This window comes from Saccharopolyspora sp. 7B (genome assembly GCF_020177435.1).
GTDB lineage: Bacteria > Actinomycetota > Actinomycetes > Mycobacteriales > Pseudonocardiaceae > Saccharopolyspora_C > Saccharopolyspora_C gregorii.
Window position 1 is genome coordinate 1 of the sequence record NZ_JAIUKC010000046.1, and the last position, 48,630, is coordinate 48,630.

General features: G+C 73.2%; 42 protein-coding genes. 12 read left to right on the top strand and 30 right to left on the bottom strand.

Features of this window, described 5'->3' with window-relative positions; translation table 11 throughout:
• Positions 1 to 137: 137 nt before the first annotated feature.
• The 4 genes from LCD33_RS08720 to LCD33_RS08740 form a co-directional block, all read right to left on the bottom strand.
• Positions 138 to 1,586 (bottom strand): cell wall metabolism sensor histidine kinase WalK, encoded by a 1,449-nt coding sequence (locus LCD33_RS08720; protein WP_224977708.1) that lies wholly within the window; start codon positions 1,584 to 1,586, stop codon positions 138 to 140.
• Positions 1,580 to 2,305 (bottom strand): response regulator transcription factor, encoded by a 726-nt coding sequence (locus tag LCD33_RS08725; protein ID WP_224958743.1) that lies wholly within the window; start codon positions 2,303 to 2,305, stop codon positions 1,580 to 1,582. The genes LCD33_RS08720 and LCD33_RS08725 overlap by 7 nt, the downstream gene beginning before the upstream one ends.
• A gap of 158 nt (positions 2,306 to 2,463) precedes the next feature.
• Entirely contained in the window at positions 2,464 to 4,677 is a 2,214-nt protein-coding gene (locus LCD33_RS29190; protein WP_304612889.1) for a glycosyltransferase family 39 protein, read from the bottom strand.
• Positions 4,674 to 5,945: a glycosyltransferase gene (locus tag LCD33_RS08740; RefSeq protein WP_374108021.1), complete on the bottom strand. Its 1,272-nt coding sequence runs from the start codon at positions 5,943 to 5,945 to the stop codon at positions 4,674 to 4,676. Before LCD33_RS08740 ends, LCD33_RS29190 begins: the two co-directional genes overlap by 4 nt.
• Positions 5,946 to 6,224: 279 nt before the next feature.
• Here LCD33_RS08740 and LCD33_RS08745 point away from each other — a divergent pair, with 279 nt between their 5' ends.
• From LCD33_RS08745 to LCD33_RS08755, 3 genes are all read left to right on the top strand, one after another.
• On the top strand, positions 6,225 to 8,456 hold the full coding sequence (locus tag LCD33_RS08745) for a glycosyltransferase family 39 protein (protein ID WP_224977709.1): 2,232 nt from the start codon (positions 6,225 to 6,227) through the stop codon (positions 8,454 to 8,456).
• Positions 8,457 to 8,779: 323 nt separating this feature from the next.
• Positions 8,780 to 10,069 carry a glycoside hydrolase family 27 protein gene (locus tag LCD33_RS08750; protein ID WP_224977710.1) on the top strand — a complete coding sequence of 430 codons (1,290 nt, stop codon included), beginning with the start codon at positions 8,780 to 8,782 and terminating at the stop codon, positions 10,067 to 10,069.
• A gap of 193 nt (positions 10,070 to 10,262) precedes the next feature.
• On the top strand, positions 10,263 to 10,970 hold the full coding sequence (locus LCD33_RS08755) for a GAF and ANTAR domain-containing protein (RefSeq protein ID WP_224977711.1): 708 nt from the start codon (positions 10,263 to 10,265) through the stop codon (positions 10,968 to 10,970).
• Positions 10,971 to 11,096: 126 nt separating this feature from the next.
• Here LCD33_RS08755 and mutM read toward each other — a convergent pair whose 3' ends face one another.
• From mutM to LCD33_RS08785, 6 genes are all read right to left on the bottom strand, one after another.
• Complete coding sequence (mutM, locus tag LCD33_RS08760) at positions 11,097 to 12,011, bottom strand: bifunctional DNA-formamidopyrimidine glycosylase/DNA-(apurinic or apyrimidinic site) lyase (protein WP_224967105.1); 915 nt, start codon at positions 12,009 to 12,011, stop codon at positions 11,097 to 11,099.
• Between the two features lie 171 nt (positions 12,012 to 12,182).
• On the bottom strand, positions 12,183 to 13,007 hold the full coding sequence (rnc, locus tag LCD33_RS08765; RefSeq protein WP_374108020.1) for a ribonuclease III: 825 nt from the start codon (positions 13,005 to 13,007) through the stop codon (positions 12,183 to 12,185).
• Positions 13,008 to 13,024: 17 nt separating this feature from the next.
• On the bottom strand, positions 13,025 to 13,207 hold the full coding sequence (gene rpmF, locus LCD33_RS08770; RefSeq protein WP_184481814.1) for a 50S ribosomal protein L32: 183 nt from the start codon (positions 13,205 to 13,207) through the stop codon (positions 13,025 to 13,027).
• 2 nt (positions 13,208 to 13,209) lie between these two features.
• Positions 13,210 to 13,788, bottom strand: coding sequence for a DUF177 domain-containing protein (locus LCD33_RS08775; RefSeq protein WP_224959210.1), 579 nt, complete (start codon positions 13,786 to 13,788; stop codon positions 13,210 to 13,212).
• A gap of 349 nt (positions 13,789 to 14,137) precedes the next feature.
• Entirely contained in the window at positions 14,138 to 14,875 is a 738-nt protein-coding gene (locus LCD33_RS08780; RefSeq protein ID WP_224959223.1) for a DivIVA domain-containing protein, read from the bottom strand.
• Between the two features lie 208 nt (positions 14,876 to 15,083).
• Positions 15,084 to 15,518 (bottom strand): ribonuclease domain-containing protein, encoded by a 435-nt coding sequence (locus LCD33_RS08785; RefSeq protein WP_224959212.1) that lies wholly within the window; start codon positions 15,516 to 15,518, stop codon positions 15,084 to 15,086.
• Between the two features lie 101 nt (positions 15,519 to 15,619).
• Here LCD33_RS08785 and LCD33_RS08790 point away from each other — a divergent pair, with 101 nt between their 5' ends.
• Positions 15,620 to 16,075, top strand: coding sequence for a GNAT family N-acetyltransferase (locus LCD33_RS08790; RefSeq protein ID WP_224959214.1), 456 nt, complete (start codon positions 15,620 to 15,622; stop codon positions 16,073 to 16,075).
• A gap of 3 nt (positions 16,076 to 16,078) precedes the next feature.
• On the opposite strand, the gene coaD is transcribed toward LCD33_RS08790, so the two are convergent.
• The 7 genes from coaD to LCD33_RS08825 form a co-directional block, all read right to left on the bottom strand.
• Complete coding sequence (coaD, locus tag LCD33_RS08795; protein ID WP_224959216.1) at positions 16,079 to 16,573, bottom strand: pantetheine-phosphate adenylyltransferase; 495 nt, start codon at positions 16,571 to 16,573, stop codon at positions 16,079 to 16,081.
• Positions 16,574 to 16,691: 118 nt separating this feature from the next.
• Positions 16,692 to 17,324: a 16S rRNA (guanine(966)-N(2))-methyltransferase RsmD gene (gene rsmD, locus LCD33_RS08800; RefSeq protein WP_224959217.1), complete on the bottom strand. Its 633-nt coding sequence runs from the start codon at positions 17,322 to 17,324 to the stop codon at positions 16,692 to 16,694.
• 100 nt (positions 17,325 to 17,424) lie between these two features.
• Positions 17,425 to 17,880 (bottom strand): L,D-transpeptidase, encoded by a 456-nt coding sequence (locus LCD33_RS08805; protein WP_224959224.1) that lies wholly within the window; start codon positions 17,878 to 17,880, stop codon positions 17,425 to 17,427.
• A 209-nt stretch (positions 17,881 to 18,089) separates the two neighbouring features.
• A complete protein-coding gene (locus LCD33_RS08810) occupies positions 18,090 to 18,890 on the bottom strand; it encodes an SAM-dependent methyltransferase (protein WP_224959219.1) in 801 nt (266 codons plus the stop codon).
• A gap of 225 nt (positions 18,891 to 19,115) precedes the next feature.
• Positions 19,116 to 22,493, bottom strand: coding sequence for a pyruvate carboxylase (locus LCD33_RS08815; protein WP_224959226.1), 3,378 nt, complete (start codon positions 22,491 to 22,493; stop codon positions 19,116 to 19,118).
• 261 nt (positions 22,494 to 22,754) lie between these two features.
• Positions 22,755 to 24,986, bottom strand: a complete 2,232-nt coding sequence (gene recG / locus LCD33_RS08820; protein ID WP_224959227.1) for an ATP-dependent DNA helicase RecG — start codon at positions 24,984 to 24,986, stop codon at positions 22,755 to 22,757.
• A gap of 153 nt (positions 24,987 to 25,139) precedes the next feature.
• On the bottom strand, positions 25,140 to 26,714 hold the full coding sequence (locus LCD33_RS08825) for a DAK2 domain-containing protein (protein WP_308011252.1): 1,575 nt from the start codon (positions 26,712 to 26,714) through the stop codon (positions 25,140 to 25,142).
• Between the two features lie 405 nt (positions 26,715 to 27,119).
• Between LCD33_RS08825 and rpmB the strand changes: the two genes are divergently transcribed.
• Positions 27,120 to 27,311 carry a 50S ribosomal protein L28 gene (gene rpmB / locus LCD33_RS08830; protein ID WP_224959228.1) on the top strand — a complete coding sequence of 64 codons (192 nt, stop codon included), beginning with the start codon at positions 27,120 to 27,122 and terminating at the stop codon, positions 27,309 to 27,311.
• A gap of 68 nt (positions 27,312 to 27,379) precedes the next feature.
• Here the strand turns inward: rpmB and LCD33_RS08835 are convergent, their stop codons facing one another.
• Both LCD33_RS08835 and LCD33_RS08840 read right to left on the bottom strand, forming a co-directional pair.
• Positions 27,380 to 27,967, bottom strand: a complete 588-nt coding sequence (locus tag LCD33_RS08835) for a hypothetical protein (RefSeq protein WP_224959229.1) — start codon at positions 27,965 to 27,967, stop codon at positions 27,380 to 27,382.
• Positions 27,968 to 28,314: 347 nt separating this feature from the next.
• Positions 28,315 to 28,986: a uracil-DNA glycosylase gene (locus tag LCD33_RS08840; RefSeq protein ID WP_224959230.1), complete on the bottom strand. Its 672-nt coding sequence runs from the start codon at positions 28,984 to 28,986 to the stop codon at positions 28,315 to 28,317.
• A 371-nt stretch (positions 28,987 to 29,357) separates the two neighbouring features.
• Here LCD33_RS08840 and LCD33_RS08845 point away from each other — a divergent pair, with 371 nt between their 5' ends.
• Positions 29,358 to 30,701: an MFS transporter gene (locus LCD33_RS08845; protein WP_224959232.1), complete on the top strand. Its 1,344-nt coding sequence runs from the start codon at positions 29,358 to 29,360 to the stop codon at positions 30,699 to 30,701.
• Positions 30,702 to 30,770: 69 nt separating this feature from the next.
• Here the strand turns inward: LCD33_RS08845 and LCD33_RS08850 are convergent, their stop codons facing one another.
• Positions 30,771 to 31,736, bottom strand: coding sequence for a thiamine-phosphate kinase (locus LCD33_RS08850; protein WP_224959234.1), 966 nt, complete (start codon positions 31,734 to 31,736; stop codon positions 30,771 to 30,773).
• A gap of 97 nt (positions 31,737 to 31,833) precedes the next feature.
• On the opposite strand from LCD33_RS08850, the gene LCD33_RS08855 reads away from it, so the two are divergent.
• Positions 31,834 to 32,067 (top strand): Lrp/AsnC ligand binding domain-containing protein, encoded by a 234-nt coding sequence (locus tag LCD33_RS08855; RefSeq protein WP_184481871.1) that lies wholly within the window; start codon positions 31,834 to 31,836, stop codon positions 32,065 to 32,067.
• A gap of 78 nt (positions 32,068 to 32,145) precedes the next feature.
• Positions 32,146 to 32,685: a DUF3515 domain-containing protein gene (locus LCD33_RS08860; RefSeq protein ID WP_224977712.1), complete on the top strand. Its 540-nt coding sequence runs from the start codon at positions 32,146 to 32,148 to the stop codon at positions 32,683 to 32,685.
• 239 nt (positions 32,686 to 32,924) lie between these two features.
• Here LCD33_RS08860 and LCD33_RS08865 read toward each other — a convergent pair whose 3' ends face one another.
• The 6 genes from LCD33_RS08865 to LCD33_RS08890 all read right to left on the bottom strand — a co-directional run bounded on the left by LCD33_RS08865 (position 32,925) and on the right by LCD33_RS08890 (position 39,427).
• Positions 32,925 to 34,016, bottom strand: coding sequence for a D-alanine--D-alanine ligase family protein (locus LCD33_RS08865; protein WP_224959236.1), 1,092 nt, complete (start codon positions 34,014 to 34,016; stop codon positions 32,925 to 32,927).
• A gap of 10 nt (positions 34,017 to 34,026) precedes the next feature.
• Complete coding sequence (locus LCD33_RS08870; protein ID WP_224977713.1) at positions 34,027 to 35,466, bottom strand: PLP-dependent aminotransferase family protein; 1,440 nt, start codon at positions 35,464 to 35,466, stop codon at positions 34,027 to 34,029.
• Positions 35,467 to 35,536: 70 nt separating this feature from the next.
• On the bottom strand, positions 35,537 to 36,013 hold the full coding sequence (locus LCD33_RS08875; RefSeq protein ID WP_224959237.1) for a cysteine dioxygenase family protein: 477 nt from the start codon (positions 36,011 to 36,013) through the stop codon (positions 35,537 to 35,539).
• Positions 36,014 to 36,440: 427 nt separating this feature from the next.
• Complete coding sequence (locus LCD33_RS08880) at positions 36,441 to 37,544, bottom strand: cystathionine gamma-lyase (protein ID WP_224959238.1); 1,104 nt, start codon at positions 37,542 to 37,544, stop codon at positions 36,441 to 36,443.
• Between the two features lie 91 nt (positions 37,545 to 37,635).
• A complete protein-coding gene (locus LCD33_RS08885) occupies positions 37,636 to 38,655 on the bottom strand; it encodes an NAD(P)H-dependent glycerol-3-phosphate dehydrogenase (RefSeq protein ID WP_224959239.1) in 1,020 nt (339 codons plus the stop codon).
• Positions 38,642 to 39,427, bottom strand: a complete 786-nt coding sequence (locus LCD33_RS08890; protein WP_224967109.1) for a 1-acyl-sn-glycerol-3-phosphate acyltransferase — start codon at positions 39,425 to 39,427, stop codon at positions 38,642 to 38,644. The genes LCD33_RS08885 and LCD33_RS08890 overlap by 14 nt, the downstream gene beginning before the upstream one ends.
• 122 nt (positions 39,428 to 39,549) lie before the next feature.
• Here LCD33_RS08890 and cofC point away from each other — a divergent pair, with 122 nt between their 5' ends.
• Positions 39,550 to 40,182 (top strand): 2-phospho-L-lactate guanylyltransferase, encoded by a 633-nt coding sequence (gene cofC / locus LCD33_RS08895; protein ID WP_224959241.1) that lies wholly within the window; start codon positions 39,550 to 39,552, stop codon positions 40,180 to 40,182.
• An 84-nt stretch (positions 40,183 to 40,266) separates the two neighbouring features.
• Here the strand turns inward: cofC and LCD33_RS08900 are convergent, their stop codons facing one another.
• Entirely contained in the window at positions 40,267 to 40,800 is a 534-nt protein-coding gene (locus tag LCD33_RS08900; RefSeq protein WP_224977715.1) for a hypothetical protein, read from the bottom strand.
• 73 nt (positions 40,801 to 40,873) lie between these two features.
• Here LCD33_RS08900 and LCD33_RS08905 point away from each other — a divergent pair, with 73 nt between their 5' ends.
• Both LCD33_RS08905 and LCD33_RS08910 read left to right on the top strand, forming a co-directional pair.
• Positions 40,874 to 42,997, top strand: a complete 2,124-nt coding sequence (locus LCD33_RS08905; RefSeq protein WP_224967112.1) for an RNA degradosome polyphosphate kinase — start codon at positions 40,874 to 40,876, stop codon at positions 42,995 to 42,997.
• Complete coding sequence (locus LCD33_RS08910) at positions 42,994 to 44,136, top strand: NUDIX hydrolase (protein ID WP_224959242.1); 1,143 nt, start codon at positions 42,994 to 42,996, stop codon at positions 44,134 to 44,136. The genes LCD33_RS08905 and LCD33_RS08910 overlap by 4 nt, the downstream gene beginning before the upstream one ends.
• A 417-nt stretch (positions 44,137 to 44,553) precedes the next feature.
• On the opposite strand, the gene LCD33_RS08915 is transcribed toward LCD33_RS08910, so the two are convergent.
• From LCD33_RS08915 to leuC, 3 genes are all read right to left on the bottom strand, one after another.
• Positions 44,554 to 45,405 carry an HU family DNA-binding protein gene (locus LCD33_RS08915; protein ID WP_224959244.1) on the bottom strand — a complete coding sequence of 284 codons (852 nt, stop codon included), beginning with the start codon at positions 45,403 to 45,405 and terminating at the stop codon, positions 44,554 to 44,556.
• A gap of 228 nt (positions 45,406 to 45,633) precedes the next feature.
• Positions 45,634 to 46,236, bottom strand: coding sequence for a 3-isopropylmalate dehydratase small subunit (leuD, locus tag LCD33_RS08920; protein ID WP_224959245.1), 603 nt, complete (start codon positions 46,234 to 46,236; stop codon positions 45,634 to 45,636).
• 30 nt (positions 46,237 to 46,266) lie between these two features.
• Positions 46,267 to 47,670 (bottom strand): 3-isopropylmalate dehydratase large subunit, encoded by a 1,404-nt coding sequence (leuC, locus tag LCD33_RS08925; RefSeq protein WP_224959246.1) that lies wholly within the window; start codon positions 47,668 to 47,670, stop codon positions 46,267 to 46,269.
• Between the two features lie 96 nt (positions 47,671 to 47,766).
• Between leuC and LCD33_RS08930 the strand changes: the two genes are divergently transcribed.
• Entirely contained in the window at positions 47,767 to 48,468 is a 702-nt protein-coding gene (locus LCD33_RS08930) for an IclR family transcriptional regulator (RefSeq protein ID WP_224959247.1), read from the top strand.
• Positions 48,469 to 48,630: the final 162 nt, after the last annotated feature.

The following is a 48,630-nucleotide window of genomic DNA, read 5'->3' on the forward strand; positions in this document are numbered from 1 at the left end:
ACCCCCCACCCACCCGGCGGCCGGCGGCGGGGGGGGGGCGGGGGCCCCCGCCCCCCCCCCCCCGGGCGGGGGGCCCCCCCCCCCCACCCCTGGTGAACGCCCCCACCGGTTCGGGTGCCGGTGGGGGCGTTCGCGCGTCAGCTCAACGGGATCAGCAGGCGGAAGGTCGAACCGGACGGGCTCGTGGCCAGCTCCACCCGGCCGTTGTGCGCCTCCGCGATCGCCGCGGTGATCGCCAGGCCCAGGCCGGTGCCGCCCTCCGAGCGCTCGCGCCCGTCGTCCACCCGGTAGAACCGGTCGAAGATCCGCTGCGCGTGCTCCGGCGGGATCCCCGGCCCGGCATCGCTGATCGACACCACGCCCATCGCGGTGCCCGGCCGCACCTCGGCTCCCGCCGCGAACACCCCGTCGCGCGCCGAACCGTGCGCCACCTCCACCCGCACCGGCGTGCCCGGCGTCGTGTGCACCAGCGCGTTCGTCATCAGGTTCGTCAGCACCTGCCGCAACCGCGGGCCGTCCCCCAGCACCCGCACCGCGCGCTCCGGTACCACCAGCTCGATCTCGCGACTCGGGTCCCGCACCCGCGCGTCGCCCGCGATGTCGGTGGCCAGCGGCACCAGGTCCAGGTCCACCAGGTCGATCGTGCGTTCCCGGTCCAGGCGGGCCAGCAGCAGCAGGTCCTCCACCAGCGCGCCCATCCGCACCGCTTCGCTCTCGATGCGGGACATCATCATCCGCACGTCCTGCTCCCCCGGCGACTCGCTGCGCCGGTACAGCTCGGCGAAACCGCGGATGGAGGTCAGCGGGGTGCGCAGCTCGTGCGAGGCGTCCGCGACGAACCGGCGCAACCGGTGCTCGGACTGCTCCCGCTGCTGCAGCGCGGCCACCAGCCTGCCCAGCATCGTGTTCAGCGCCGCGCCCAGCCTGCCCGTCTCCGTGCTCGGGTCCTGGTCGGCGACGCGGCGTTCCAGGTCGCCGGTGGCGATGGCGTGCGCGGTGTGCTCGATGCGGGTCAGCGGCCGCAACCCCAGCCGCACCGTCACCATCGACGCCGCCGCCAGCAGCACCACCACGATCCCGCCCACCACCAGCTCGATGATGGTCAGCCACTGCAAGGTCTGGTTGACGTCGCCGGTGGACAGCGCCAGCGCCACCTTCTCCCCGTTCGGCCGGCTCTCGGTGAGCACCCGCCAATCCGAGCCGCCGGAGCGGTCCGGCACCGTGATGATCTCGCCGACCGGACCCGGCCGGCGGATCATCGGCTGCCGCGGATCGGTCTCCGTCGGACCGGCCACCGACCACAACCGGCCTTCCTCGTCGAACAGCAGCGCCCGGAACTCGGTGGGCAGCCGCGGCCCCGAGCCGTGGTCCTCCGGTCCCTCGCCGGGCATCGGGCGCGGCCGGTCGTCCAGCCACGGGCGCGCCATCTCGTGCAGCCGCCCGTCCAGCTTGTCCAGCAGCGAATCCCGCAGCAGCAGCTGGCTGGCGAAGCCCATCGCCACCAGGCCGGTCACCGTCGCGCCGATCAGCAGCAGCAGCAACCTGCCGCGCAAGGTGCGGGTGAACCGCCGCATCCGGGTCAGCATCGGGGACGCTCCTCCGGCGGGATGCGCAGCACGTAGCCGACGCCGCGGATCGTGTGGATCAGCGCAGGCCGGGTGAAGTCGACCTTGCGGCGCAGGTAGCTGATGTAGGACTCGACGATGCGGCTGTCCCCGCCGAACTCGTAGTTCCACACCCGGTCCAGGATCTGGCCCTTGCTGACCACCTTCTCCGCGTTGATCAGCAGGTAGCGCAGCAGCTTGAACTCCGTCGGAGACAGGTTCACCAGCTGCCCGGCTCGCCGCACCTCGTAGGTCTCCTCGTCCAGCTCCAGGTCCTGGTAGCGCAGCCGCGAATCCGGTTCGGCGACCTGCTCCGGCTGGGCGCGGCGCAGGATCGCGCGCAACCGCAGCACCACCTCGTCCAGGCTGAACGGCTTCGTCACGTAGTCGTCGCCGCCCGCGGTGAGCCCCGCGATCCGGTCCTCCACCGCGTCCCGCGCCGTCAGGAACAGCACCGGCACCGCGTCCCCGCCCTCGCGCAGCCGCCGCGCCACCGTGAAGCCGTCCTGGTCCGGCAGCATCACGTCCAGCACCACGATGTGCGGGCGGAAATCGCTCGCGGCGCGCAACGCCTCGGCTCCGCTGGCGGCGCCGCGCACCTCGAAACCGCTCAGCCGCAGGGCGGCGGTGAGCAGTTCCAGGATGTTCGGCTCGTCATCGACGACCAGTACGCGCGCCGACGGCGCCTTCGCATCAACCACGGGGCAAGGATCTCTCACTCGGCTGGGGACTCGCTGAACGGATGCTGGGAACGGCCTGCGTGCCAGGACGCCCCGGGGCGCGCTCGTCGTCGAACGCGACCCGGGGCGCCCCGGCCGGCTCCGCCACCGGGCCTGCGCGCGGGCCCGGCGGCAGGGGCTCAGCCCCGGCAGTCGTAGAGACCGCCGGAGGACTGGCCGTCCTGCTCGGAGCCGGTGCCCCCGTAGGTGGCGGCGTCCACCAGGGTGCAGTGCTGCTCCACCCACTCCTGGCGCTCGGTGGCGGCACCGCCCTGGCCGCCGGGCATCCCGCCGCCCTGCGAGCGGCCGTCCTGGCCGTCCTGGGCCTGATCGTCCTGGTTCTGGCCGTCCTGGGACCGCTGCCCGGACGTGCCGCCCGGACCACCGCCACCGGGGCCGCCCATGCCGCCGAGCTGCACGAAACCGAGCTGCCCGGCCTCCTGCCAGGAGGCCAGCTGCACCACCGACGGGGCGTCGTCGCTGCCGGTGAACCCGCCCATGCCGATCACCCGGACATCGCTGTTGATGATGTAGGAGCCCGCGCCGTGCGCCCCGCCCTCGACGGCGAGCGGGATCTCCCGGTCACCGGCCTGCGCGGTCACGTACGCCAGCAGCGACTCCTGCTCGTCGGTGAGGGACTCGTCGCTCATGCCGCCGGGGCCGCCGCGGGACTGCCCGCCGCCGGGCCGCGAGTTCCGGTCCTGCGAGCCCTGGGCGTTCTGGTCCGGCCCGTCCTGCCCCCGGGAGTCCTGCCCGTCGCGCCCCGGCATGCCACCAGGACCACCACCACCGGGACCGCCGCCGCCCGGACCGCCCATGCCGGTGGACGGACCGGCCGTCGGGTTCGCCCCGCCCATGCCGCCTCCGCCGTCCGACGCGAACGCCGTCGCCGCCGACCACACGCTCGGCACCGCCAGCACCGCGGCCAGCGACAACGTCAGCGCCACCGTGCCCACGGCGCCCCTGCCGCGGCCGAGCAGCAGCGCGAGCACCGCGAGCACGCCCAGCCCGATGGCCAGGTACCCGGCCCAGCCGTTCCAGTCGGCGTTGCGGAACACCAGCACCGCCGCCCACGCCACGGTGAGCACCACGCCCAGCGGCAGCAGCAGCCACCCCTTGCCCGCGCCCGACCGGTACGACTTCCAGAACCGGACCAGCCCGGCCCCGGCCACCGCGCCGACCGCGGGCGCCAGCATCGTCGTGTAGTACGGGTGCATCGTGCCCTGGGCGAAGCTGAACATCAGCCAGATGAACACCAGCCAGCCGCCCCACAGCACCCAGCCCGCGGCCTCGAAGCGGTCGCCCGGCTCCCCGGCGCGGCGCCGCAGCACCGCCCCCACCACGACGGAAATCAGCACCAGCGCGCACAGCGGGAACAGCCAGCTGATCTGCCCGGCGAGCTGCTCGTTCGCGAACCGCAGCAGCCCGGACTCACCGGAGAAACCACCGCCGCCACCGGGCCCGCCACCGCCAGGACCACCGCCGGAGGAGGAGCCCCCGCCTCCGCCGTTGCCCTCGCCGCCGAAGATCCGGCCGAACCCGTTGTAGCCGAAGATCAGGTCCAGCGCGGAGCCGTCCTCGCTGCCCCCGATGTAGGGCTTCGGCGACGGCCACAGCACCGTCGCCGCCACCCACCAGAACGAGGTGACCAGCACGGTCACCGCGGCCGCCACCAGGTCCAGCGCCTTGCGCCCCCAGGGCGCCCGCCGACCCACCAGGTACACCGCGATGAACACCGGCAGCAGCATCCACGCCTGCAACATCTTCGTCAGGAACCCGCAGCCGACCAGCGCCGCCGCACCCACCAGCCACCAGGTCGCGCGGGAGGCGCGCTCCGCCGAGACGGCCCGGGTCAGCGCGTAGGCGGCGCCCAGCACCAGCAGCACCAGCAGCGTGTCCGGGTTGTTGTCCCGGTTGATCGCCACCGTGATCGGCGTCAGCGCCATGACCAGCGCCGCCAGCAGCGCGGCGTGCTCCCCCGCCCACCGGCGCACCACGCGGTGCAGCAGGAACACCCCGGCGACGCCCATCACGACCTGCGGGAACAGCACCGCGAACCGGCTGAAGCCGAAGATCTTCGCGGACACCACCTGGACCCACAGCGCCATCGGCGGCTTGTCCACGGTGACCACCCCGGCCGGGTCGAACGACCCGAACAGGAAGTTCTCGAAGCTCTGCGACATCGACTTGACCGCCGCCGAGTAGTACGTGTTGCCCCAGGACGAGCCGATCCCCCACGCGTAGAGGACCGCGGCGAGCAGGCAGATCGCGCCGAGCGCGAACGGCTGCCACCGCCTCCGCCGGGGTGCGTCGACGGCGTCCGCTGCGGGTGCGCCGAGTGCGACCGTGGTCATGCTGCTTCCTTTTCGGAGGAGGGAACGGGAGTGGGCTGCGGCGTCCTCGGGCGGAACACCCAGGACCGCAGCAGTACGAAGCGCAGCGCGGTGCCGACGACCGAGGAGGCGATCAGCACCAGCACCTCCAGCCAGCGGGAGGCGTCCGGAACCGCGGCGTCGAGCGCCAGCAGCGCGCCGGAGGTCACCACGTAGTACAGGGCGAACACCACCAGCCCCTGCACGTGCACCCGCCCGGACGACGCGGCCCGCCCGACGAAGGTGAACCGGCGGTTCGCCTCGGTGTTCCACAGGGTCGTCACGGTCAGCGCCACCAGGTTCGCCACCAGCGGCGGCCACCACGACCGCAGCAGCGCGTACAGCACCGACGTGGCCACTGTGGACAAGATGCCGATGATGCCGAAGGAGAACAGCTGCCACAGCAGGCCGTTCTCCCGCTCCGCGAGCACCGCCTGCGGGTGCGCGGCGCGCGGTTCCGGTCGCCGCGGCAGGCCCTCGACGGTGGCGGCACCGGTCAGCTTCGCCCGCGCCACCCGCAGCAGCCCGGCGAGGTCGTCGGTGGCGGTCTTGGTGACGTTGACGCGGGTGTCGACGTCCTCGACCCAGTCCACCGGCACCTCGTGCACCCGCAGCCCGTTGTGCTCGGCCAGCAGCAGCAGTTCGGTGTCGAAGAACCAGGAATCGTCCTCGACCTTGCGCAGCAGCGGCCGGATCACGTCGGTGCGCGCCGCCTTGAACCCGCACTGCGCGTCGGAGAACCGCGCGCCGTGCGTCCAGCGGATCACCTTGTTGTAGGCCCGCGAGATCAGCTCCCGCTTCGCCCCGCGGATGGTGCGCGAGCCCGGCGCCAGCCGGGACCCGATGGCCAGGTCCGAATGCCCGTTGACCAGCGGCGCCACCAGCGGCAGCAGCCCGTCCAACCCGGTGGAGAGGTCCACGTCCATGTAGACCACCACGTCCGCGTCGCTGTAGCCCCACGCGGTGCGCAGCGCCAGTCCCCGGCCCTTGCGGTCCAGGTGCAGCACCCGCACGTTGGGCATCGACTCGGCCAGCTCGTGGGCGACGCGCAGCGTCCCGTCGGTGCTGGCGTTGTCGACGACCGTGATCGTCCAGTTGAACGGGAAGTCGTGCTCGAGGTGGTCCCGGAGCACGTGCAGGCACCCGGGCAGCGAACGCTCCTCGTTGTAGACCGGGATCACCAGATCGACCGTCGCCGTCTCGCGCGCCATCGCCCCCCGGCGCGCGGTCTCGACACTTCCTTGCGGCATCACGTTCATCCCTTTCCACGTTCTCCCGCTCCTGACATCACGGCCGGCAGCACTGGCGACCCGGGTTCCATGAAGCACCGCCGGGTTGTCCAGGGCCTCGGTACGAGGTGGGAGTTCGCTGGGAATCCGCGACCGCCGCGCGCGCCCGCTCCCGGCCCGGAGCGGCGGGTGCTGCACGAACGGCCGCCGGACCGGTCGAGGAGTGCGCGGCGGACGTCCAGCCGATTCCCAGCTTCGCCGTCCACCGTCGGGGCCGACGGCGAGCGGAGGAGTGACGCGGTGGAGCAGGAACGGTCCCGGGCGGCCCGGTGGGTGCTGGGCAGGAGGACGGACCCGGTGTGGGCGCGGCCGGCGCTGATCGCGGTGCTCGCGGTCGCGGCGGTGCTCGACACCTGGGCGCTGTCGATCAACGAGTGGGCGAACACGTACTACTCGGCGACGGTGCTGGGCATGACGCAGAGCTGGAAGGCGTTCTTCTACGGCTCGCTGGACGCGGCCTCGTTCATCACCGTGGACAAGCCGCCGCTGGCGCTGTGGGTGCAGGCGCTGTCGGCGCGGGCGTTCGGCTTCAACACGTGGAGCCTGCTGGTGCCGCAGGCCGTGTTCGCCGTGCTCACCGTGGCCGTGGTGCACCACCTGGTGCGGCGTTCCTTCGGGCACGCCGCGGGCCTGCTGGCGGCGCTGGTGCTGGCGGTGACGCCGATCGCGGTGGCGATGGCGCGGCACAACAACCCGGACGGGCTGCTGGTGCTGCTGACCGCGCTCGCGATCTGGGGCGCGTCCAACGCGATCCGCTCCGGGAAGCTCTCGCCGCTGGTGTGGAGCGCGGTGGCGATCGGCCTCGCGTTCAACGTCAAGATGCTGCAGGCGTACTTCGTCGTCCCGGTGATCGCGGTGGTGTACCTGGTGGCGGCCCGGCCGCGGTGGCCGCGGAAGCTGCTGAACCTCGGCGTCGCCGGGCTGGTGCTGGCCGGGGTGAGCGCCTCGTGGCTGGTCGCGGTGGACGCGGTGCCCGCCGCCTCGCGGCCCTACGTCGGCGGCAGCACGGACAACACGGTGCTGGACCTGCTGCTCGGCTACAACGGGCTCGGGCGGGTGCTCGGGCAGAACCACATCATGTCGCCCGGGATGACCGGCGGCGGCGGTGGCGGCGGGATGCCGGGCGGGATGCCGCCCGGCGGTGGCGGCCCCGGCGGGATGGGCGGTCCCGGGGGCGGCGACGAGGGGCTCACCCGGCTGATCAGCGACCAGGTGGCCGGGCAGATCTCCTGGCTGTTCCCGCTGGCGCTGTGCGGTGCGATCGCCGCGCTGGTGCACCTGCGGCGGCGGCCCGCGCGGGACGCGCAGCGCGCGGATCTCCTGCTGTGGCTGGGAACCCTGCTGGTGACCGCGGCGGTGTTCACCTTCGCCTCCGGCATCTGGCACCCGTACTACTCGGTGGCGCTCGCGGCACCGCTCGCGGCCGTGGCCGGCATCGGCGTGGTGTGCATGGTGCGGCTGTTCCGGGTCTCGGCCGGGTGGGGCGCGCTGCTGCCGCTGTCGATCGCGGCGACCGGGGCGTGGGCGTGCGCGGTGCTGGACCCCGACTGGATCGGCTGGCTGCCGCCGCTGATCGCGGTGCTCACCACGGTGTCGGTGCTGGCGCTGGTAGCGCTGCTCGCCGTCCCCCGGCAGCGGCGGATGCGGGCGAAGCTCGCGCTGGCGGCCTTGCTGGCCGGGCTGGTCGCGGTGCTGTCCGGGCCGACGGCCTACGCGCTGACCGCGCTGAGCACGCCGATCCAGGCGACGTTCCCGTCCGCCGGGCCCTCCGCGCAGGGCGGCCCGGGCGGTGGCGGCCCGGGGCGCGGTCAAGGCGGTCCCGGCCCGGACGGTCGTGGTGGACCCGGGGCCGACGGGCGGAGCCCGGGCGCGCCGAGCGCCGACGGGCAGGACTCCGGCGGCCGGGACTCGGCCGCCCCGAACGGGAACGATCCGAACGCGGACGGCCCCGGTTCGGGCGGGCAGGTCCCGGACGGCCGGAACGGCGACGGCCAGGGCTCCCGGACGGGCGGCGACGGCCGCCGCGGCGGCCCCGGCGGCCAGAGCACCGAGGTCAGCGACGAGGTGGTCCGCTACCTCACCGACCACCACCGGGACGAGACCTGGCTGGTCGCCGTCGTCGGTGCCATGGTGGCCGCGCCGATCATCCTGGACACCGGCGAGCCGGTGATGGCCGTCGGCGGCTACAACGGCAACGACCCGGCCCCTACCGTCGACCGGCTGCGGACCTACGTCGAGGAAGGCGAGTTGCGCTACGTGTGGACCAACGGCAGCTCCGGGGTGCGGAGCACGGGCGAGGAGGTCGACACCCGCGTCGTCGACGAGTCGATGGCCTGGGTCGCCGAGCACTGCACCGCCGTCGACCCGGCCGAGTACGGCGGCACGGCCGCGACGACCGGCTCCGGGCCGACGACCGGTACCGGCGGGGAGGACGCCCCGACCCGGCTCTACGACTGCGCGAACCGGCACTGATGCCGAGGGGAACCGCTCGCCGGGTGCCGAGCATCGCGCTCGCCCTGCTGGTCGTGCTCGCGCTGGCGGGCACCAGCGCCCCGCCCCGGGACACCGCCGCGGGGGGGGGGGGGGGGGGGGGGGGCCCCCCCCCCCCCCCCCCCGCGCGGGGGGGGGGGGGGGCGGCGGGCGGGGGCGGGGGGGGGCGCGGGGGGGCCGGGGGGGGGGGGGGCCCCCCGGGGCCCGCCGGGGGGGGGGGGGCCGGGGGGGGGGCCCCCCGCCCCCCCCCCGGCCCCCCCGCGGGGGGGCCCCCCCCCCGGGGCCCCCCCGCGGCCACCCCGCCGATGGGCTGGAACAGCTGGAACACCTTCGGCTGCGACATCGACGAGGCGAAGATCCGCGGTGTCGCGGACGCGATGGTGGCGTCGGGGATGCGCGACGCGGGCTACCGCTACGTCGTGGTGGACGACTGCTGGTACGAGCCGGACCGCGACGCCGCCGGGAACCTGCGGGCCGACCGCACCCGCTTTCCCAGCGGCATGGCGGCGCTCGGCGAACACCTGCACGCGCAGGGCCTGCTGTTCGGGATCTACGCGTCGCCGAACGTGCGGACCTGCGCGCAGCGCACCGGCGCCTACCCGGGTGCGACCGGCAGCGGCGACCGGGAGGTGCAGGACGCCCGGACCTTCGCGTCCTGGGGCGTTGACTACCTCAAGTACGACTGGTGCTCCGGCGGCGGTTCCACCCGCAACGTGCGCGTCGCGTTCACCGCGATGCGCGACGCGCTCGCCGCCACCGGCAGGCCGATCGTCTACAGCACCAACCCGAACAGCAACTTCCCCGGCGAGCCGGGGGAATCGGAGGACTGGTGCGGGGTCGCGCACCTGGCGCGCACCACCGAGGACATCCAGCCGGTGTGGGATTCCGGGCACCGCAACGAACATCCGATGGGCGTGCGCAACATCATCGACGTCCACAGTGGACTGGCAGATCGGGTGCGCCCGGGCTGCTGGAACGACCCGGACATGCTGGAGGTCGGCGTGCACGGCGTGAACGGCTACGCCGGGCTCACCCCCGACGAGGAGCGCACCCACCTGAGCATGTGGGCCATGTTCGCCGCCCCGCTCATCGCGGGCAACGATCCCCGCACGATGTCCGAGGCGGACCGCGCGCTGCTCACCGATCCCGAACTGCTCGCCGTGGACCAGGACCCGCTGGGCGCGGCCGCGCACCGGGTTCGCGGCGGCGACCACCAGGTGTGGGTGAAGCCGCTGCTCGACGGCACCGCCATCGCCCTCCACAACCAGGCCGACACCCCGGCCCGCATCACCACGGGCCCCGCCGAACTGGGCCTCCCCGCCGGAGCGCGCCTCGCCCGGAACCTGAACGACGGCACCACCGGCCCGCTCACCGCCGACGTCCCCGCCCACGGCACCGTGCTGCTCCGCATCGACCACCTCAGCCGACCCGGTGCGCACCGCAGACCCGGCACACCATCCGGTCACCCGCGTCGGAACGGAGCCCCGCGCCCGGGTGCGCGGTCAAGGTGTGGTGCCCGCAGACGCCGCACGCCCCCGCCGAAGGCGGGTCGAACGCGCCGAGGGAACCGAGCTCCGCGGCGCTGGGGCCGGTGAGCTGTGAACGTTCGTGCAGGGCCATGAGCAGCTCCCTCGGACGAGGCGACGACGTCGCCGGTGCGGGGTCCGGAGGCTGCTGCTCAACCACCCCGCACAACGCCCACCCCGCCCGCGGCATTCCCGCGCGGGTGTCAGCGGCTTCCAGAACGGGTACCGACCGGGGAAATCGCCCACCGACCGGGAGGTGACCGTGTCCAACGGCTCCGAGGAGCTGGCGATCGCGTTGGCGACCATGCCGCGGGACCTGCTCTCGCAGCGCAGCGTGCAGCTCACCTTGGACCGCATCTGCGAGCACGCGGTGCGGCTGGTCGACGGCTGCGAGCACGCCGGGATCCTGACCCTGCACGGCGCGGGACGCGGGCGGCGGGCCGAGACCCTGTCGGTCACCCACGAGCTGGTCACCCGTTCCGATCAGATCCAGGTCGACCTCGGCGAAGGCCCGTGCCTGGACGCCGCGCAACACCGCGAGCAGGCGTATCGCATCAGCGACATGACCAGCACCCCGCACTGGCCGCGCTACGCGGCGAAGGCCCGCGACCTGGGCATCGGCAGCATGATGGGCTTCCTGCTCTACACCGAGGAGGACGAGCTCGGCGCGCTGAACCTCTACTCGTCGCGGCCCGCCGCCTTCACCGAACACTCCGAGCTGATCGGCTGGATCATGGCCTCGCACGCCGCGGTCGCCTTCTCCTCGGCCCGCGTCGACTCCCAGCTGCACGCCGCGGTCGCCACCCGGCAGCTCATCGGGGAGGCGATCGGCATCGTCATGGAGCGCTACAAGATCTCCGAGGACCAGGCCTTCGACGTGCTGCGGACCAGTTCGCAGCACGGCAACGTCAAGCTCCGGGACGTCGCCGAGCAGGTCACCACCACCGGCGAGATCCCCGGCGCCCGCTAGCCCGACCGGCGTGATTCGCACGGCGCGGGCACGGGTAGCCGACGCCCGGGTCAGGAGACACCGCTCGAGCGTGGCACTGGTCCAGGGCCCCTCGGTTCATCGCAGCAGCCGGGGGGCCCGCCCGCGTCACCGGTGCGCGTTGCGGGGTTCCGGTTGGCACACCGGGCAGCTGTAGGACGACCGGTTCATGAACGCGTCCCGCCGCACCACCGCCCCGCACCGCGGGCAGGGCCGCTCCGCCTGGCCGTACACGGCGAGCGACCGGTCGAAGTAGCCGGACTCGCCGTTGACGTTGACGTACAACGCGTCGAAGGAGGTCCCGCCCACCTGCAGCGCCTCCCCCATCACCTCGGTGACGGCCGCGAGCAGCGCCCGGACCTCCGGGCGGGTCAGCGTGGCGGTGGGCCGCGCCCAGTGCAGCTTCGCCCGCCACAGCGCCTCGTCCGCGTAGATGTTGCCGACGCCGGAGATCAGGCTCTGGTCCAGCAGCGCCCGCTTCACCCCGGTGCGCCGCGACCGCAGCTTCGCCACCACCGCGTCGACGTCGAACGCCTCCTCCAGCGGGTCCGGCGCGATGTGCGCCACCGGCGTCGGCAGCAGCACGCCGCCGACCTCCACCTGGTCGGCCAGGGCCAGGCCGCCGAACGTGCGCTGGTCCACGAACCGCAGCTCGGGACCGCCGTCGGCGAACGCGAACCGCACCCGCAGGTGCTTCTCGTCCGCGGTCCCCACCGGTTGCACCAGCAGCTGCCCGCTCATCCCCAGGTGGGTCAGCAGGGCCTCGCCGGGCGCGTCCGCGGTGCCGACGAACTCGGTGGCCTGCGGTGCCGCGTCCTCGTCCAGCACCAGCCACAGGTACTTGCCCCGCCGCCGCACGCCGTGGACGGTGCGCCCGGCCAGCCGGGCGGCGAAGTCCTCCGGCCCGGGGACGTGCCTGCGCACCGCGCGCGGGTGCAGGACGTCCACCGCGGACACGGTCCGTCCGGTCACGTGCTCGGCGACGCCGCGCCGCACCACCTCGACCTCGGGCAACTCGGGCACGCGCCCACCTTTCGGCACCACCGGGGAACGCCGCGCGACGGCGGCGGAACGTCGGCGCGCGCGCCGCGGCGCGCGCGAAAAAAGCCGGTCGAGCAGAGGATCCCGCGGCGGCCGGAGCCGCCGGAGGTTCCACCGCTCGACCGGCAGTGCACTCGCTCTAACGCAGGACGATCACGCCGGATCGCCGTCGCGGGCCGAACCGCCGGGGGCGCTCGCGGCGGACTCGTCCGTCCCGCCGGTTCCCTCCCCGGACTGGTCGGCCTCGTCCTGAGCGTTCTGCTCCCGCTCGGACAACGAGCGCCACGCCGCCTCGGCGGCCTTCTGCTCGGCTTCCTTCTTGGTCCGGCCGTCACCCTCGCCGAGGGTGTCGCCCGCCACGGACACGAACGCGCTGAACTCCTTGCGGTGATCAGGGCCGCGTTCCTGCACCCGGTACTCCGGTACGCCCCGGCCGGTGGCCGCGGTGAGCTCCTGCAGGCTCGTCTTCCAGTCCAACCCGGCACCGCGCTGCGGCGCCTCGGTCAGCAACGAGCCGAACAGGCGGTAGATCAGGTCCCTGGCGACCTCGATGCCGTTCTCCAGGTACACCGCGCCGAGCACCGCTTCCAGGCTGTCCGCCAGGATGCTCGCCTTGTCCCGACCGCCGGTGAGCTCCTCACCGCGGCCGAGCAGCAGGTACCTGCCGAGCCCGCCCTCACCGAGGGTCCGGGCCACGCCGGCCAGCGCGTGCATGTTCACCAAGCTCGCGCGCAACTTCGCCAGCTGCCCTTCCGGCAGGTCCGGGTGCTCCCGGTACAGCCGGTCGGTGATCACCAAGCCCAGCACGGAGTCGCCGAGGAACTCGAGCCGCTCGTTCGGCGGCAGACCACCGTTCTCGTACGCGTAGGAGCGGTGCGTCAGGGCGAGCGTGAGCAGCTCGGCGTCGAGTTCGACGCCGAGCGCTGACAGCAACGGGGCCCGGTCCGCAACGCGGTTCCGGGACTGCTTTCCCCCCACTCCGCGATCCGCGCGCGTCAGGCGGGCTGGACGACCTGGCGGCCGTCGTACTGGCCGCAGGCCGGGCAGACGACGTGCGGCAGCTTCTGCTCCCGGCAGGCCCGGTTCGAGCACTGCACCAGGGTCGGCGCGGTGGCCTTCCACTGGGACCGGCGGTGCCGGGTGTTGGAGCGGGACATCTTGCGCTTGGGGACGGCCACGACTAGTTCTCCTCTTCGTTCCCGCCGAACCGCTCACGCAGCGCGGCCCAGCGAGGGTCCATCGTCTCATGGGTGTGATCGGAGCCGAGTTCGGCCCACTTCACCCCGCACCCGGTGCACAGACCTTCGCAGTCCTCGCTGCACACCGGGGACGTGGGCATCGTCAGCAGCATCGCGTCCCGCACCGCGGGCTCCAGGTCGATCAGCTCGTCGACGACGCGGCTGACCTCGTCCTCGTCGGTGGTCGCCTCGGTGGTGCTGTCCGGGTAGGCGTACAGCTCGCGCAGCTCGATCTCGATCTCCTCGGAGAACTGGTCGAGGCAACGCGCGCACTCACCGGTGAACTCCGCCGTGGCGGTGCCCGAGATCAGCACCCCTTCCACCACCGACTCCGCCAGCACGTCGAGCTGGACGGGGTCGCCTTCCGGCACCCCGATCATGTCCAGGCCGAAACCGGCGGGCGCGGGGGCGCTGCGGCTGAAGCTGCGGCTGCTGCCCGCGCGGTGGCCGAGCTCGCGGGTGTCGATCACCCACGGGCCGACCTGCGGGGCGGCACTTGCTGCATCACGGTTCTGGGACATCACGAATCTCGTCGAAGCGAAGGGGCGGGTCAAGGTGCCAGCCGACGGCTGAACGACCGCGTCTGGTCGGTGCTGCCGGGCCAGGTGCGGTTCCGCGATGGCACGAGCGGCCGGAACCGCTCAGCGCGCGGAGCTCCGGCCGGTACCGGGCGCCGGACCCGGGTCCACGGCCCGCGCCCGCGGAGCGGGAGGCTCCGGAATGCGGGATCGACGAGCGTCGAGTGGAACCGGCCAAGCGACCGGAGCACATCCGGACGGACCTCGCACGGCCATCGCGTTCAGGGTACGCCACGGCCGCGACCACCCGGAATCACCCCGGTCGCACGCGCGGACCGGTGGATCCGCCGGGTCAGTTCTCCTCGTAGGCGGGCGCGCCGTGCCGGGTCTCCTCGTAGTCGAACGGGACGCCGACCGGGCTGCGCAGCTGCTGGCGGCCCTTGCCCACGGTGCGCAGCGTGCGGCTGAGCAGGTCCTCGAAGTCGGCGAGCCGCGCGTCCACGTAGGCGTCGCACTCGCTGCGCAGCCGCTCCGCGTCCTCCTGGGCGGCTTCGGTGATGCGCCTGGCCTCGGCGTGCGCGGCCTGCGCGACCTCGGTGTCGGCGACCAGCCGGGCCTGCTCGGAGCGGCCTTCGTGCACGGACTGGTCGTAGGCGGCCCGGCCGGCCTGCACCATGCGGTCGGCCTCGGACTGGGCGCGGCCCACGTAGTCCTCGTACTCGCGGCGGCCCGCGGTCACCGACTCCTCGGCGTGGGCGCGGGCGTCGGCGATGAGCTGGTCGGCCTGCTCCTGGGCGTCGGCGACGAGCTGCTCGGCCTCGGCGCGCGCGGAGGACAGGGTGCGGTCCGCTTCGGACCTGGCGTCCCCTATCGCCTTCCCGGACTGCGCCTCCGCCTTGGACACCACGTCGTCGCGGTGGTCGAGCACGTCCTGGGCGTCGTCGAGCTCCTGCGGGAGCGCGTCCCGCACGTCGTCGAGCAGCTCCAGCACGTCGCCGCGGGGAACGACGCAGCCCGAGGTCATCGGTACCCCGCGCGCCTCCTCCACGATCGTGACGAGCTCGTCCAACGCCTCGAAAACCCGGTACACCTCGATCTCCCTGCCGTCGTAGCCGCCCGGAGCGGCAAGCATGACACCAGACCCCGGCCCCGGGGATCACGGGTCGGCCGATCACCAGTGTGCCGCCGAGGCTCGCCCGAAGTGGGGAACCTCGCCGCGCGTGTCCCGTTTCACGCCGCCCGGACGCGAACGGGCCGCCCGCCCCGGAGGACGAGCGGCCCGCGCGGCGGCCGGGAGGTCAGCCGTTGATGTCGGTGATGGAGAAGCTCTCGTAGTGGTCGTCGGTGTAGAAGAACTCACCGTTCTCCCCGACGACGAACCGGCGCGCACCGCGGTCGTCGCTGCCGGGGGTCTCGACGGTGTACTCCTTGTAGTAGCCGCTCGCGCAGTCCGGGAGGATGCCCTCGCGGTTGCTGAACGTGCCGCCGTCCTGCGGGTACGGGTACGGGCCACCGGCCTTGATCAGGTCGACGGTCTCGGCGGCCTCGGCGGGCAGCGCGGAGAGCTTCACCGCGTCGAACCCGGAGGTGTCGCCGCACTCGGCCGCGGCGACGTGGTGGGTCTGGGGGCCGACCGGGTCGGCGGACAGCGCGGTCACCGAGACGCCGAACAGGCCCGCGACGGCGAGCACACCGGCCAGCAGGACGTTCATGGCTTTCGACGAGATCTTCATGCCCGGACGCTAACCCGCGGCCATGATCAGCTGGTGGCTTGTCGTGAACACGAAGCCGGGTGGACGCACAGTTCACCCGCACGTGGTCCTACGGTCGGATCATGACATCTCCCGTTCTCCGCAGCGCCGCCGAAGCCGACCTGTCCGCGATCGTGGACCTGCTCGCCGACGATCCGCTGGGGCGGCTGCGGGAGAAGCCCGGCGATCCGGCGTACGCGGCGGCGTTCGCGGCGATCGAGGCCGACCCGAACCAGCTGCTCGCCGTCGCCGACCGGGACGGCGAGATCGTGGGCACGCTGCAGCTCACGTTCATCCCGGGTCTCTCGCACGCGGGCGCGACCCGGGCCCAGCTGGAGGCGGTGCGGGTGCGGGCGGACGAGCGCGGGAACGGGCTCGGCGGGGAGATGGTGCGCTGGGCGGTGGCGCAGGCGCGCGGGCGGGGCGCCCGGATCCTGCAGCTCACCAGCAGCAACTCGCGGGAGCGGGCGCACCGGTTCTACGAGCGGCTGGGCTTCGAGCGCAGCCACGTGGGGATGAAGCTCGACCTCACCGGGTGAGCGTCAGGAGTGCTCGGCGTTGCGCTCGGCGACGCGGTCCACCAGCCGCTGCTCGATCTTCGGCGGGACCAGGCTCGCCACGTCGCCGCCGTAGGTCGCGACCTCCTTGACCAGCGAGCTGGCCAGGAAGCTGTAGAGCGGGTTCGTCGACATGAACAGGGTCTCCACCCCGGACAGCCGTTGGTTCATCTGCGCCATCTGCAGCTCGTAGTCGAAGTCGCTGACCGCGCGCAGGCCCTTGACGATCGCCGAGATCTCGTTCTCCCGGCAGTAGTCCACCAGCAGGCCGTGCCAGGAGTCGATCCGCACGTTCGGCCACGGCTCGGTGACCTCGCGGAGCATGTCCAGCCGCTCCTCCACGGTGAACAGGCTGCGCTTGCTCTTGTTCACCAAGACCGCGACGACCACCTCGTCGAACAGGCCCGCGGACCGCTCGATGATGTCGAGATGGCCGTTGGTGGCCGGGTCGTAGGAGCCAGGACACACGGCACGTCTCATGAGGCCGGACGTTAGCACCGGGCCGCGGCCCGCTCAGGCCGGACGTGGCACGGGTCACCGCTCGATCGGACGTGCCCGATCCGGGCTGCTGCCCGGCTTCCGGGACCGTCCGGCCGTCCTACTGGGACCCGCGATCCGCCGGGAAAGCCCGCTCGTCCTCCGGAAAGCTCTGCTCGTCCGCCGGGAAGGCCCGCTCGTCCTCCAGGAAGGCCCAGTGCACCGCGGTGTCGCCGTAGCGGCGGGTGCGGTCGGCGACCAGCGGGGCCGGCCAGGCCGGATCGCCGCTGCGGGTGGACTGCTCCAGCACGACGAGCCCGCCGGGCGCGGTCCAGCCCCCGGTGGCCAGCGCGGCCAGCACCTGGGCCAGCCGGGCCGGGTCGAGGTCGTAGGGCGGGTCGGCCAGCACCACGTCGTAGGGCTCGCCGGGCGGGGTGGCCAGCGCGGTCTCCGCCTTGGCCTGCTCGACGACGACCTGCCGGAAGCCGAGGGCCGCGGCGTTGCGCCGGATGATCTGCGCGGCGCGGCGGTCCGCTTCGACGAACGTGGCGTGCGCGGCGCCGCGGGAGAGCGCTTCGAACCCGAGCGCCCCGGAACCGCCGTAGAGGTCCAGCACCCGCGCCCCGTCGAGGTCCACGGCGGCTTCGAGCGCGCTGAACACGGCCTCGCGGACCCGGTCCGAGGTGGGCCGGGTCCCGCGCGGTGGCACGTCGATCCGCCTGCCGCCCGCACTCCCCGCCACGATCCGAGTCACCGGCCCATCTTCGCACCGCCGGGGACGGCGCCCGTGCGGGCCTCCGGACGCGAAGCGGGGCGGCACCCGCGCGGATGCCGCCCCTGCTCGTGCTGCTGGATCACTGCACGACCTGGACCTCGTCACCGGGGTTGAGGGTGTCGAAGAACTTCTTGGCCGCCGTGGTGGACAGGTGCACGCACCCGTTCGACTCCTGTTCGAGGCTGCCCTCGTGGAAGGCGACCCCGGTCGTGGTGAAGAACACCGAGTTCGGCATCGGCGCGTTGTCGAACTCGCCGCTGCGGTGGTCGGCGTCCTTCCACTGCACCCGGAAGGTCCCGACGGGGGTCTCCGATCCGGCCTTCCCGGAGGTCAGCGGCACCGGCCCGTAGAAGCCCTGGCCGTTCTCCTGCAGCCACGCCTGCTTCGACGACAGGTCCACGCAGGCCTTCGCCGTCGCCTGGCAGGGCGTCACGTCCCCGGCGTCCGCGTAGGCGGCGGTGCCGGTGAGGGCCGCCCCGGCGACCAGGGCGGCCACGGTGGCCGTCCGACCGAGGCGCTTGTTCACGTTGCGCATGGGCTTCACGTCCCTTCCTGCTTCCGCAGTTCACACCACCGTGCCACAGGCACAGGGGTTCGAACACACCGCGGTCACCGGAATGCGCTTCCACACCACCACTTTCACCACATCGGCCCCGGAACTCCCGAGCGGCAAGGGATATTTCGGACGTCGGGGACGTGTTGTCCTTGTCGCACAAGGACTTCCGATCACGCGGGGTGGCCCCGTCAGCGCCGCGGGGTGGCGACGGCCGCGTAGCAGGCGGCTTCGGAGGGGACGTGGTCCGGGGCGAGCGGGCCGTCCGGGTGCCAGTTCGCGGGGTGGACCAGGCCCGGCTCGACGAACTCGAAGTCCGCCAGCAGCGCGGTGATCTCCTCCTTGGAGCGCAGCACCAGCCGCTCCGAGCCGCCGGCGTTGAACGTCTCCGCGGTGCGGTGCACCTCCGGGTGGTCGTCCGCGGTCAGGTGCGAGAACACCAGGAACGAGCCGGGCCGCATCGCCTTCCGGTAGGCGGCCAGCGCGCTCGCCGGATCGTCCTCGTCGGTGAGGTAGTGCGTCATCGCGACCATCAGCACCGCCACCGGTTCCGCGAGGTCCAGCAGCCGCAACGCCTCCGGGTGGCCGAGGATCGTCTCCGGTTCGCGCATGTCGGCGTGCAGCACCGTGGTGCGCGGGTCCTCGGCGAGCAGCGCGCGGCTGGCGGCGACGGCCACCGGGTCGAGGTCCACGTAGACCACGCGCGCCTCCGGATCGCCCTGCTGCGCGATCTCGTGCACGTTGCCGACGGTCGGCATCCCGGAGCCGAGGTCGAGGAACTGCCGGATCCCGGCCCGCAGGCAGTACCGCACGGCGCGGGCCAGGAACGCGCGGTTGTCGAGGGCGGGCTGCGGCGTGGCGGGGAAGATCTCCTTGATCGCGTCGAGGACCTTGCGGTCGACCTCGAAGTTGTGCGACCCGCCGAGGCCGTAGTCGTAGATCCGGGCCGCGCTGGCCTTGCTGATGTCGGCGCCCCTGGGCAGCTCCCGCACGGTTCCTCCGTCGCTCGTGCCCGGGTGCTGCTCTGCACCCGGCCCGCGGTCCCGGAACCGGCCGCGACGCGCGGTGCGGTGCGGTGCGGTCACGGTACCCGCCCGATCCCGCAGCGCACGACGCCGCGACCGCGTCACGCCGACCGCAGCGGCCCGAACCCGGCACCCCGAACGCACCGGTGGGGCGGGTGCGATCGCACCCGAGCCACCGGAGGTCGTGCCGGACTACCCGATCTCGGCGATCAGGTCGCCGCCCTCCACCTGCTGCACCCGGCCGATGGCGAGCCGCTTGACCTGGCCGGCCTGCGGCGCGGTGATCGCGGCCTCCATCTTCATCGCCTCGATCGTCGCGATGGTCTGCCCGGCGGAGACCTCATCGCCTTCGGCGACGGCGAGCGTGACCACACCGGCGAACGGGGCGGGCACGTGGCCGGGATTACCGCGGTCGGCCTTCTCCGCCACCGGCAGGTCGGTGGCCACCGAGCGGTCCCGCACCTGGATGGGCCGCAGCTGGCCGTTGAGGATCGCCATCACGGTGCGGATGCCGCGCTCGTCGGCCTCGCTGATCGCTTCGAGCCCGATGAGCAGCCGCACGCCCGGGTCGAGGTCGACGGAGTACTCCTCGCCGGGCCGCAGCCCGTAGAAGAAGTCCTTGCTGCGCAGCAGCGAGGTGTCCCCGTAGGCCTCGCGGTGCTCGGTGAACTCCTTGGTGGGCTTGGCGAACAGCAGCCGGTTGAGCGTGCCGCGGCGGTCGTCCGCCAGCCCGGTCCGGTCCTCCGCGGTGAGCTCGGCGAGCTTCCGGCCACCGGTGCGCCCTTCCAGCGCCCGGGTGCGGAACGGCTCCGGCCAGCCCGCGGGCGGCTCGCCCAGTTCGCCCTGCAGGAAGCCGATGACGGAGTCCGGGATGTCGAACTTGCGCGGCTCCGCCTCGAAGTCGGCGGGGTCGACGCCCGCACCGACCAGGTGCAGCGCCAGGTCGCCGACGACCTTCGAGGACGGGGTGACCTTCACGAGCCTGCCGAGGATGAGGTCGGCGGCCTCGTACATGGCCTCGATCTCCTCGAACTTGTCGCCGAGGCCGAGCGCGACGGCCTGGGTGCGCAGGTTCGACAGCTGCCCGCCGGGGATCTCGTGCCGGTACACGCGGCCGGTGGGCGCGGCCAGGCCCGCCTCGAACGGCTGGTAGATCTTGCGCACCGACTCCCAGTACGGCTCCAGGTCGCACACCGAGCGCAGGTCCAGCCCGGTGGCCCGGTCCGTGTGGTCGGTCGCCGCGACGACCGAGGACAGCGCGGGCTGCGAGGTGGTGCCCGCCAGCGAGGCCACGGCCCCGTCGACCGCGTCCACCCCGGACTGCACGGCCGACAGGTAGGTGGCCAGCTGCCCGCCCGGCGTGTCGTGGGTGTGCAGGTGCACCGGCAGGTCGAACTCGCGGCGCAGCGCGGTGACGAGCTCGGCGGCGGCGGGCGCGCGCAGCAGCCCGGCCATGTCCTTGATGGCCAGCACGTGCGCCCCGGCCTCCACGATCCGCTCGGCCAGCCGCAGGTAGTAGTCCAGCGTGTAGACCTCCTCCGCCGGGTCCAGCAGATCACCGGTGTAGCAGAGCGCCACCTCGGCGACGGACCTGCCGGTGTCCCGGACGGCCTGGATGGCGGGGCGCATCTGCTCGACGTCGTTGAGCGCGTCGAAGATGCGGAAGATGTCGATGCCGGTGTCGGTGGCCTCCTGCACGAAGTGCTCGGTCACCTCGGTCGGGTAGGGCGTGTACCCGACGGTGTTGCGCCCGCGCAGCAGCATCTGCAGGCAGATGTTCGGCACCGCTTCGCGCAGCTTCGCCAACCGCTCCCACGGGTCCTCGGCGAGGAACCGCAGCGCCACGTCGTAGGTGGCGCCGCCCCAGCACTCCAGGGACAGCAGCTCCGGCGTCATCCGCGCCACGTGCGGCGCGACGGCCAGCAGGTCCTTGCTGCGCACCCGGGTCGCCAGCAGCGACTGGTGGGCGTCGCGGAAGGTGGTGTCGGTGACGCCGACGGCGTCGGACTCCCGCAGCCAGCGGGCGAAGCCCTCCGGGCCGAGTTCGGTGAGCCGCTGCTTGGAACCGTCCCGCGGCGGGGCGCTCAGGTCGGCCTCGGGCAGCTTGAGCACCGGGTCCGCGGCGGTGGGGCGCGGCCCGTTCGGCTGGTTCACCGTCACGTCGGCCAGGTAGTTCAGCAGCCGGGTCCCGCGGTCGGCGGAGTGCCGCGCGGTCAGCAGGTGCGGGCGCTCCTCGATGAAGGAGGTGGTGACCCGGCCGCCCGCGAAGTCGTCGTCCTCCAGGACCGCCTGCAGGAACGGGATGTTCGTGGCCACGCCGCGGATCCGGAACTCGGCGAGGGCGCGCCGGGCGCGGGCCACCGCGGTCCCGAAGTCCCGGCCGCGGCAGGACAGCTTCACCAGCATCGAGTCGAAGTGCGGGCTGATGCTGGTGCCCGCGAACGCGGTGCCGCCGTCGAGCCGGATGCCCGCGCCGCCCGGCGAGCGGTAGGCGCTGATCATGCCGGTGTCCGGCCGGAATCCGTTGGTGGGGTCCTCGGTGGTGATCCGGCACTGCAGCGCGGCGCCGCGCAACCGGACCGAGTCCTGCGTCATGCCCAGGTCGGCCAGCGTCTCGCCCGCGGCGATGCGGATCTGGGACTGCACGAGGTCGGCGTCGGTGACCTCTTCGGTGACGGTGTGCTCGACCTGGATGCGCGGGTTCATCTCGATGAACACGTGCCTGCCCTGCTCGTCGACGAGGAACTCGACGGTGCCCGCGTTCACGTACCCGATCTTGCGGGCGAAGGCGACGGCGTCGGCGCAGATGCGTTCGCGGAGCTCGGGGTCGAGGTTGGGGGCGGGCGCGATCTCGATGACCTTCTGGTGCCGCCGCTGCACCGAGCAGTCCCGCTCGAACAGGTGGATCACTTCGCCGGTCGCGTCGGCGAGGATCTGCACCTCGATGTGCCGCGGGTTCACCACGGCCTGCTCCAGGAACACCGTGGGGTCGCCGAAGGCGGATTCGGCTTCCCGCATCGCGGCTTCCAGGGCTTCGCGGAGCCCGCCGAGCTCGGCGACGCGGCGCATCCCGCGGCCGCCACCGCCCGCGACGGCCTTCACGAACACGGGGAACGGGATCGTCTCCCCCACCGACATGAGCTCGTCGATGTCCGCCGACGGCGCGGAGGAGTCGAGCACGGGTACGCCCGCTTCGCGGGCCGCGGCCACTGCGGTGGCCTTGTTCCCGGCCATTTCGAGGATCTCGTGGCTCGGCCCGACGAACGTGATGCCCGCGTCGTGGCAGGCCTTCGCCAGGTCCGGGTTCTCGGAGAGGAACCCGTAACCGGGGTAGATGGCGTCGGCGCCCGCGGTCTGCGCCGCCTTGATGACCTCCTCCACCGAGAGGTAGGCGCGCACCGGGTGGCCCGGTTCGCCGATCTCGTAGGACTCGTCGGCTTTCAAGCGGTGCAGCGAGTTGCGGTCTTCGTGCGGGAACACCGCGACGGTGCCCGCGCCGAGCTCGTAGCCCGCGCGGAAGGCTCGGATCGCGATTTCGCCACGGTTGGCGACGAGGACCTTGCGAAACATGCCGGCTACCTCCTGGACAGGTGTCGGACGGTCCCGAAACGGTACCGCGAAAATTCCGCCTGACGAGAGAATCAAGGAGTGACCCACGTCATCCGACCGTAATGACCTGCGAGGACACCGAGTGCGCACAAGCCCTGCGGGAAAGAAATATCCTTGATTTTCCCTTTTCTGCAAGATCGGGAACATGATCCGCCGCTGCCGCCGGACCGCCCCGCAGCACCATCGGACCACCCCGCGGCCGGGATCACCGGGTGGCGCGGGTCAGCTCTTCTCCAGGTATCCGGCGCGGCCCTCGTCCACGACCTCGCCGACCATCCGCGCCAGACCCGGGTGCGCGCGCAACGACGGGTCCTCGGCGACGTAGCGCTGCGCGGCATCCCGGGCCTCGGCGATGACATCCTCGTCCCGCAGCAACGACAGCATCTTCAACCCGGAACGGCGACCGGACTGGGCGGCACCGAGCACATCACCCTCGCGGCGCAGCTCCAGATCCAGCCGGGCCAACTCGAAACCGTCCGTGGTGGACGCGACCGCGTCCAGCCGGTCCCGCGTGGAGGTGCCCGCCATCGCCTCGCTCACCAGCAGGCACAGCCCGGGGGCCGAGCCGCGGCCGACGCGCCCGCGCAGCTGGTGCAGCTGGCTGACCCCGAACCGGTCCGCGTCCATGATCACCATGACGGTCGCGTTCGGCACGTTCACCCCGACCTCGACGACGGTGGTGGCGACCAGGACGTCCAGCTCGCCCGCGGCGAACGCCTGCATCACCGCGTCCTTGTCGTCGGCGGCGAGCCTGCCGTGCAGCACGCCCAGCCGCAGCCCGGACAGCGGCCCGCCGCTCAACCGCTCGGCCACGTCGAGCACCGCCAGCGGCGGGCGGCGCTCGTCGGTGCCCGCGCCCGCGTCCTCGGGTTCTTCCACGCCGTCGTCGGTGCTCGGCTTCTTCTTCCCCTTCTTCGGCGGGTTCTGCTCGTCGTCGCCGATGCGCGGACACACCACGTACACCTGGTGCCCGGCGGCGACCTCCTCCCGGATCCGCTGCCACGCCCGGTCCAGCCACGCCGGTTTCTCCGCCACCGGGACCACGCTGGTGCTGATCGGCGAGCGGCCGCTGGGCAGTTCGCGCAGCGCGGAGGTCTCCAGGTCGCCGTACACGGTCATCGCGACGGTCCGCGGGATCGGCGTCGCGGTCATCACCAGCACGTGCGGCGCGGATTCGGTGCCGCCGCGGGCGCGCAGCGCGTCCCGCTGCTCCACGCCGAAGCGGTGCTGCTCGTCGACCACGACGAGCCCGAGGTCGGCGAAGGACACCCGGTCCTGGATCAGCGCGTGCGTGCCGACGACGATGCCCGCCTCCCCGGACGCGGCCTCCAGCAGCGCCTTCTTCCGCGCGGCGGCGGGCAGCGAACCGGTGAGCAGGGTGATGCGGGTGGCCCGCTCGGGCGCGCCGAGCTCCCCGGCGGTGCTCAGGTCGCCGAGCAGTTCCGCGAGCGACCGGGCGTGCTGGGCGGCGAGCACTTCGGTGGGCGCGAGCATCGCGGCCTGCCGTCCGGCGTCGACGACCTGCAGCATGCCGCGCAACGCGACGACGGTCTTGCCGGAACCCACTTCCCCCTGCACCAGCCGGTTCATCGGTTGCTCGGCGGCGAGGTCGGCGGCGATCTCGGTGCCGATCTCGGCCTGCCCGGCGGTCAGCTGGAACGGGAGCCTGCCGTCGAAGTCGGCGAGCAGCCCGTCCTCGCGCCGCGGGCACGCCGGGGCCGGGTTCTCGTGCGCCGATTCGCGCAGCCGTGCCAGCACCAGCTGCACCGCCAGCGCCTCGTCCCACTTGAGCCGGTTCTGCGCGGCGGCGACCTCCGCGTGGTCCTTCGGCCGGTGGATCTTGCGCAGCGCGGTCTCCAGCCCCAGCAGGCGGTGCTCGGCGCGCAGCTCCGCAGGCAGCGGATCGTCCGCGCCGTCCCAGGTGTCGAGCACCTGGCGCACGCAGCGGGCGATGGACCAGGACGGGAGCCCCTGCGCGGACGGGTAGACGGGGATCAGCGCGCCCGCGAACTCCTCCACCGCCGAACCGGCCCGCTCCGGGTCGTCCGAGTCGAACAGCTGGTACTCGGGGTGGGAGAGCTGGAACGAGCCGCGGTAGGCGGTGACCTTGCCCGCGAACATGCCCTGCCGCCCCGGCAGCAGTTCCCGCTCCCGCCACGCCTGGTTGAAGAACGTGCAGGTCAGCGAGCGGTGCCCGTCGGTGATGCGGGCTTCCACGATGGTGCCGCGGCGGGAACGCATGCTGCGCTTGGAGACGCGGTCCACCTTCGCCAGCACCGTCACGTGCTCGTCGAGCTCCAGCCCGGCGATCGCGGTCAGCTCACCGCGCTCGGCGTAGCGGCGCGGGTAGTGCCGCAGCAGATCGCCCACAGTGGACAGACCGAGCGAGGATTCCAGCGCCTCCCCGGTCTTCGCGCCCAGCACCCGGTCGAGCCCCGTCTCCGAAGTGGTCATGCCGCCCTGCCCGTGTCGCCCGTGCCCCGCCGTACCCGCTCCGAAGTTATCGGACGGGGACGTCCGGAGGGCGGACCGGTCCGCCGAGCGACCACCGCGTCGCACCGTGTCCGCTGCCCGTTTTCCCGCCGCGGCGGGGAGAACTCCGCCCGGCTACTCCACGCCCAGCAGCAGCGCGGCGGGCAGCGCGCCCGCCGGGTAGCAGGCGCACTCCACCTCGGGGCGGTGCCGGGCGAGGTGCTCGACGATCCGGTCGGCCGCCGCCGCGGGCGCCCGATCGCCCACCAGCACCGTCACCAGCTCGCCGCCCGCGGTCAGCATGCGGTCCACCAGATCCCGTGCCACCGCGGGGAAATCGCGGCCCACCAGCACGACCTCGCCGTCCACCAGGCCCAGCACGTCGCCGGGAGCGCAGCGGCCCGCCCAGGTCAGCGCTTCCGACTCGGCGATGCGCAGTTCCCCGCGCCGGGTCGCGGCCGCGGCCTCCGCCATCACCACCGCGTCGTCGGCGCTGCGGCGGGCCGGGTCGTGCACGGCCAGCGCGGCGAGGCCCTGCACCGGGGACGCGGTCGGCACCACCACGACGTCCCGGCCGTCGCGCACGGCGCGCTTCGCGGCCAGCTCGGCCCGCTCGCCCAGCCCCTCCTCGTTGGGCAGCAGCACCACGTGCGCGGCGCGGGTCCGCTCGATCGCCGCGACCAGGTCGGACACCTGCGGGTCCGCGTCCCCCAGCGGCAGCACCTCGGCCCCTTCCGCGCGGAACAGCTCGGCGAGCGCGTCCCCCGCCACGCAGGCGAGCACCGCCTGCCCCACCGGGTGGGCGACCGCCTGGTCGGCGAAGCGCTGCACCCGGATCCGGCTGGGCCTGCCGGTCTCGACGCCCGCCTCGATCGCACCGCCGATGTCGTCGCAGTGCACGTGCACCGCCCACGCGCCCGCACCGTCCCCGACCACGGACACGCAGTCGCCGAGCTCGCCGAGCGCGGTGCGCAGCCGGTCGACCCCGTCCGGTTCGGCCCCGGCCAGCAGGTACATCACCTCGTACGCGTAGCCGCCCTGCTCGGCGGGAACGGCGACGTCCCCCGCCGGCGGATCCGGGGCGAGGCGCACCCCGTCGTGCACCACCGCGTGCAGCGCGTCCAGCAGCACCACCAGCCCGCGCCCACCCGCGTCGACCACCCCGGCGGCGGCCAGCGCGGGCAGCTGGCCGGGGGTCCGCGCCAGCGCCTCGATCGCCGCCGCGGTCGCGGCGCGCACGACCTCACCCAGCTCGTCGCCCGCGTCGCCGGTCCCCTCGGCGGCGGCGCGCAACACCGAGAGCATGGTGCCGTCCACCGGTTCCGCGATCGCCTCCGCGGCGAGCGCGGACGCCTGGTGCAGCGCGGCGCGCAGCGCGGCACCGTCCATCGAGGTCGCCGCGCGCAGCTGCTCGGCCACGCCCCGCAGGACCTGCGAGAGCAGCATCCCGGAGTTGCCGCGCGCCCCCGAGACCGCGCCCGCGGCCAGCGCGCCCAGCACGTCGCCCAGCACGTCCGGAGCGCCTTCGACCGCCGCCAGCGCCGAGCTCATGGTGTGCAGCAGGTTCGTCCCGGTGTCGCCGTCGGCCACCGGGTACACGTTGATCCGGTCCAGCGCCGCCCGGTCCCGCTCCAGCGCGGCCACCGATTCCCGCGCCCAGCTCCGGGCCGCCTCCGCGCCGAACTCCGGCGCCTTCGGACTTCCCACCACATCGCGAAGCCTAGGCCAACGGTCCCGCGCGGGGCCCGCGCCCGACGCGGTGCCGGGACCGCCCGCGGCCGCCGAGCCCCCGGCGCGGCCGGGCGCGCGCACCCCCGGCTGCGCCGCATGTCAGGGGCCGCCGGAGCCGTTCGGGCCGTGGGGTAGGCTTACCGGGTCCCGGGTGGCGATGACCCAGGGCACCCGTAAGGCATGCAGGTCCGAACCGGCTCCGCGCCGGGAGGAGATCGCCGGTTCCTGGCGAGCAGCAAGCCCAGCGGTACGTGGTCCGGTCCGCTCAGCGGGCGGGATCCCCAAGCGGGCAGCGCTCGCGTGGACTCATCGCCGCAACCGAACTCAGGCTTCCCCGCCGCGGGCGTGGGAGGACGTCGAACGCAAAGTTAAGGGGTGTCTGACGTGGCTGCCGTCTGCGACGTCTGCAGTAAGGGTCCGGGCTTCGGTAACTCGGTCTCGCACTCCCACCGGAAGACCCGTCGCCGGTGGAACCCGAACATCCAGACCGTGCACGCCAAGTTCGGTCTGTCGCAGCGCAAGCGCATGAACGTGTGCACCTCCTGCCTGAAGGCGGGCAAGGTCACGCGCGGCTGAGCGCCTGCCGCTAGCGCGAACCCCGGGACGAACCGACGTCCCGGGGTTTTTGCGCGCCCGGCCCCGGTTCAGGGGTGGTGGTGCCGCCAGCGCGGACCGATCTCCGCCCACTCCTGCTCCCACGCCGCCAACCGCCGCCTGCCCACGTACCAGCGCGCGGCGGCGAACAGCCCGCCGAGCACGAGGCCCGAGCCGAGCAGCACGGCGGCCCCCGCGGTCCCGGCCGCTTGGGTGGCTTCGGAGCGGGTGCGCGGCGGCGGCACCGGCCGGCCCTGCGGGTCGACCCAGATCTGCAGGGTGTCGGCGAGCCGGGTCCCGGTGGGCACTTCGACGACGGCCACGCGCTGCGGTTCGGGCCCCCACCCGACGGCGACGGACCGCACGACGGCGGAGTCCTGCCCCGGCACGTCGGAGAGCACGCGGGCGGTGACCTCGTGGCGCTGGGCGCGTTCGGCGTTCACCTGCCCCAAGTGGTCCCGCAGCACGGCTTGGGACGCGACGAACGAACAGATCAGCACCACCACCGCCGCCGCCGAGAGCACGAGCAGCGCGACGGGTTCGAACAGGTCGGTCCGGCGCCGCAGCGGGTTGGCCCCGGGCCACACCCCGCGCCGCAGCCGCGCCAGGACTCCTCCACTGACCGGGCCGGCACCCATGACGAGCCTTCTTCCGTCGGCGAGCACAAGTCCACCGCAAGGGTCGAATCTACGACCGGCGCTGGGCGAAAGCCATCCGCCGAAACGGGAGGTGGGGCGGCCGGTTCCGATCACGGTGCGTTGATCCGGAGCGCACGGGAGAGCACGTCCGGCCGCCTGTCGCAGGGCGGCTGCGGGGACCGTCGTCGATGCGTTCGAGCTGGTGGGGCGGGACGGACGAGCGCGGCGGGCGGGCCGCCGAGCGGGATCGGGGACCCGCGCGCGAACTCAGGCCCGGCGGGTCGCCACGACGGAGGTCGTCACAGCGCGTCGCCACCGGCCGGTGCGGCGACCGGGTGCGGCGACCGTCAGGGCAGCTTCCAGTCGACAGGCTCGGCGCCCGCGCGCCGCAGGATCTCGTTGGCCCGGCTGAACGGCCGGGTGCCGAAGAAGCCGCGGTCGGCGGACATCGGGCTCGGGTGCACCGATTCGATGCGCTCGACGCCGGGCATCAGCTCCCGGGTGCTGCGGGCGTCGTTGCCCCAGAGGATCGCGACCATCGGCTGCTCGCGGGCGGCGAGCGCCCGGATCGCCTGGTCGGTGACGGCCTCCCAGCCCTTGCCGCGGTGCGAGGCCGACTTGCCGGGCTGCACGGTCAGCGCCCGGTTCAGCAGCAGCACGCCGTTCTCGGTCCACGGCGTCAGGTCGCCGCTGGTGGGCGTGGGATGGCCCAGGTCGTCGCAGTACTCCCGGAAGATGTTGATCAGGCTCTTGGGCGGCCGCACGCCGGGAGCCACGGAGAAGCTGAGCCCGACCGGGTGCCCGGGCGTCGGGTACGGGTCCTGGCCGACGATGAGGACGCGCACGTCGCGGAACGGCTGCCGGAAGGCGCGGAGCACGTCGTCCCCCGCGGGCAGGTACTGCCGTCCGGCGGCCACCTCGGCGCGCAGGAAGTCCCCCATCGCGGCGATCCGGTCGGCGACGGGTTCCAGCGCCTCGGCCCAACCGGCTTCGACGACCTCGTGCAGCGGACGTGCCATGGTCGCGCACTCTAGCGAGCGCGCTCGATCCACTTCCCGCCACCCCGGCGGGCAGCACCGCGGAGCCGTCAACGTGTTGTGCCCCACACAGCGGCGCGTCATCATCGACCCCCGGGCGAGCCATTCCTCCGGCCGAACGATCGAGATCTCCATAACCGCCCGTGACCAGCGTTTCGGCCTCGGCCAACCCCTCGGCCACCACAGGGCACAAAGCGACTGCGAGGTGATGCATTAGGCATGACCACAATTATCGAAACGGACACAAGTAGCCGTTTTGGTGGCCAGGAGGGAGCCGCTGGGCTAAGTTCCCCAGTACTCCAAACGTGTTCACGCACCGTGGACGGCACGACCCGGAGGTGGCACACACCCTCATGACTGCACAGGAAACGGAAGAGCTCACCCCGGAACGGCGATCACTGCTCCGGCGCGCGGTCGGCGCCGCGGCAATCGGGAACACGACGGAGTGGTACGACTTCGGCGTGTACGCCTACGTCGCCGCCTACGTGGGCCACCAGTTCTTCCCCGGACCGTGGGAGACGGTCTCCGCATTCGGCGTGTTCGCGATCTCGTTCCTGCTGCGTCCCCTGGGGAGCATGTTCTTCGGTCCGCTGGGGGACCGCATCGGACGCCAAAAGGTGCTGGCGATCACGATCCTGCTGATGTCCGGATCGACATTCATCCTCGGCTGCCTGCCGAACTACGACACGATCGGACTTCTCGCACCCGTTCTGCTGTTGTTGTGCCGGATGGTGCAAGGGTTCTCGACCGGTGGTGAATACGGTGGCGCGGCCACCTACATCGCCGAGTACGCACCGAATCGGAAACGCGGTTTTTACGGCAGCTGGCTCGAATTCGGCACGCTCGCGGGATTCGGTCTCGGCGCGCTGGTGCCGACGATCCTGATCCTCGTCCTGCCCGCCGAGTCGATGGAGTCCTGGGGCTGGCGGATCCCGTTCCTGCTGGCCGGACCGCTCGGCCTGATCGGGCTCTACCTGCGGTCCAAGCTGGAGGACACGCCGGCGTTCAAGAACCTGGAGCAGAGCGACAACCTGGCCCGTTCGCCGCTGAAGTCCCTGGTGCGCGAGTACTGGCGACCGCTGCTGATCCTGATGGGCGTCGTGGTGCTCATCAACGTCGCGAACTACACGATCCTGACCTACATGGAGAGCTACCTGACCGACACCTTGCAGATCCCGGAGGGCCGGGAGTACGAGGTGCTGGTGCCGCTGCTCCTGGTGGTGGCGCTGATGATGGCGGCGATCACGCCGGTCGGCGCGCTCTCGGACCGGATCGGGCGGAAGCCGCTGTTCCTGTCGGCGGCGATCTGCTTCATCGTGCTGCCGTACCCGGCTTTCCTGCTGATCTCGCAGGGCACGATGCTCACCACGATGCTGGGGCTGGCGCTGCTGGGCGTGGGTCACCTGCAGCTGATCGGACCGCTGGCGGCGACGCTGCCCGCGATGTTCCCGACGAAGGTGCGGTACGCGGCGTTCAGCGTCGGCTACAACCTGTCCACGGCGGCGTTCGGCGGTACCGCGCCGCTGATCAACGACTGGGCGGTGACCTACACCGGGAACTCGTTCTTCCCGGCGTTCTACCTGATGGGGGCCGCGGTGGTCGCGCTGGTCCCGATCCTGCTGATGAAGGAGACGGCGCGGAAACCGCTGATGGAGGAGGCCGACTCACCCGGCACCTCCGCTCCGGCGACCGGCTGAGCGGATGCGCGCGAAGGCCCGGCGGGAACTCCCCGCGGGCCCTTCTGCCGTCCGGAGCCGCTCAGGTGGTCAGCGCCAGTGCTCCCAGCCGACGGCGCCCTCGTAGGTCGCGCCGTCCACGGTGACCCCTTCGCCCTCCACGACTTCACCGACGGCGCGCCAGCCCTCGGGCAGCGCCTGCTCCGGCGGGAAGGTCGCCACCAGCGCGTGGTCCTCGCCGCCGGTGAGCACCCAGTGCCGGGCGTCCGCGCCCAGCGCCGAGGCGACCTCGGTCAACCGCTGCGGCACTTCGATCAGCTCGTCGCGCAGGTCGATGCCGACCTGCGCGGCCGCCGCGACGTGCCCCAGGTCGGCCAGCAACCCGTCCGAGACGTCGATCATCGAGGTGGCGCCGGCGTCCGCGGCCAGCGGACCCGCCGCGTACGGCGGCTCCGGCACCCGCTGCGCCCCGACCACCGCTACCGGCGAGCGGAACCCGCGCCCCAGCACCGCCAGTCCCGCGGCGGCCCAGCCGAGCCGCCCCGCCACGGCCACCACGTCGCCGGGGCACGCCCCGGAGCGGGTGACCGGCGTGCGGCCCTGCAGGTCGCCCAGCGCCGTGATGGAGATCGTCAGCGCGGGCGCGGTCACCATGTCCCCGCCGATGAGCCCGGCGCCGACGCGCTGCGCTTCTTCCCACATGCCCGCCGAGAGCTCGTCGACCACCGAGGTCGGGGTGTCCGGCGGGCAGCCGAGCCCCACCAGCAGCCCGGTCGGCACCGCCCCCATCGCGGCCACGTCGGAGAGGTTCACCGCCACGGCCTTGCGCCCCACCTGGTGCGGCGTCGACCAGGCCAGCCGGAAGTGCACCTGTTCCACCAGCACATCGGTGGTGGCGACGATCCGGCCGTCCGGTGCGGCGAGCACCGCGGCGTCGTCACCGGGACCGAGCAGGGTCGCGGCGGGCTGGGCCCGCCCGGAGGTCACCCGCTGGATGAGGCCGAACTCACCGGCCTCGGACACGGTCTGGTCCTGCGCCGAAGTGTCCGAACCCACGTCAGACCTCCCTTTCTTGAGCATCCGCTCGGCCCGATGGGGTAGCTTTCTCCCAGTTTCCTACCCCGCGCACCAGGCCGAGACGAAGGGGCACGCCGTGGTTCAGGCATACATCCTCATCCAGACCGAAGTCGGCAAGGCCGCCGCCGTCGCCGCCGAGATCTCCGGCTCCACCGGCGTGATCACGTCCGAGGACGTGACAGGTCCGTACGACGTGATCGTGCGCGCCGAGGCCGAGAATGTCGACCAGCTGGGCAAGATGGTCGTCGCAGGCATCCAGAACGTGGAAGGCATCACCCGGACGCTGACGTGTCCGGTCGTACACCTGTGAGCGCCCGCTTCCGGGCATTCCGGTCCCGCGTGCTGTAGTGGCCGGGTGGCCGACGAACATCCCAGGTTCCCCCGCCCGGTGCTGATCACGGCGCTCGCGCTCAGCGGGTTGCTGGCGCTGGGCGTCATCTCGCTCGGGCTGGTGTCCCGGTTCTCCGAGCAGCGCCAGCAGGACGCGGTGGAGGCGGTGCAGCAGGCCCGCCGCACCGGTCCGCTGGCCCTGCCCCCCATCCCCTCCCCCGGAGCCGAGGGCCCGGAGTGCGCGAAGCTGCTCGCGGAGCTGCCCGCCGAGCTGGCGGTGGACGACGCCCGGGTTCCGCGCCGCGAGCTGGCCGACCCGGTGCCGCCGGGCGCGGTCGCGTGGGGCGACGCCGAGCACGACCCGATCACGGTGCGCTGCGGCCTGCCCGCGCCCGCCGAGCTGACGCCGACCTCGCCGCTGGTGCAGATCAACGGGGTGCAGTGGCTGCGGATCACCGAGGCCGGGAACACCTCGTGGCTGGCGGTGGACCGGCCGGTGTACGTGGCGCTGACCGCCCCGGAGAACTCGGGCAGCGGTCCGGTGCAGGACCTGTCGGACCGGCTGCGGGCGCTGCCCGCGAAGCCGGTCTTCCCCTGATCCCGTAACGAGGGAACCGCTGACTGCCTGCCTCTGAACCTGCCCGGCGGGTCGTGTCGGTGTCCTGTCAGCGGCGAAGCCGCTGAGCCGACGACCCAGCACGCAACCGGCACCGCAGCGGGTTCTCAGCTGTTTCCTCGCGAGGACAGCGATTTCTCATGTGGCGGAGCCACCTGTGAAATCGATCCCGCAGCGAGGGAACAGCTGAGGTTCCCTCGCAACAGGAGTGGAGAAGCGATTCAGCGCAGGCCCGTGCCGCGGGCCCGCGCGGTGTCGACGAGCGTGGTCAGCAGCGTCGGGTAGTCCACCCCGGTCTGCGCCCACATCCGCGGGTACAGCGAGATCGAGGTGAACCCGGGCATGGTGTTGACCTCGTTGACGATGAGCCCGCCGTCCTCGGCGACGAAGAAGTCCACGCGGGCGAGGCCCTGGCACTCCAGGGCCCGGAACGCGGTGATCGCGGTGGCGCGCAGCTGCTCGACCGTGTCGTCGCCGACCTTGGCGGGGATGTCGAACTCGGTGACGTCGTCGAGGTACTTGGAGTCGAAGTCGTACCAGTCGGCCTCGCCGGTGACGCGGAGTTCGGCGGGCAGCGAGGCTTCCACGCGGCCGTCGGGGAATTCGAGGACGCCGCACTCGACCTCGCGGCCGACGACGGCCTTCTCGATGATCACCTTGGGGTCGGTGCGGCGGGCCTCGGCGACGGCGTCGTCCAGCTGGGCCCAGTCCGTGATCTTGGTGATGCCGAGCGAGGAGCCGGCGCGGGCCGGCTTGACGAAGGCGGGCAGCCCGATCCGCTCCCGGCGCGCTTCGTCCAAAGTGGACTGGTCGCGGCGCAGCACCTCGTAGGTGCCGACCTCGATGCCCTCCGCCGCCAAGAGCTTCTTGGTGTACTCCTTGTCCATCGACACCGCGCTGGAGAGCACGCCCGGCCCGGCGTAGGGCACGTCGGCCATCTCCAGCAGGCCCTGGATGGTGCCGTCCTCGCCGAAAGCCCCGTGCAGCACCGGGAACACGACGTCCACTTCGGACAGGACCTCGCCGCCGCGGCCCGGCTCGACCAGGATCAGGTCCCGCCGCGTCGGGTCGCCGGGCAGCGCGACCGCGGTCCCCTGCGCCACTTCCGGCGCCTGCCGGTCGCGGATGGCCAGCTCCGCCGGGTCCGAGGTGCCCAGCACCCAAGCGCCTTCGCGGGTGATGCCGACGGGGACGACCTCGAAGCGCTCCCGATCCAGGTGGCTCAGGACACTGCCCGCGGACAGGCAGGAAACGCCGTGCTCGGTGCTCCGTCCGCCGAAGACGACGGCCACCCTGGTCTTGCGCTCAGTCATGCGCGGGACCCTACCCGCACGCGTGGGAGCCGCCAGCGGCCTCCTCGCCGCACCAGCGGGCCACCAGTTCCAGCGATCGCTCCAGGTCGGCGCGCGAACACGAGGCGTAGCCGAGCGCGATCCCGGTCCAGCGCTGCGGTCCGTGGTGGTGCCTGCGCAGCCCGTCGAGCACGATGCCGTGCTCGTTCCCCCGCTCCACCACGCGCTGCTCGGCCGCGGCGGACGGCAGCGGCAGCACCACGTGCGCGCCCGCCTCGTCGCCGAACACCTCGACCCCGGCCTCGGCCAACCGGGCCACGACCAGCGCGCGCCGCTGCGAGAGCTCGCGGCGCAACCTGCGCAGGTGCCGCCCCAGATCACCGTTGCGGGCGTACTCGACGAGCACCCGCTGCCCGGCCGGGGCCGGCCCGGTGCTGGTGCGCTCGCGGTGCTCCAGCACCCCGGCGACCAGCCGGTCCGGACCGAGCATCCAGCCGACGCCGAGCGTCGGGGTGAGGATCTTGCTGGTGGTGCCCAGGTGCACCACCACGTCCGGCGCCATCGCGGCCAGCACGGGCAGCGGCGCCACGTCGTAGCGCAGCTCCCCGTCGTAGTCGTCCTCCACGATCAGCCAGTCCTCCGCACGCGCGCGTTCCACCAGCGCGACGCGGCGTTCCGCGGGCAGCCTGCCGCCGATCGGGTACTGGTGCGCCGGGGAGCAGTAGACGGCGCGCACACCGCGCGGGATCGCCTCCACCACGATCCCGCCGTGGTCCACCGGGGCGGGGACCACGTGGGCCCCGGCGGCGAGCAGGGTCTGCACGGCGCGCTGGTAGCCGGGTTCCTCCACGGCGACGGTGGCACCGCGGCCGAGCGCGGTCGCGGCCAGCTCCGCGAGGGCCGCGGTGGTGCCGCCGGTGGCGATCACGGTGCCCAGGTGCGGGCCGCCGGTGGTCATGCCGCGGTGGCGCAGCAGGTGCTCCACCACCGCGTCCCGGTACTGGTCGGCGCCGGCGACCCGGCGGGTCTCGTCCGGTTCGCGGTCCGCGGCAGCGCGCCACGCCCGGCGCCAGGCGGCGCGGTCGATGCCGCCGGTCCACGGGATCCCCGGGACCAGCCGCACCGCCCCCGCGCCGCCGCGGCCCGCGACCCCCGCCGCGAACTCCGCCGGGGTGCCGGGCGCTCCGGGCGGCGCGGTGGTGACGTAGGTGCCGGAGCCGTGCCTGCCGACGATCCAGCCCTCGGCGTGCAGCTGTTCGTAGGCGGCGGCGGTGACGGTGCGGCTGACGCCGAGGTGCCGGGCCAGCGCGCGCGTCGAGGGCAGCCGATCGCCCCCGCGGAGCTGGCCGAGCGCGGCGGCGCGGCGCAGCGCGTCGGCCAGCTGCACCGCCAGCGGACGGGCGTCGTCGCGGCGCAGTTCGACGGCCGGTTCCAGCAGCGGCGACCTCGCCGCGGGCACCGGATGTGGCATCTCAGGATTCCTCCCGCTCGGCCTCCCGATGATGCCACCGCGCGCCCGCCACGGGGACGGGCGTCCCCGGTCAGAGCCGGGTGAGGCCGCCCACCGGGTGCAGCGAGTACGGCGTCATCCGGGTCCGGCCGGGGCGGTAGACGTGGATGGTGACCGCGGGGTCCGGCCCGTCGTTGCGCACCTGGTGCACGTGGTCGGGGCCGAACACGCGGGACTGCCCGGTCTCCAGCGCGTGCCACTCCTCGACGGGTCCGGTGGGCGTGCTGCGCACGACGCGTTCGGTGACGCTGCCGGAGACGAGGGTGAACGCCCCGGCGGCACCGCCGTGGTCGTGCAGTTCGGTGCGCTGACCGGGCAGCCAGCTCAGCAGCCAGGCCTCGTGGGTGGCGGTGCGTTCCAGCAGTCCGGCCCAGCGCTGTTCGGGGTCGTAGCGCAGCAGGTGCGCCCAGCCGAGCCGGTCGGCGGCGAGTTCGCGGGCGATCCGCACGGGGTGCGCGATGGCGCGGTCGGCGACGGCGGCGATGGTGTCAGGGGGTACGGCGAACACGGGGAATCCTCGGTGGTCGTGCGGTCGGAGGCCGGGTGGTGGCGGTGACGTGTCCCGGCGCGCGATCGGCGGGCCGCCCGGACCTGCCGCCGGGCGGGCGGCGTTCCGGTGGATGTCGCGGATCGGGCGGTGTGGCGGCGCGGTCTCGGGGACGGCGCGGTCCAGACCTCTTCGGGAGGCAGCTGGTTCAGCGGGTCTCGCGGGGTCCGGGTCTCACCACGGCAGCGGGATCGATCACCGCTGCAGACAAAGCGCGCTCGCCACCCGGCGCAGGTCGATGTGACCTCGTCCATCGGTCATGGCTCGCAACACGCCGCGTAGTGAACCAGCGCCGAAGGGAACCCGTCAAGCCGATTGCGCCCGCGTCACACCACCGGGTAAGCGGCACCGAGCGTGATCACTCCGAGGAGGCTCAGGAAGAGGTGGCTCAGGAGAGCGCCGCGAGGACGTCGGCGACGAGGTCGTCCGGGTCCTCGCACCCGGCGGAGAACCGCACGAAGCCCGGCGCCACCGGATCGCCCCACTGGGCGCGCCGGTCCACCGTGCTGTGCAGCCCGCCGAAGCTGGTGGCGGCCACGACCAGCTCGCTGCGGCGGACGAACTCGGCGACGGCGTCGGCGTCGGCGAGCTCGAAGCGGAACACCCCGCCCCAGCGCCGCATCTGCGCGCTCGCCAGCTCGTGCGCCGGGTCGTCCGGCAGCCCCGGCCAGCGCAACCCGGTGACCGCGGGGTGCCCGCGCAGCGCCGCCACCAGCGCGGCCGCGTTCGACGCCTGCCGGGCGAGCCGCAGGTCGAGGGTGCCGAGGCTGCGGTGCGCCAGCCAGGTCTCGAAGGGGCCGGGGATGGAACCGGAGAGGGTGCGGGCCCGCCGCAGCCGCGCCGCCAGCTCCGCGTCGGCGGTGGAGACGTGCCCGAGCAGCACGTCGCTGTGCCCGGTCAGGGCCTTGGTGTCGCTGGCGATCGCGAGGTCGGCGCCGAGTTCCAGGGGCCGCTGCCCGAGCGGCGTCGCGGTGGTGTTGTCCACCGCCAGCAGCGCGCCGGCCCGGTGCGCGAGCCGGGCGAGCGCGGCGACGTCGCAGACGTCGAGGCCCGGGTTGGACGGGGTTTCGAGCAGCACCAGCCGCACCCCGTCGAACAGCTCCGGCGGCCACGGGCCGGTGGTGGGGATCTCCTGCACGCGCAGCGAGAGCTCGGCGAGCTCCTCGTGCACGAACTGCCGGGTCGCGTAGTAGCCGTCGCTGGGCACCAGCAGCCCGTCCCCGGCGCGCAGCACCGCCCGCAGCACGGTGCTGATCGCGGCCATGCCGGAGGGCAGCAGCACGCACTCCCCGCCGTCCAGCTCGCCGATGGCGCTCTCCAGCGCCCGCCAGGTGGGGTTCCCGGCGCGGCCGTAGAAGTCGGCCGCCGGGTCGCCGAGGTGGTAGGGCGCGGCGAACACCGGGCCGGGCGCGAGCGGTGTCCCGGGTTCCGGGTCGCCGTGCCCGCCGTGCACGCAGCGGGTGCCGTCGCCGTACCGGGTGCCGTCGTCCACTGCCGACCTCCTCGCGCTCGTCCGCCCCGAACGGGCGGCCGGTCGCAATCTAACCCCGCAGGTCCGCGAACTCCGCCGGTCGAGCGGAGGGTCACTCCGGTTTCGGGTCGCGCCCCAGCAGCATCGCGGCACCGGGCGCGGGCGCGAGCCCTTCGTGGCAGACGCGGTGCACGACCTCGGTGATCGGCATCTCCACGCCGTGGCGGGCGGCGAGCGCCCGGATGGACGAGCAGGACTTGACGCCTTCGGCGACCTGCCCGTGGGTGGCGTCCTGCGCCTGCTCCAGGGTTTCGCCGCGGCCGAGGCGTTCGCCGAACGTCCGGTTCCGGGACAGCGGCGAGGTGCAGGTGGCGACCAGGTCGCCGAGCCCGGCGAGCCCGGCGAAGGTCATCGGTTCCGCGCCGAGCGCCGCGCCCAGCCGCGTCGTCTCGGCGAGGCCGCGGGTGATCAGCGAGGACATCGTGTTGTGCCCGAACCCGAGCCCGGCGGCCATGCCGCAGGCCAGCGCCATCACGTTCTTGCAGGCCCCGGCGAGTTCGATGCCCACCAGGTCGGTGTTGGTGTAGGGACGGAAGTAGCCGGTGGAGCAGGCGGCCTGCAGCGCGACCGCGCGGTCGTGGTCGGTGCAGGCGACGACGGTGGCGGTGGGCTGCTCGGCGGCGATCTCCTTGGCGAGGTTCGGGCCGGACACCACGGCGACCTGCGCCATCGGCACGTCGGCGACCTCGGCGACGACCTCGCTCATCCGCTTGAGGGTGCTGAGCTCGACGCCCTTGGCGAGGCTGACCAGGGTCGCGCCGGGCGGCAGCAGCGGCTGCCAGCCGGCCAGGTTCTCCCGCAGCGTCTGGCTGGGCACCGCGAGCACCACGGCGTCGGCCCCGTGCATGGCCGCCGCCGCGTCGTCGGTGGCGCGCAGCGATGCGGGCAGCGGCACGCCCGGCAGGTAGCCGGGGTTGTGGTGTTCGGTGTTGATCCGCTCGGCGATCTCGGCGCGGCGGGCCCACAGCGCGACGTCGCTGCCCGCGTCGGCGAGGACCTTCGCGAAGGTGGTGCCCCAGGACCCGGCGCCCAGCACCGCGATCCGCTGCGCGGCGGGCTCAGGCCCGGTCATCGTCGTTCCGGGGTTCGCGGCGGCGCACCGGGGAGTAGAAGCCGGCGGGCGGCTGCTCCTCGCGGATCTCGCCGAGGAGGTCGCGCACCCGGCCCATGGCCAGCTCGCTGATCTCGCGCAGCACCTGCGGGTCGGCGGCACGGCCCCGGTACTCGCCGAGGTCGAGGGGTTCGCCGATGCGCACGTGCACGGTCTTGCGCGGGAACGGGCGGAACTTCTTCGCGTAGTGGTCGTAGATGCCGCGGGTGCCCCAGCGGGCGGCGGGCACGATCGGCACGTCGTGCTCCAGGGCGAGCCGGGCCACGCCCGCCTTCGGCGTCATCGGCCAGCCGTCGGGGTCCCTGGTGACCGTCCCGTCCGGGTAGATGATCACGATCTTGCCGTCTTCGAGGGAGCCGTGCGCGGCTTCCAGGCTCTTGCGCGCGTCCGCGGTCTGCCGGAACACGGGGATCTGCTCGACGCCGGTGAGGACGTTGCGCAGCACGGGCACGTTCCACAGCGTGTTCTTGGCCATGAACCGCGGGATCCGCGCCGCGCGGTGCACGGTGACGGCGTCGTAGATCGGGTCCAGGTGGGACACGTGGTTGAGCACCAGCAGCGCCGGGCCGGTCGCGGGGACGTTCGCCAGCCCGTGCACCCGGACTCGGGAGAGCAGCGCGGTCAGCGGGTAGAACACGATCGCGGCGAGCCGCAGCCAGAACCGGCCCATCGCCGTCGGCGGCCGTTCCTTGGTGTGCTTGCGCGGCCGTTTGAGGCTTGCCGGTTCCACCACGCGCGTCTCCTCTCGCTCTCAAGAGCGGCTGTCAAGTTACCTGGCCCACGCGTTCGCCCGGCGAGCGGTGCGGTCGCGGCGGGCATACTCGAAGATCGACGGGCGGAGCGGAGGATGGCGGGATGAGCCTCGGAGTGTCCTTGCTGGTGCCGATGAAGCCGCTGCACCTGGCGAAGTCGCGGTTGCGCGGCGATCGGCCCGCCGAGCGGCACGCGGACCTGGTCAGCGCGATCGCGCACGACGCGGTGGACGCCGCGCGCCGCACCCGGGGCGTGCGGGAGGTGCTGGTGGTGACCTCGGACCCGCTGCTGGCCGGGTCGTTCGCGGCGGTGGGCGTCGAGGTGGTGCCGGACGATCCGGCGGCGGGCCTGAACCCGGCGCTGGAGCACGGCGCGCGGCTGCTGCGGCGGCGCGGGGCGCGGGTCGGCGCGTTGCAGGCGGACCTGCCCGCGCTGCGCCCGGCGGAGCTGGCCGCGGCGCTGGAGCTCGCCGGACCGCACCGCGCCTTCTGCGCCGATCACCTGGGGACCGGGACGACGCTGCTGCTGGCCGGGGTGGACGGTGCGCTCGATCCGCGGTTCGGGCCGGGGTCGGCCGCGGCGCACGAGGCGTCCGGTGCGCGGCGGCTGGACGGCGGCTGGGAGTCGCTGCGCTGCGATGTGGACACCGCCGAGGACCTGCGGCGGGCGACGGGGATCGGGCTCGGGGAACGCACCTCGGCGTGGCTGGCCGGGGCTGCCGGACACCCGCGCTGACCTGTGTGGTGTTCCCGCCGACAAAGGTCGAACCGCGGCGACCGGATGGGTGAGAATGGGCCCCGTGAGTACCGACAGCAGCGATCACGAGACCACTCCACCAGCGCGCCGCCGGACCTCGTCGACCGCCGGGTCCGCCGGTGCTCGCCGGACTGCGCCGAAGTCCGGCCGCGGGAGCCGGACGGCGGTTCCGGGAGCGTCCGGTGCGGACGCGACGGGCGGGTCGGCCGGTTCGGCGGGCCCCGCGGCGCCCGCCGCCGGAGCCGGTGCGGTCGAGTCGGAGGCGACCGCACCGGGTGCGCAGCGCCGGACCGCGGCGAAGTCCGGGACGACCGGCTCGCGGTCCACCGCGAAGTCCACGACCGCGAAGAAGCGGGCCACCGGGTCCACGAGCAGGTCCGGTGCCGCGCCGCGGGCCGGGGCGAAGTCGACCGGCTCGGGCGGAACCGCCGGATCGAGCGGGACGGCCGGATCGAGCGGGACGGCGACCTCGGGCGGGGCGGCGACCAGGCGCAAGACCGCCGCGGCGAAGACCGCGCCCACCACCGGATCCCGCACCACGGGCCGCACCGCGACCACCAGGACCGCGAAGTCCGCGGCGGGGACGACCGCAGGCACCGGCGCCACCGCGCGCCGGGCCGCCGCGGAACCCACCGCGCCGCCGCCCGTCCGCACCGCGGCGAAGACCGCGATCGGCGGTGACGGTGCCCGGGTACCGGCCGCTCCCCCCGCGGTGACCCGCGCGGCCGCCAGCACCGACCTGCCCGACGACCGCTACCTGAACCGCGAGCTGTCCTGGCTGGACTTCAACGCCCGGGTGCTGGCCGTCGCCGAGGACCCCTCGCAGCCGGTCCTGGAGCGCGCCAAGTTCCTCGCGATCTTCGCGTCCAACCTGGACGAGTTCTACATGGTGCGCGTCGCCGGCCTGAAGCGCCGGGAGGAGACCGGCCTGTCGGTGCGCAGCGCGGACGGGCTCACCCCGCACGAGCAGCTGACCCGGATCTCGGCGCGGAACCAGGAGCTGACGAAGAAGCTGGGCCGCACGTTCCTCGACGAGCTGCTGCCGGAGCTGGAGGCCAACGGCATCCGCATCCAGCGCTGGAACATGCTCGCCGAAGCCGAGCAGCAGGTGCTGGGCCGGTACTTCGACGACCACATCTTCCCGGTGCTCACCCCGCTCGCGGTGGACCCGGCGCACCCGTTCCCGTACATCTCGGGGCTGTCGCTGAACCTCGCGGTGACCGTCAGCGACCCGGAGGAGGGCCTGCGCCGCTTCGCCAGGGTGAAGGTGCCGGACAACGTGCCGCGGCTGATCCGGGTGGAGGCGGACCGGGAGCAGGAGCGGGCGACGTTCCTGCCCCTGGAGGAGCTCATCGCCGCGCACCTGGACAAGTTGTTCCCCGGCATGGACATCAGCGACCACCACATCTTCCGGGTGACGCGCAACGCGGACTTGGAGGTGGAGGAGGACCGCGACGAGGACCTGCTGCAGGCGATGGAGCGGGAGCTGGCGCGACGCCGGTTCGGCCCGCCGGTGCGCCTGGAGGTCACCGACACGATGAGCGACACGATGCTCGAACTGCTGCTGCGCGAGCTGGAGGTCGACGAGCACGACGTGGTGGAGGTGCCGGGCCTGCTGGACCTGTCCTGCCTGTTCCAGCTGGACAAGCTGCAGCGCCCCGAGTTGAAGAACCCGCCGTTCGTGCCCGCCACCCACCCGGCGTTCGCCGAGGGGCAGACGCCGAAGAGCATCTTCGCGACGCTGCGCGAGGGCGACGTGCTGGTGCACCACCCCTACGACGCGTTCTCCACCTCGGTGCAGCGCTTCATAGAGCAGGCCGCCGCCGACCCGCACGTGCTGGCCATCAAGCAGACCCTGTACCGCACCTCCGGTGACTCGCCGATAGTGAACGCGCTGATCGACGCGGCGGAGGCCGGCAAGCAGGTGGTGGCGCTGGTCGAGCTGAAGGCCCGGTTCGACGAGCAGGCGAACATCAAGTGGGCGCGCACCCTGGAGCGTGCCGGGGTGCACGTGGTGTACGGCCTGGTGGGGCTCAAGACGCACTGCAAGACGGCGCTAGTGGTGCGCCAGGAGGGTTCGGCGATCCGCCGCTACTGCCACCTGGGCACCGGCAACTACAACCCGAAGACGGCCCGCACCTACGAGGACCTGGGGCTGCTGACGGCGGCGCCGGAGGTGGGCGCGGACCTCACGGACCTGTTCAACGTGCTCACCGGCTACGCCCGGCACAGCACCTACCGGCGGATCCTGGTGTCCCCGCACGGGATTCGGCTCGGCATCGTGGAACGCATCGAGGCGGAGGCGGCGCGCGCCCGCACCGGCCTGCCGTGCGGGATCCGGATGAAGGTCAACTCGCTGGTCGACGAGCAGATCATCGACGCGCTGTACCGCGCTTCGCTGGCGGGCGTGCCGATCCGGATCGTGGTGCGCGGCATCTGCGCGCTGCAGGCCGGGGTGGCGGGCCTCAGCGAGAACATCGAGGTCCGTTCGATCCTGGGCCGGTTCCTGGAGCACTCCAGGGTGTTCCACTTCGTCGGCATCGACGAGCGCTGGATCGGCAGCGCGGACATGATGCACCGCAACCTGGACCGCCGGATCGAGACGCAGGTGCGGGTGGTGGACCCGAAGCTGACCGAGCAGCTGGACGCGATGATGGATTCGGCGCTGGACGCGCAGACGCGCTGCTGGGTGCTCAACGCGAAGGGCGATTGGGAGGCCTCGCCGCGCAGCGGTGAGCAGGTCCAGGACCACCAGGCGGAGATGCTGCGCCAGCACGGGGCGAAGGTGTCATGACGGCCCAGCACGAACCGGAGCGGCGGACGAACGGCAGCGGCAGGCTGCCGGTGACGGTGCGCGCCGCGGGCGCGGTGCTGTGGCGGCCCGGCACCGGTGCGGCGCCCGAGGTGGCCGTGGTGCACCGCCCCCGCTACGACGATTGGTCGCTGCCGAAGGGGAAGCTCGACCCGGGCGAGACCTCGGCGCACGCCGCGGTGCGGGAGGTGCGGGAGGAGACCGGGTTCGGCTGCGTGCTGTCCGGTTTCCTCGGCCGGGTGCACTACGAGGTGCCCGGGCCCGGCGGCCGCACCGGCAAGCGGGTGGACTACTTCACGGCCCGCGCCGGGGACGGCGATTTCGCGCCGAACGACGAGGTCGACGAGCTGGTGTGGGTGGCGCTGCCGAAGGCCCGGGAGATGCTGAGCTACCCGCAGGACCGGCAGGTGCTGGACGAGTTCGCGGCGCTGCCGGACGATCCGGTGACGGTGTTGCTGGTGCGGCACGCGAAAGCCGGGCGACGAGCGGAGTTCGACGGCGACGACGCGCTGCGTCCGCTGTCGGGCACCGGCCGCAGGCAGCGGGACGCGCTGCACTCGTGGCTGCCGCTGTTCGGGCCGGAACGGGTGTACTCGGCGCCGCGGGTGCGCTGCGAGGAGACGGTGCGGCCGGTCGCCGCGGGCCTGGGCATCGAGGTGGCTGTGGAACCGCTGCTGTCCGAGGAGGGCTACAAGGCCGACCCGGAGACCGCCGTGCACCGGTTCCTGCGCATCGCGGCGGGTTCCGGCACGGCCGTGGTGTGCAGCCAGGGCGGGGTGATCCCGGACCTGGTGGCCCGGCTGGCGCGGTCCGCCGAGCGCGCACCGGAGAACTTCGGGCCGGGGAGTTCCGCGCCGGAGGCTTCGGGGACGGGAGTTCTCGGGCCGGACGGCGCGGATCCGGGCGGCTCGGCGCCGCGGGGTGCCATCGTGCGGAACGGGGTGCTGCGCGACGGTTCGCGCAGCAGGAGCACCGGCCGCGGTGAGCGGGGCGATCCGGCGAGCGCCAAGGGCAGCGTGTGGACGTTGCGGTTCAGCCGGGACGCGCACTCGGGCAACGGTTCGGGACCGCGGCTGCGGCTGGTGTCGGCGGACTACTTGGCGGATCCGTCCGGCCGCTGATCCGTCACGCCGCTGACCCGTTCGGCAGCCGACCCGTTCGGCAGCTGGCCCGTTCGGCAGCTGGCCCGAGCTCCGCGGTTCCGCCCGGCCGCTGGTTCATCCGGCCGCGGACCCGTTCACCGGGATTCGGAGTTCGCGGCACCCGACCGCTCGGGACACCGGCTCCGCCGGTGCTCGGGCGGATTCCGCGGAACACCCCGGAACGGGGGGGGTCCCGGCCCGATCGCGCTGGGCGATCGTGCCGGGATCATCGCGGAATGCTCGCGGAGCAGTGCTCGCGCACGGCCGCGGCGCCCGTGGACCGGGTACCGGGGCCGCCCGCCGCTCCGCCGCCGCGCCTGGCGCGGATGACGCCGCGCGGTGTGCGTGAACGCCACCCGTGCCCGCCGTGGTCCGGCTCGCTCAGGCGGCGAGCGCTCACTTCTTGGCGGTCTTGCGCGTGGTCTTGCCGGTGGAGGCCTTGGCCGTCGAGGTCTGGCCGCCGGTCTTGGCCGCCGAGGTCTTCGAGGCGGTGGACTTGGCGGTGGACTTCGACGCGGCGGCCTTCGGCGCGGCCTTGGTGGCGGTGGCCTTCTTCGGCGCCGCCTTGGTGGCGGTGCTCTTGGCGGCCGTGCTCTTGGTCGCCGTGCTCTTGGGGGCGGCCTTGGCGGCGGTACCGGTCTTGGCGGTGCTCGCCTTCGCGGCGGGCGCCTTGGTCCCGGTGGACTTGGCCGCGGTGGCCTTGGTGCCCGCGGCGGCCTTCGGCGCGGCCTTGGTGGCGGCCGGCTTGGCGCTGGACCGCGTGGCGGCGGCCTTCTTCGGCGCGGTCTTGGTCGCGGCGGCCGTCTTGGCGGTGCTCGCCTTGGTGCCGGCGGCCTTGGTGGCGGGCGCCTTGGTGGCGGTGCTCGCGGTCTTCGCCGCGGCCCGGCCGGTGCCCGCGGTCTTGGTGGCGGTGGCGCGGGTGCCCGCGGACTTGGTGCCCGCCGACTTCGCCGCGGTCGCGCGGGGCAGTTTCCGGCTGCCGCCGACGACTTCCTTGAACTGGGTGCCGGCGCGGAAGGCCGGGACGTTGGTCTTCTTCACCTTGACGGCTTCGCCGGTCCGCGGGTTGCGCGCGGTGCGGGCGGCACGTGCGCGCTTCTCGAAGACGCCGAAGCCGGTGATGTTGACCTTCTCGCCCTTGTTGACGTTGCGGACGATGAGGTCCACGACGCCTTCCACCGCCTGACTGGCGGTCTTCTTGTCGCCGAGGCGTTCCGCGAGTGCCTCGATGAGTTGGGCCTTGTTCACTTCAGTCCCTCCCAGGACAACAACGGCCCCGTCGGGCCGACTCGAAACCCACGGTAAAGCCCCGAACTGCCGAATGCCATTCGCCACGCCCCATTTTTTCGTTGGGGCGTGGGGGCTTTCGGCGGCTCGGGGCTCGTCGCGCCGGTTTCCCGGTGAGGTTGTGAACACCGGCCGCGAATCGGTTCTTCCCTGCGCAGAAAGGAGAATCCGGTTCGCGGCCGGAGCCGATCAGCCCGCGCGGGCGGGCAGCGTCGCGGGTTTGAAGGAAGGCCGGGTTTTTTCGTACGTGTCGATCGTCTCGGCGTGGCGCAGCGTCAAACCGATGTCGTCGAGGCCTTCCAGCAACCGCCAGCGGGTGTAGTCGTCGATGCCGAACGGCACCGTGAGGTCCTTCGCCTGCACGGTCCGCTCGACGAGGTCGACGGTCACCTCGGTGCCGGGTTCGTTCTCCAGCAACTTCCAGAGCAGTTCCACATCGGACTGCGCGCACTCGGCGGCGAGCAGTCCCTGCTTGCCGGAGTTGCCGCGGAAGATGTCGGCGAACCGGGAGGAGATGACCACCCGGAAGCCGTAGTCCTTGAGCGCCCAGACGGCGTGCTCGCGGGACGATCCGGTGCCGAAGTCCGGCCCGGCGACCAGCACGCTGCCGTTCCGGTACGCGTCGTTGTTGAGCACGAAGGTCTCGTCGCCGCGCCATCCGGCGAACAACGCGTCCTCGAACCCGGTCCGCGCGACCCGTTTGAGGTACACGGCGGGGATGATCTGGTCAGTGTCCACGTTGGACCGCCGCAGCGGAACGCCGACGCCGGTGTGCTCGGTGAACGGTTCCATCGAACGTTGCTCCTTTCGGGTCGTGGTGGCTCAGTCGAGGTCTTCGGGCGAGGACAGGGTGCCGCGGACGGCGGTCGCGGCCGCCACCAGCGGGGAGACCAGGTGGGTGCGCCCGCCCTTGCCCTGCCGCCCTTCGAAGTTCCGGTTGGAGGTGGAGGCGCTGCGCTCCCCGGGAGCGAGCTGGTCGGGATTCATGCCGAGGCACATGGAGCAGCCCGCGGAACGCCATTCGGCGCCGGCCGCGGTGAAGACCTCGTCGAGTCCTTCGGTCTCGGCCTGCAGCCGGACCTTCATCGAGCCGGGGACGACGAGCATCCGCACGTCCTGGGCGACCTTGCGGCCGTCCAGGACGCCCGCTGCGGCCCGCAGGTCCTCGATGCGGCCGTTGGTGCAGGAACCGAGGAAGACGGTGTCCACGGCGACTTCGCGCAGCGGAGTGCCGCCTTCCAGGCCCATGTAGTCGAGCGCCTTCTCGACGGCGTAGCGCTCGGCGTCGTCGCCGATGTCCGCGGGATCGGGGATCCGCTCCCCCAGCGGCAGGCCCTGCCCGGGGTTGGTGCCCCAGGTGACGAACGGGGTGAGCGCGTCGGCGTCGATGGTGACCTCGGCGTCGAATTCGGCGCCCTCGTCGGTCCGCAGCGTCTTCCAGTACTCGACGGCGGCGTCCCAGTCGGCGCCTTCCGGCGCGTGCGGGCGTCCCTTGAGGTATTCGAAGGTCGTCTCGTCGGGGGCGATCATCCCGGCGCGGGCGCCCGCTTCGATCGACATGTTGCAGATCGTCATGCGGGCTTCCATGGACAGCTGCCGGATCGCTTCGCCGCGGTACTCCAGGACGTAGCCCTGCCCGCCGCCGGTGCCGATCTTGGCGATGACGGCGAGGATGACGTCCTTGCTCGTGACTCCGGGGCGCAGCGTGCCCTCGACGTTGACGGCCATCGTCTTGAACGGGCGCAGCGGCAGCGTCTGGGTGGCGAGGACGTGCTCCACCTCGGAGGTGCCGATGCCGAACGCGAGCGCGCCGAACGCGCCGTGGGTGGAGGTGTGGCTGTCGCCGCACACCACCGTGGTGCCGGGCTGGGTGAGCCCCAGCTGCGGCCCCACCACGTGCACGATGCCCTGCTCCGCGTCGCCCATCGGGTGCAGGCGGACGCCGAACTCCTCGCAGTTGCGCCGCAAGGTGTCCACCTGGGTGCGCGAGACGGGGTCCGCGATCGGCAGGTCGATGCCGGTGGTGGGCACGTTGTGGTCCTCGGTGGCGATCGTGAGATCGGGCCGCCGGACGGGGCGGCCTGCCAGCCGCAGCCCTTCGAACGCCTGCGGGCTGGTGACTTCGTGCACGAGGTGGAGGTCGATGTAGAGCAGGTCGGGTTCGTGGCCTTCACCTCGGCGCACGATGTGGCCTTCCCAGACCTTCTCCGCGAGCGTGTTGCCCATCGCTCCTCCCCATCGAGATGTGGTGGTCGCACCCCGGTTCCGGGGCACTGTCCCAAAGAGTGGACTTCTCAGATATCGAGAAGTTAATATCGGTACGTGGGACAGCATAGCGGTATCGGAGTGTTGGACAAGGCAGTGGCCGTGCTGCAGGCGGTGGCCGGTGAGCCGTGCGGTTTGACGGAGTTGTGCGGCCGGACGGGCCTGCCGCGGGCGACCGCGCACCGGCTGGCGGTGGGCCTGGAGGTGCACCGCCTGCTGCGCCGCGGTTCGGACGGCCGGTGGCGGCCGGGCGCCGCGCTGGCGGAGCTGGCCGGTGGCGCGGTGGATCCGCTGCTGGAGGCGGCCTCGACGGTGCTGCCCAAATTGCGGGACATCACGGGCGAGAGCGTGCAGTTGTACCGCCGGGACGGCATGCAGCGCCTGTGCATCGCCTCGGCGGAGCCGCCGAGCGGCTTGCGGGACACGGTGCCGGTGGGGAGCACGTTGCCGATGGTGGCGGGTTCGGGCGCGAAGGTCCTCGCGGCGTGGGCGGATCCGGCCACCCAGCGCGCGGTCCTGTCGGAGGCGGTGTTCGGCGAGCGCACCCTGCTGGAGGTCCGCCGCCGCGGCTGGGCGCAGAGCGTCGCGGAGCGCGAGTCCGGAGTGGCCAGCGTCTCGGCCCCCGTCCGCGATTCCCAGGGCACGGTGGTAGCGGCCATCTCGGTCTCCGGCCCCATCGACCGCATGGGCAGGAGGCCAGGAGCCCGCTGGGCCCAAGACCTCCTAGCAGCCACCGAAGGCCTCCAAAACCGCCTCTGACCCCACCGCCCCACCACGACCCACCCGCCAACGGCCGAGGCCGAGGCCGAGGCCGAGGCCGAGGCCGAGGCCGAGAAACCCAACCCCACCAGAACAACAACCCCAACAAAGGAAAGCCCCGCTTCCCAAAGGAAGCGGGGCTTTCCTGGTAGTCCCGACGGG

Bases quoted from the DNA above. Each gene is read 5' to 3' on its own strand.
- LCD33_RS08720 (WP_224977708.1), bottom strand. From the start codon at position 1,586: ATGCTGACCCGGATGCGGCGGTTCACCCGCACCTTGCGCGGCAGGTTG.
- LCD33_RS29190 (WP_304612889.1), bottom strand. From the start codon at position 4,677: ATGACCACGGTCGCACTCGGCGCACCCGCAGCGGACGCCGTCGACGCA.
- LCD33_RS08740 (WP_374108021.1), bottom strand. From the start codon at position 5,945: ATGCCGCAAGGAAGTGTCGAGACCGCGCGCCGGGGGGCGATGGCGCGC.
- LCD33_RS08750 (WP_224977710.1), top strand. From the start codon at position 8,780: ATGGGCTGGAACAGCTGGAACACCTTCGGCTGCGACATCGACGAGGCG.
- LCD33_RS08775 (WP_224959210.1), bottom strand. From the start codon at position 13,788: ATGTCCCAGAACCGTGATGCAGCAAGTGCCGCCCCGCAGGTCGGCCCG.
- LCD33_RS08785 (WP_224959212.1), bottom strand. From the start codon at position 15,518: ATGAAGATCTCGTCGAAAGCCATGAACGTCCTGCTGGCCGGTGTGCTC.
- LCD33_RS08790 (WP_224959214.1), top strand. From the start codon at position 15,620: ATGACATCTCCCGTTCTCCGCAGCGCCGCCGAAGCCGACCTGTCCGCG.
- coaD (WP_224959216.1), bottom strand. From the start codon at position 16,573: ATGAGACGTGCCGTGTGTCCTGGCTCCTACGACCCGGCCACCAACGGC.
- LCD33_RS08805 (WP_224959224.1), bottom strand. From the start codon at position 17,880: ATGCGCAACGTGAACAAGCGCCTCGGTCGGACGGCCACCGTGGCCGCC.
- LCD33_RS08815 (WP_224959226.1), bottom strand. From the start codon at position 22,493: ATGTTTCGCAAGGTCCTCGTCGCCAACCGTGGCGAAATCGCGATCCGA.
- recG (WP_224959227.1), bottom strand. From the start codon at position 24,986: ATGACCACTTCGGAGACGGGGCTCGACCGGGTGCTGGGCGCGAAGACC.
- LCD33_RS08835 (WP_224959229.1), bottom strand. From the start codon at position 27,967: ATGGGTGCCGGCCCGGTCAGTGGAGGAGTCCTGGCGCGGCTGCGGCGC.
- LCD33_RS08840 (WP_224959230.1), bottom strand. From the start codon at position 28,986: ATGGCACGTCCGCTGCACGAGGTCGTCGAAGCCGGTTGGGCCGAGGCG.
- LCD33_RS08845 (WP_224959232.1), top strand. From the start codon at position 29,358: ATGACTGCACAGGAAACGGAAGAGCTCACCCCGGAACGGCGATCACTG.
- LCD33_RS08865 (WP_224959236.1), bottom strand. From the start codon at position 34,016: ATGACTGAGCGCAAGACCAGGGTGGCCGTCGTCTTCGGCGGACGGAGC.
- LCD33_RS08870 (WP_224977713.1), bottom strand. From the start codon at position 35,466: ATGCCACATCCGGTGCCCGCGGCGAGGTCGCCGCTGCTGGAACCGGCC.
- LCD33_RS08885 (WP_224959239.1), bottom strand. From the start codon at position 38,655: ATGACCGGGCCTGAGCCCGCCGCGCAGCGGATCGCGGTGCTGGGCGCC.
- cofC (WP_224959241.1), top strand. From the start codon at position 39,550: ATGAGCCTCGGAGTGTCCTTGCTGGTGCCGATGAAGCCGCTGCACCTG.
- LCD33_RS08910 (WP_224959242.1), top strand. From the start codon at position 42,994: ATGACGGCCCAGCACGAACCGGAGCGGCGGACGAACGGCAGCGGCAGG.
- leuD (WP_224959245.1), bottom strand. From the start codon at position 46,236: ATGGAACCGTTCACCGAGCACACCGGCGTCGGCGTTCCGCTGCGGCGG.
- leuC (WP_224959246.1), bottom strand. From the start codon at position 47,670: ATGGGCAACACGCTCGCGGAGAAGGTCTGGGAAGGCCACATCGTGCGC.